Genomic DNA, 57,671 nt, shown 5'->3' on the forward strand with positions numbered 1-57,671 from the left:
AGCAGGTACTGATCTCGCGAAGTACTCCCCTGAACAGCACGCCGTGCTCGTTCCCGTTCAGCTTTTCTGCGGTGGCGCTCTTCCGCTGGCATCACCTGACGCATGCTCAACTGACGCGCCATATCCGCTGATACGTCGAGACGCTCCGCAACAGTCGAGCCGCGGTAACAATATCTCTCGCTCTCGCGTGCATTGTCGCAAGCTTGCAGCTTTGACTTCGCAAGAGCCTGCTTGATAATGGCGTTCGTTTCGTTCTGGCATAGCCCGGGCGTTGCCATGTCTGCCGCTCGTTGAATGTGACCTTCGATGCCCTGGGTGTCTGACTGATGGGTCAGGCAGGTGGCATAGAAGTGCAGCCAGGTGTTTCGGTGCCCCACCGGGATCACCCCACCGTGGTAAATCCGGTAAGCCTCGAGATCTTTCAGGATCTGTTCAAATCGCTCAGCTTGGCTCAATCCCCGCGGCATTGTCTGACTACCTGGCTCCCGATCCTGAGGCTGCTTGCGGCGCTCCGTAAACTCGGAACGGGTGGGCCGCCCGACGGAGGCAAAAATCTGATCGGCAAGGACATCAAAATCCTGGCGTTGGCAATTCCCACCAGACACCCGAACGACCCGACCCGATTTCTCGTTTCGAGTGCCGGGAATGCGAAAGACGCGAGCTGGGTCGTTGCAAGCACGATCCGAACCAAACGGAGTAAGCAGGTCCATCAATGCCCGGATTGCCGCCTGCCAGCGGGATAGTGCAGCAGGTGGCATCGAATGGATCAACCAGATTGCGGCCAGTCCTCGTCCCGTTCGCAAAAAGAATGATGGCTCAGAGACACCGCGCATCAGAAGATGGCCCCCAACGGCTGCCTGAACGTCCTCTTCACCCTCAGCGCACCAGCCGGGGTCATTGTGATAATCCAGATCGACATAGAGCGCATTCAGGCTGACCAATCCTGAATTGCAGCGTGTGCCCTTAAACCGGTTCAGCGAGATAAACGATGTCCGATCCAGCAGCGCATGAAGGCACGCTACAATCCCATCCGGAGAGCGTGTGAATTGTTGACTTGCCTCCGCGGAATTCTTGATCAGAACGGCCGGCTTACCCACTGCATCGAAGGGATGGAGGAGTTGAACATACTCCTCAGGCGAAACGGTATGGATGTCATCTGAATGCGGGACAAGGTCGCGCGGATCGGTGTGCTTCATCCGCGGGAATTGGCTCTACGGTTGTTGGCACAGAAAAATCCAAGCAAAGAAAGGCAAGGCCCCGGGTGACGCCCCATGCCCGTCAACCGATCAACGGCTCGAGTCCAAACATTGTAGATCGCATCAAGTGTTGCGCCCTGCAAAAACTGGCATCGGTGTCATCGCGTACGCTGACGCGGCTTGCGTGTTCTTACACGCCGTATGTTGGAGATCCGATCATTCTGCTGGAGCTGAGGTGGGTGATACGCCTCAAGGTCGACAGCAGAGGAGAATTCCTCATCGAGGATATCTGATGGATCGGCGTCTATGCCTTCTGTCGCCCATCGCACCGCTTGCTGGTATGCTGTCTCAGTTCTGAGACATTCTATTTGCGACGAAGCTTCCAGCGCTGCTTTCACTTCGCGCTCGGATCTCGCCTCCAGCATTCGACGTTTCTCATCGCTGGCCGTTTTCTTGCGGGCAGCCTCTCTCACCCGCGCGATACGCTCCGCTTCGAGGTCGTCTCTCTGACGCTCCAGGGCGCGCAGCTGCAACCACGAGTGCCAGAGTGTTGAATTGTGTTCTTGGACAGCCTGGCGCCGCACTCCGGCAACTGTGTCGTCGTTTCCGCTTTCTTGCAGTCTGCGGCGCGACCTGGCGGATCTGCGTGGCCCGACATGATCTTGTCTTGCCAGGCCTTGCGGTGCATCGCCTGTCTCGACCATCTCGGCATACGAACGAAGATCAACCCGCGCGTGGGAGCCAATCTTGCGCAGGGCCGCGTTGGTCCGCTTTTCCCATTCTCCGCGGATACGCTTGATTTCTCCGGGGCCTGAGGTTCTGTCGTCAAGAACACGCGTTTTCTCACCAAAATCGCCAGTGATCCTATCAACCTTCCGCGTCGTCATCAGGATGTGGGCGTGGAAATTCAGGTTGGTCTTCGATGGATTGAAGAGCCTCTGCTCGTAGTCTTCTCGCGTCAGTTCGAGTTTGCCCGCGCTGTGCCGTTTCTCTTCCTCAGGGCACAAGAAACGCGGCGCGTGAATGTCGGCTTGAACGGCAACGCCGTATTCATCGCGAAGCCAGAGGCAAAAGCCGCGGACAAGCCCAACCTGCTCGAGAAGCGGTAGCTCGCGTGGCAAGGATGGGCGCAGTTCGCGGATGACTCTTGCATTCCTTCGGCGCTCAGAATGCTCGGCTGCGTTCCAGAGCTCCTCGGCGTTTCCTGTCCAGTTGATCAATTCATGCGACAGGAGGCCACCCTTTCTGCCCGGCGAAAACCGTCGTCCAACCCGCGCATCCCGGAAGGTGGTGCGCGCGGTGTAAGCGGCGGATTTGACGGCGGAGCGACCGTCGGCACGAGAATGCAGGATGACTTCGAGTCTGCTGGCGGGGTGTATCATGTAAAGGACATCGGGCACCAACCCGATCTCCGCACAAAAAAGTCCGCTGCAGGCGCGCAGGCAAACCCCAAGTTTGCGTAACTGCGCGCATTGCCCAGCGGGCATGCGGACGACCGCTCACACGGCGGCTTGGCGGAGCCACATTTTCGCGCCCGAGTGGCGAAGCCGGGATCCGGGCCGCATTTCCTGTTCGACCACTTCAAGTAAGGGAGGACGAAATGGCGGATCTGGATCAACAAATCGAGCAGGCGCGCGTGAGGCTCAGAGACCTTCAGGCCCGGGCGAGCAAACAACGGCGTCGCGATGAAACGCGCAAAAAGATTATCTATGGCGCTGCTGTTTTGAAGCTTCTCGAGGAAATTGAGAGAGACAAAGCTGATCGGTTGCTCAAGCTTCTGCACGAACGTATCTCACGCGACTCAGATCGAGAGCTGTTAGGGCTGTAAACCCAGTTAGATCTTCTTGAGGCACTGCACGCTCTCAGAAGGTTTGGCTGACTTGGGCCTATTGAAAGAAAAAAAACTGGCGCGGGTTACCGCGCTCAGTGTCGTCAGGTGGCGACGTGAGAAACATCCTTGTCCGGCGAATAAATGTCCAGGATGTTCCAATGACCGGTCGTTGGCGTCGGGTTGTTGATCATTGGGACATCAAGGACAGTAGGTTTGCCGCTGGCAATTGCAGCTTCTAATGCGGGCAACAACTCGTCAGCAGCGCTGAGCCTGTGCCCTTCCGCGCCATAAGCTCTTGCAATGTCAGCATAACCCGGCCCGTTCGCGGGAGCTGCGGCTGATCCGGGGAACGTTGTTCCATAGGTCAGGCCGTAATGCGCCTTTTGCAAACCCGCTATAGTTCCGAAGGCGTTGTTGTTCATGACCAGCCAGATGATGCCCAGATCAAGTTCGACGGCCGTCGCGAGCATCGACGGATTTTGACCAAAGCCACCATCACCGACCAGACTGAGGACAACGCGATCAGGTGCCGCCAGTTTCGCACCGATCGCGCCCGGAGGGCCAAACCCCATAGTCGCGAACCCGCCCGGAGTCAGGATCGAACCGGGTGTCAGGATATCGAACTGTTGCCCAACACCGTTCTTGTTCCAGCCAACGTCCGTAGTGATGATGGCATCCTCAGGCAGTGCCTTGCGGGTATCTGCCAGAATGCGCTCGGGCATCATCGGAAAGGCCGATGAGGTCGCCATTTCCACGTTGCGCGCTTTGAAATCCGTTCGGAAGTCGGCGATCTTCTGTTCCAGCGCGGGGCGTTTGAAGCCGTCCGGATACATCTCGCGGGCGACCCGGTTGAGGACGCGCAAGGCGGCCTTGGCGTCCGCGACCACACCGATCTCGGTGGGATAATTCCGGCCGATCTCCTGCGGTTCGATGTCGATATGAATGACTTTTGAGCCGGGAATGTTGAACGTGTAGCCAGGGTACCAGCTGGAGCAATCGGCCTCTTTGAACCGTGTGCCCACGGCAAAGATGTAGTCCGCGTTCAGGCAAGACTGGTTGACCAGCTCGGTGCCCCAAAACCCGGTCATTCCCAGCACGAGCGGATGGTCGTCCCGCAGCGCGCCCTTGCCCATCAGGGAATGCGCGACGGGCAGACCCATATGTTCAACAAACTCGCGCAACTCCTCACAGGCCTGCGCCAACAGGATACCGCCGCCGACATAGGCAACCGGGTTTTCGGCCTTCGCCAGCGCTTCGGCAATCTCTCGCGCTGTTTCATCCTCAATCGACGGTTTCTTGAGCGCGCGCGTGTTATCGCGGATACGGTCGAAGCTGTCCGAGGGGATCACCTCGGAGAAGATGTCCATCGGCACATTGACCAGCACCGGCCCGGGCTGACCGCTTTCAGCCAGATGGAACGCCTTTTCCAAGATTTCGGCCATCAGGTCGGCGCGATCCACGCGCCAAGCGCGCTTCACGAAGGGTCGGTAAATCTCCCATTGGGCTGCGTCTGCATGCAGGTTCACTTCCTGATGCGGATGTTTACCGTAGTAGTGCGTGGGAATGTCACCCGCGATCACGACCATCGGGATACAGTCCAGTGCGGCGTTGGCGACCCCGGTGGCGCAATTGGTCAGCCCCGGGGAGAGATGGGACAGCACCACCGAGGCCTTGCCCGTCACGCGGGCATATGCATCCGCCGCGTGGCTGGCGATTTGTTCGTGTCGTACTGTGACGAAATCGATGGGACTTTCCGCCAGCGCAGCCAGAACCGCAATGTTCGTGTGCCCGCACAGGCCGAAAACGTGCTTGACCTCACGGCGTTCGAGAAAGTCAACGATATGTTCGGCAACGGTTTTGCCGTCCAGTTTCGCTCCGTCCATCACGCGACCTCCTGTCCGTAGAACTCACCGAACAGATCCGGCTCCGAGGGGCGATCCTCAGGGATCGGACGGCTGACCCAGGTGTAGTTCATCATGTGTTTCATGGTGACGTTTTCGTTGGTGATGTTGCCGCCCCAGATGCCGCAGCCCAGGCTGCTGGTCATAGGCATGCCATTTGTCCAGGCACCCGCATTGGCCTTGGATTGAGGCTGTCGCACCATCATACGGCTGACCGGAGCCAGACGCGCCAACCGGTCGATGTGATCGTCATTGTGGCTGTAGATGCCGCAGGAATGGCCCTTTCCCCCGGTGTTGTAGATCTGGCTGACCGTTTCCAGCGCATAATCGAACGTTTCGAAGTGATAAAGCGCCATCAGCGTGGTCAGTTTTTCCTTGGAGAACTTGTGCTGCGGCCCGATTTGCCCCTGATTTTCAACCATCAGAAACTTGCGATCTTCGGGGATGCTAAAACCGGCGACCTTGGCCGTTTGCTGCGGCGGACAGGCAATGGTCGGAAACGTACGGTTTCCCTTTTCATCCCACATGGCCGCTTCGAGCATGGCCTTCTCTTCATCCGAACACAGGTAGCCTCCCTCGGCTTGAAGCGCCTTGACCATATCGTCGTAAACTGAGCGCTGGATGATGATGTTGCCGTCGGCCGAGCAGCCCGACCCAAAGTCGGAGGTCTTTGAAATACGGGTATTCTGCGCGGCGATATCCAGATCGGCTGTCTCGTCGATGACGATGGAGGAATTCCCCGCGCCGACGCCATAGGCCGGGCGCCCGGAACTGTACGCCGCTTTGACCATCGGCTTGCCACCCGTTGCCAGAGTCAGGTCACAAATCTCCATCAGATGTTGCGTCAATGGGATCGACGGTTTGCGAATGGACTGAAACAAGTCCTCAGGGGCACCGGCAGCACGACAAGCTGCACGCATGACTTCGACCATTTCATAGGTGGTATGGGCGGTTCGTGGGTGCGGACTGAAGATAACCGCATTCCGGGCGTTCGCGGCGGAAACGCCGGTCACCGGTGGCGTCATCGCCGGGTTGGTCATCGGGATCAGCGATGCGATCACACCGGCAGGTTTGGCGTATTTCACGAGCCCCTTTTCTTCGTCGACTTCGACGATCCCCGTCGAGGGCGTACGCAAGACATCTCGCAGCACCATGTGAATCTTGAAGCGCTTCGCTGGGCGGCCTTCGCGATCTCCGATACCACTCTCATCCACGCCTTGTTGAGCCAGACGCGTGAAGGTTTTCTCATTACCCGCATACCACGCAATGGCCTGAGACAGGCGGTCCAGCCTGTCCTGATCCCAATCCTCGATCTCGGCCATGGCAGCGCGGGCGCGTGCCAGCATATCGGCCGCCATGTTGCGGTCGTTTTCAGTGAGCTCTTTGCCCATGATGATCCTCTTGGTGTTTTAGAATTGCAGCATCGGGCACACGACGCTGTGACCGCGCCTCGCCGAATGTTCGCTTGGCGTGGCTGAGACAGCGACGCGCGTGTTCTTCATATCCCAACTCGGCAACGCGGCTTTGGTTGGGCAGTTCGATGGAATAGTCGACGGGCGGCATCCGTTCGATGATGCCGGTGAAATCGATCCATCCCTCACCGGGATATAGCCGCGCATCGCGGGCCAGTTGGATCATGCCCTCACGCGTATCGGCGATGCCGGGCAGGCAATCAGAGATATGCAGGAAGTGAAACAGGTCCGAGGGGACGTGTAGCAACTCTCCCAAATCCACGCGGCTGAGATGCAGATAAAGCGTATCAACCAGAATACCGCCATTCGGCTGATCGGAGGCGCGGACAATGTCAAGCGCCTCATCCAGAGTACGAAGGCGGGAAAAGCTTGGGAACTCCAGGTCCACTGTTAGCCCGTAGGGTGCCGCCAGTTCGCAGGTCTCAGAATAGACGTCGATCAGGAAGTCACGATCATCGCGGGTGTTGGTCCACGCGCTCATGATCATACGCTTGGCGCCCAGTTCCCCGCCGATCTCCAGCGACGGCTCGAAACTGCGCGGATCGACATCTTCGGTAATGCGCGCAAGCTCGACATCGAGGACTTTCAAGCCAGTGGTAGAGAGAGCAGTTTTGATGGCATGCACCTGTGCCTTGTCGATTGGAGATTGAGTGAATTCACCGGGCACATGCATCGGAATGAATCTGGGGCTGACGGCATCGTAACCGGCCCGCGCGGCGATATAGACCAGCTCGGGCGGCGTACAGCCAATCAGCGTCAGATGCGCCAAGGAATAGAGAGAGGGGCTTGCGCCAGCCTCTTTGGGTTTCACCATGAACGACAGCTCCACGTGTCTGCGAATCTCAAATTCATCACACGTAGTAAAAAATATCTGATATTTTTTAAAATATCAACTTTTAATACTGAGCAGGAAATGAAAGCGCCCGGGCAACTGCCCGGGCGTGTTTTACATTCTTGTTGGCAGAACCTTAGAGAGTGACCCAGTCACCTCCGGACTGGTGAGAGCGCACGGAGGCTTCAATAAACCGGACGCCATCTGCACCTTGTTCGACACTGGGATAAGTAAGCCAATCATCCGGAACGGTAACGCCATCCCGACGCGCAGCTACGGCCATAGCAAATTCCGTATAGAGGTTGGCCCAGGCTTCGATAATCCCTTCTGGGAAGCCGCGCGCGGTCCGGATTAGACGTTCTGCGCCGGGGCCGATGCCATGCCCGTGACCTCGGCTGATGATGCGATCCGGCTCACCGAACCGATTGAACTTCAGCTGTTCCGAATTCTCCAGGTCCCACTCGAGACCTCCTTCGTTCCCGAATATGCGCAACCGCAACCCTCCCCGATTTCCGGGGGCAAGGCGTGTCGCCATCAGGGTTCCCGGAACCTCGTTTTGATAGCGGGTGAACATGAATGCTGTGTCTTCCAAAGGCTTTGGCGCGCCGCAGACATGAAATTCAGCCCGTAGGTCGGTCAAGGGCAGGCCCGAGACAAAACTGGCGAGATGCGCGGCATGGGTGCCGATATCGCCGACACAGCTGGTCGGACCAGAAATCTTTGGGTCCAGCCGCCATTTGACGTGGGGCGCATCAGCCACATCATCGGGCGTCATCCAGTCTTGCATGAACTCGACGTGGATTTGGTTGATTTTACCGATGCCGCCTTCCGCCACGATTTGTTTGGCCTGACGGATTACTGGAAAACATGACATCGCATAGCCGACAGCAAAGATGTGTCCCGTGCGCGCGGTAATCTCCTCAATCCCTTCGGCCTCCGCGACTTCGTTGGTCAAGGGCTTATCGCACAGCACGTCAATGCCCGCCTCCAGAAAGGCTTTGGCCGCTTCGAAATGAACGTGGTTCGGGGTGGTGATCATGACGGCATCTACGCCATCCGGGCGTGCCGCCTCGGCCTTTGCCATCTCGTCGAAGGACGCATAGCACCGGTCGGCCGGCAGGAACCACTCGGCCCCGCGCACCTTGCTTCGCATGGCGTCAGAACTGAGCGCTCCTGCGACGACCTCCCACCGGTCGGTCATCCGCGCGGCCGTTGCCTGCGTGACAGAGATACGTCCGCCGCCCACAACACCCAGCCGCAAACGGCGAGACAATCGGGGGAAAGGTCCGTCAAAGTTCAGGTCTTCGGAGAAAAGTCTCGCAGCCATTCTAAATCTCCATTTCCGGGACCCGTACGCCTTCCGGCAGCATTTCCACCGCCATGAAAATGCTGGGGGTAATCGTCTCGTACTGATGCCAGGGATAGTTGCCTTCGGCGTCATACATCGGTTTGTGCGTCGTGCCGGGGGCCATGAATTCTTCGAGGTAAAGGGATTCAACATCCCGCTCACGGCATTGCTGCATTTTCCCAAAGCCTACGATTTGTGTATGCACTTCGCGAAACCCCGGTACCGGGCAGAACGGATGATCCTTGTGCAATCCGACATTCAGCGGCACCGAGCCGGAATGGTACATGGTCAGCCCAACGTTACCCACAAAGACCTTTGGCGACATGTAGTGGCTGACACCGCGTAAACGCTCCTCTTGGCGAACATCAAAAGCAGATGGCCATGTATCTTTCACCCATGCGAACAACTCGTTGTCATCGGCATGGGCGTCGAAATCGTGGACAATGACTGCACGTTCCACGCCGCTAAGCGTGCTGTCTTGCACGATCACAGAGGAAAGCGGTGCAATGGCCTGATCCTCGACAGAGAGATTTCGCCCCCCAAGGTTAAGAACGATGGCGCGACCCTCGATAGAAATCCTGCGCTCGTCAGTTGTGTGCTGGACGCGAAAGAATGGTTGAGCAAAGTCGAGTGTCTCAATCGGCATGAACCAATTCCTTCCTCTCATCGTTAAGGAAATCGACCGGCAAAGGCTCCGGAGCCGCGCAACGGCTTTCTATCGTCTGATAGGCGCCAAATTTTGGTGCCCGTTCGATCGCGTCCATGACCTCGAAAACGTGGTAGGCGAGCGCTCCACTTGCACGGGGTTGGCGTCCTTCTTGCGCCGCCAGGGCCAGATCCATAAGGCCGAGACCACGGCTGTCCTCATTGAACCCATGTTTGTTGTCGACCACCTGCCAGCCTTCGCGACTGGTTGGGCGCGGCTGATGAGACCAGCGCGAGGTCTCCCGCGTTTTCAGCCAGACATCCCCTTGAAAGATATTGGCACCATGAACCGGGTCAGGGTCTGGGATGCTAATGGTGCCGTTTTCACCGTAGATCTCGAACCGCGGCGTTTCGCTGTCCCAGACGTCGAAGCTCATGGTCATCGACCCTATAGCTCCGGAAGAGAACTGCAGCAGGCTTAGGGAATGCGTGTCGACCTCGACATCCATCCATTCTCCGTTGCGAGGGCCATTTTCGATCATCCTTTTGTCGAACGTGCGCCGAGCCATTCCGGCGACGCGGTCAATTTGCCCAAGGCAAAAAATCATGGCGGTCAGGTAGTACGGCCCAAGGTCCAGCAATGGCCCACCACCCGCCTTATAGTAGAAATCCGGATTGGGATGGTGGCGCTCCGTCCCGTGGGTCCCGACATGGGCAAAAACCCCTGTCGGTTTGCCAATGGCACCCTCGTCGATCAAGCGCCGAACGGTCTGCCAGCGACCGCCCAGAAATGTGTCGGGCGCGCAACCGACCAGTAACCCCTTTTCAGAGGCCATGTGCAGGATCGCCTTTCCATCCGTTCGATCCATAACCAGCGGCTTTTCTGAATAGACGTGTTTGCCCGCCTCCAGAGCGCGCAGGCTGATTTCGGCATGGGCCGCCGGAATTGTCAGATTCAAAACGCAGTCAATTGTCGGATCGTCAAACACTTCATCTGGTGTGTAAGCCTTGGCGATGCCGTATTTATCCGCCTTCGCGCGGCTTTCCAAAGGATCGAGGCTTGCGCAAGCCACGACCTCTATGTTCGAGAATTTGGATAGTGTTTTTAGATAGATATCGCTGATACGACCACAGCCAATAAGGCCGACCCGGAAGGATTTCGATGTCTCACGTGTCATCATTCCTGTCTTCGTAGAGGGGTAAGTAATTTGGGGGCATCGGCCCTTTATTTCGGCCACCCTGGTTCATCTGTTCCCAAGCGTGGGCGAGTATTCCGACCGAGCGGGACAGGCAGAAAAGCCCTCGCGACAAGGGCGCAGGAAAGCCAAGTTCGCAGAAGATCACGGCCGTCGCTCCGTCAATATTCATGGCAATTGGCCGACCGCCTCGTTGACGACCGAGTTCGGCTTGAACCTCTTCTCCGATATCGGCAAACCGGCCAGAAACTGTGCCTTCTGCCGCCGCATCACGAACAAGTTGCATCAATCGTGGTGCGCGTGGGTCGACAGGCTTGTGAAACCTGTGACCAAAGCCCGATACGATCTTGCCGTAGGTCTCGCGCCAACTGTCCAAGCCATCCCGAACAGCGTCATTCAGCGAACCTCCCGCATTCATGCGGGCGGCGATATCATAATACAGCTCAGCACATTGCTCTCCTGCACCTCCATGCACGTCGCCCAGCATGTTCACCGCAGTCGCCATTGCATTATTGAGACCTACCCCGCAGGTGGCAGCCATACGCGCAGCCGCGATCGAGGGGGCCTGCGGACCGTGATCCACGCCTGCGACCAAAGCAGCCTCGAACAGGCGCGCCTGTGCGTCGCTCGGCAGATCGCCCCGCACCATCAGCCAGATCATCTGCGGGAAAGATACGTTCCCGATCAGGTCCTCTATGGCGTTGCCACGAAAAGCGATCTGACCGGGCTTCATGTCGATGATGGAGGTACGCCACCATTGGCGGATAGCTTGCTCGTCGTTTGTCATACCGTTGCACCTCTAAACTCGCGCATGCGCTGCTGACGAAGTGAATCGAAAACGCTTTGAAGACGACTGATTGAGGCGGTGCAGCCGGTGAAGATTTCAAAAGACGCTGCAGCCTGATGAACTGCCATTCCAGCACCATTCATCACTTTTAACCCAGTTGTGCGGGCGCTTCTCAGAAGGTGTGTCTCGAGCGGGAAATATACTATATCTGCCACCCAAGCATCCGGCCGCAACAATGATGGATCAATCACCGACCCGGGGTACTTATCCATCCCGAGCGGTGTTGCATTGACCACTCCGTCCACAAATTTGACCCGTTCCAACGAAATCGAGGGGGAACCCTGAAGCTTTGCACAAGGGCGCAAGACCTTTAGTCGACTGACCAGCGCCTGCGCTCGGTGGAAGTCAGGATCGATGATCTCCAGGTTTCGAACACCTGAATCAAGCAAAGCCAAAGAGACTGCACTGCCCGCGCCTCCAGCACCAAACATGAGAACCGTTTCAGTCTTCGATGATCCCAAAAAATCTCCGAAGGCACTGTGGAAACCTATGTAGTCGGTGTTGTGGCCAACCATTCGGTCGTTACAAAAAACCACCGCGTTTACAGCTTGAAGCTCCTCAGCGGTTTTGGAAAGCTCATCGAGATGATCAATGACTGATGCTTTGTAGGGGTGTGTTACGTTGACCGCCGCACAGCCTAATTCAACTGAATAATGCAATAAATCAGCGACCGACATTCCACGAAATGGCTCTTTTGCCGTGTCGATCCTACCGTAGCTCAGATCGATACCCTGCGCCCGGCCCTCCGCCTCGTGCATCTCAGGCGTCATGGAGCCAGAAATCCCTTGTCCGATTAGTGCGGCCTTCATATTAGGTTGTTCCTTCCGCCACGTGGTGTCGCGTTTGCGCCGCTAATCGAAACGCAGCGTTACGCGCGCCATAGCCGGCGTAACCAGTTCGGCGCTCAACAATTTCAAAGAAAAAGCCGTTAAAGATGGGGCGACTGTAGATCTGAAAATACTCGGCACCCGCCGCCTGGTCGTAGAGTATGTTATCCCTGCGCATTTGGGCGATTAGGTCTTCACTTAACCCGAATGTCGCTTGCAGATCAGCGTAGTAATTTTCTGGGATGGGCAGGCTGGGAAAACCGGACTTCCGCAATTGGGCTGAGGTTTCAAATATGTCGTCCGACTGGAAGGCGATGTGCTGAACACCAGCCCCAAAGCCATCTTCAAGGAATGACGCCGCCAGTGTTCGACGCCCAACTGCCCCATTTAGGTTTAAGCGCACTTCGCCTTCGGGACTTTCGATAGCCTGGCTTTGCACGACACCAGACGGGTCGGCGACGTTCACGATAGGGGATTTTGCCATCTCGAAAGTAGAAATGTAGTAGAGCAGCCAGCTCTGCATCTCATCGTGACGCATCGTCTGTGCCAGATGGTCGATGCGGCGCAGACCGGCGGGCTGGGTCGCTTTGGTCTTGGCGACTGGCTCAAACTCGATGTCCCAAACCCGATGCAGATCGGATTTCTCATCGATGAAATGGACAACATTGCCACCAACACCTCGGATGGCTGGGATGTTCAGTTCCCCGGTCCCCACCGGTTGTGAGAAATTCGGTGCGCCCAACGCGGTCGCCCGCTGAACCGTCTGATCCGCATCTTTGACACGCAACCCCATGTCACAAACGGAGGGGCCGTGACCCAGGAACGCCGAATGCGCAAAACCTTCCTTTTCGGTATTAACAACGATGTTTATCGCGCCCTGCCGCCACAGTTCGACGGACTTGGTGACGTGTTTTCGCTCCATTCGAAAACACATTGCTGACAGCATATCTGCCAGCTGCGCACCGCTTGTTTCGTCGGCTGTAAATTCGACGAATTCGAAGCCTGACGCATAGACGCGTTCCGGCAGGTCCGGGATGCCGAAATCGGTTCCCGGCTCGGTCCGGGATACCTCATCCAGGAGGTTCACCAGCGACCTGTAGCTGTCTCGGGCCAGTGTTCGGCCACCGGGTTGAGGAGCTGCTTCGTTGACGCGTGCAACCGACCAAGGCCCTTTGTATCCGGCGCGAGACAAAACGCGAACGAAGCCCGCAAGGTTCAGCGACCCAAGCCCCGGCAGAAGCCCAAAGTGCCGTTTGAGCCTGCGAATATCCATCTCAAGCCGGGGTGCATCGGACAGTTGCACATGGAACAGCCGCTCTCCGGGAATGTCCCGAAGGCGGGCTGGTTTGGACCCGTCGGCAAGCGAGAAGAAGGAATTCAAGGCCAACCCCAAATGAGGGCTGTCGATTGCTTCAACGACGCCTAACGCCTGCTCATCCGAGTGAATAAGATTCGACCATGGCAAGCCCATAAAGGCCAGACGAAGACCCATCTCTTTCGCGATTTTGGTCGCCTCGCCAAGATCTGCGATTACCTGTTCTTCGGTCGCTGCGACATCAACCTCGAAGGCAGACCCGATCAGCAGCAATTCCGTTCCCAACTCGCTCATCAGTTCGAGTTTGCGCTTCAGTCGATCAAAGGCGCGCGCCCGTCCGCTGTCAGACTGGCCTTCAAGGTTATGGAAGGGTTGTAGCAGGCAAATCTTCAGGCCGAGATCTGATGCAATGTTCCGAATTTGCGATGGCGGCCCGTCAAAAGCGGTCAAATCCGGTTCGTGTAATTCGACACCCCCGAATCCCGCGTCAGCGATAGCACTCAGCTTTTCAGCCAGATCACCGGGGATCGACGTTGTCGAAACCGAGAGGCACATTATCCCTGATATCCAAACATACGCGGCAACCACAGGACCAGATCCGGCATCAGCATCATGATCACCAAGGCGAAGATGAGAACCGCGAGGAAAGCCCAGATTTCGGAGATGATTTCACGCAGCGGAATGTCCGTCACAGCGTTGATCACAAAGAGTAGAATGCCATAGGGAGGCGTGATCAGACCGATCATCGAGTTCACGACGACCAGAACTCCGAAATGCACAAGATCAATCCCGAGCGCTTCGCAGGTCGGAATGAAAAGGGGAACAATCACCAGGATTATCGTTGTTGCGTCTAAAACGCATCCCAGCGCGAGGATCAGCAGGTTTACGAGGATCAGGAACACAATCGGGCTGACATCAGAACCCTCCAGCAGCGCCGAGATAGACTGCGGTATTTGCTCCTGAATAACGATGAAGTTCAGAATGAACGCGCCCCCAATGACCACCCCGACGGCTGCGGAAGAGCGCGCGCTGTCGACGAACACTTGATAAAGGCCACGGAAGGTCAGCGCGCGGTAGAACAACGCTGCCAGAAGCAGGGCGTAGAATGCAGCCACTGCTGCGGCCTCGGTTGGAGTGGTGACGCCGCCATATATGCCGTATAGCAGGATTGCGGGCATCAGCAGTGCCGGAAACGCGTTTGCGGTTTTAGCCGGCAATTCGCGCAGTGGAACAGGTTCTTCCAATGCAAAGTTCCGCTTTCCGGCCAGATAATAGTTCATCGCCATGAGGACGACGCCCATGATCAGGCCCGGAAGAATACCGGCCAGGAACAGCGACCCGATAGAGGCCTTGGAAACGAGCGCGTACAAAACCATCGGGATCGAGGGCGGAATGATCGGGCCAATCGTCGCCGACGCCGCCGTGATCGCGGCTGCGTAACCTCGGCTGTAGCGGCCATCTTTAGTCATCATTTCAATGATAATCTTGCCGATCCCCGCGGCATCCGCGACAGCCGAGCCGGACATACCGGAAAAGATCAGAGACGCTACCACGTTTACGTGCCCGAGGCCGCCCTTGAAACGACCGACAGCTGCAACGCAGAAGTTCAGCAGACGGTCCGTGATCGAACCAGCGTTCATGATATTCGCGGCGACGATGAACAAAGGCACGGCAAGCAGGATCGTGCTTTTGTAGAAGCCTTGCAGGATCTTCTCGCCTGCGAGTGCTACGTCCAGTCCGGCTGTGCCCAGATACACCAATGAGGCCAAGAGGATGGAATAGCCGATAGGTGTCCCGATGCCTGCCAGAAGAAAGAGAGCGAGCAGGCAGGAAAGAAGTTCAAAACTCATTTCTTAACTTCCTCGTCTTCTTCGACGTCGACACGGGGATGGTCGTCAACCACGTTGTATCCAACAACCAGTTCCAACTCTGTCTTTGGGGGGCCATTGCGCATGACGTCGAAGAATAGCCACGCGTAGCGCGCTGCGACGACCAGCATGAATACCGCGTAAATCGAGAATACTGTGCGCAAAGGTATCTTCTCGCCGGAAAACGGATTGCGGACAGTCGATGTCTTGCGGATTTTCATCCAATCGATGTAGTCCCACGTCGGAAGGAAGCTGTAGAGCATACCGACCACGATCGCTGCGGCCGCCAGCATCGCAAAGACCTGCCGCACGCGCATCGGTACGGAAAGGTAGATGATGTCGAACTTCACGTGATCCCGTTCTCGCACTATGAAAGCGCAACTGAAGAAGATCACCCAGACCCACAGAATGCCGATGAGTTCAAGCGTCCATCCGGCGGGGGTAAAGAAGTAGCGCAAGAGTATTTGCAATAGGAAGATCAGGAAGATTGCCGCCAGCATCCCGCCGGCAATCGCTTCGGTCAGTCGGGAGAACCCCTTCATAAAGGCTTTCATTATGGTTCTCCCTCCCTTGTCTTGCTGGGCTCAGTTGCCCAGAGCGTTTATCTGATCCAGAACGCCTTCGGGCCATGAACCTGCGAACTCGCTGTCCAGATACATAGACTGTACCTGATCGCGGAACGCCGCGAGATCGGGTTCATAGATTTCCATGCCTTGCTCTTTCAGGAAGCTGACAAGATCTTCTTCTTTCTGAAGCTGCTTCTGACGGCCTGATTCAGCTGCTGCGTCCGCAGCTTCCTGAACCTTGGCTTGCTGTTCCGGTGTCAGCCCGTCCCAAACCTCTTTGCCGATAGCGATATAGTTCAAGTCGACCAAGTGCGATGTCAGTATGATCTGATTGGTCACTTCGTAGAATTTGGCATCAACAACGGTTGGCAATGGGTTGTCCTGACCGTCAACGGCACCGGTCGACAGAGCTGTGTAAACCTCTGAGAACGCCATTGGTGTCGGGGCAGCACCCAGCGCTTTGCCAAGGAATTGCCACGCATCTGTGCCCGGCATCCGCAGGTTCACACCCTCCAAATCAGCCGGGGTGCTGACGGTCAGTTCATCCTTGGGTTGGCGCAGGTTCACCTGACGACGGCCCAGATACATGACCGACAGCAGTTTGACGCCCAGTTCTTCTTCGGCCTTTTGCTTAAAGGCATCCATCAAGGGATCGTTGAAGACAGCCACCTGATGCGCGGCGTCCTGGTGGACATAGCCTGCTGTAAAGATCGAAAACTCGGGGAAGAACTGTGCCAGTTCCTGCGCCGAGGTGATCGACATTTCCAGGTTGCCTCGGCTGATGGCGTCCAACTCCGTACCTTGGGCGAAGATTGTGCCGTTATAGCTGGGCTCATACGTCGCAAATTCAGCGACCATGGGTGCGAAAACCTCGGCCATTGCGACCGAGCGCTGATCGGTCTCCGATCCTGATGTTGCGAGGCGAAGTTGCACTTTGTCTTCCGCCAGCGCACCACTTGTTGCGCTAAACAGAACACCGGTTGCGACCAGGGCTGATACAGCAGCCCGGCGGGTAAGTTTGGTAATCACTTTGCTCCTCCCTGAGACATCATGATGCTTCTTTTTTGCGATTCAGAGTTTTGACCTATTTTGGAGTTTTTGCAAGATGTTTTACAAAATATCAGATATTTTTCATTACTTGCAATCTCTGTTGCTGCGTTTCCTGAAGGGTTCTTATCCTGACAGTCTCGCCAGTTCTGCAAGAATTCTGAATAGCTTCAATAACTTGAAGCGTTCTGAAACCTTCCCATCCAGACACAATCGGCTCTGCTCCGTTCCGAGCTACTTCAACAAAGTGCCTGAGTTGATTGACCAGAGGGTCAGACGCACCCTTCTTCAGCGCGGTTGATGAGATTGGCGTCCACCAATCCCTTTGCTCTCTCTGGTAACTCCACAGGCGAAGATCGGGAACGGACAACGAACCATGAGAACCACCTATCATGTAGCTACTCTCAGTGGTTGAAGGATAGATTGGATATTCCTGAGACGTCATCTCCCAGCTCCATGGGGCAACGATGCTGTCGGACACACTTATGGTTCCTATCGCCCCGCTTTCGAACGTCAACAGAGCACCGGCAACATCTTCGTTGTCGTAACCCCGCTGCGAAGCAGCCGACTGAGCCTGTACAGTCATAACTTCTCCGGCCAAGTACCGCAGCAGATCAACATCGTGGACAAGATTGACCGAGATGGGCCCTGCACCGGGTTTCTTTCTCCAAGGCGCAGCATCAAAATACTCGTCTGGCTTATAGAACCAGCAATTCGCATGGACAGCGCGCACATCTCCAATCTTCCCATCGACAATGGCTTCCTTAGCCGACCGGATCAGAGGATTGTGTCGACGATGATGTCCGACCATCAGTGGCACATTGGCCTTCTCCGCTGCTTGAACAAGCTCAAGTGCAGCGGTGGCTTCCACGGCGATCGGCTTTTCGACAAGAACGGGACAACCATGTCGAACACACGTGAGGCCTTGTTCGACATGAAGCGTGGTCGGGGTCGCCAGAACAGCTCCGTCTGGCGTCTGATTTGCAAACATTTCCTCGAGGGTTTCGTAACATGCAACCGCATGCTCAACGGCGTAAGCACGGCCTTCATCGCTGGGGTCGACCACCGCGACGAGATCAACATGGCGCAACGCTCGGATAGCATCTGCGTGGCGGCGTCCAACAAGGCCGATGCCGACAATGGCAATGCGAAAGTTCTTAGACACTTTGCTTCCTTCCGGAGGGTCCGGAAAATCCCGAAACCGATGATTGCGATCGGGCTGCTTTGCCCAACTTGGCCACGACCGTATTGGGGTTTTCGCGATTCCGCAATAATGTATGATATTTTTATTTTTACCATACATCAGTTTGGATTGCTGATGTCTCTGAAAAATGCTAATTGAACGAGGAAACTGATAATATCGGGTGAAACGCATGGCGAAACAGCCGTCTACGATAGGTGCAAGCACCTATCAGCGCATCAAGCGGGACATCATCTTCGGGGAGTTGCAGCCCGGCTCCAAACTGAAGCTGGACGCCTTGAAGGAACGCTACTCTGCAAGCCTTTCGACACTTCGTGAAACGCTGAACAGGCTCGCCAGCGACGGATTTGTCGAAGCTCCTGAGCAACGGGGGTTCCTGGTTACACCGGTCTCCCGTGAAGACCTGATCGAGATATCAGAGCTGCGTGTCCTGTTGGAATGCCACGCGTTGGAGTTATCCATCGAGAATGGTGACACGGATTGGGAGGGGAACCTCGTCGCCGCGCATCATAAGCTGCATTTGATGGAGCAACGGCTTCTCAAAGGAGATGACTCTGAGAAAGAAACCTGGAAGAGGTACGACTCGGAGTTTCATCAAGCAATGATAGCAGCCTGCAACTCCAAGAATCTTCTATCCCTTCACTCAATCATCTATGACAAATATCTTCGCTACCAGATGCTCGTACTGACCTATCGAGGTGAGGTAGCAGCCAAAGAACACAAACACATGTTCGATGCCGCATTGGCCAGAGACGCGAATATGGCCAAGAAACTGTTGGAAGATCACATCCGAAACGGCCTCGCCCACACGTTGGAGGCTATGTAGGCCATTCCGCCGTGCCGCAATTGCGGCGGCCTCCAACTCGGAGCAACGCGGTGATGTCCAATATCTTTTGATCGAATTCGCCAGTCAGGGCACCGCTACGACAATTGACCTTTCGGCTTACCCCTTGAAGGTCACTGCACGCATATTTTACAGAGTGTTAATGTGTGGGGTTTGTGTCCAAGACGGACCTCCGCTACCATCATCCAGAAAATTTTTTTTGAATGAACCCTTCGTGGGCGAACTGGACCTTGGCCTAGAATAAACCTCTTTCAAATCTGTCTTTGGACGACGATCAAATCTGAGCTCGTCAGTTAGCAGCCGTGACTGGGAAGCCCGCCGAGATTTCGAAAGCCGCCGCTTTGAGTTTGTGAGGCTAGAAACCGCTAATACGCTCGATAAGCCAATACATCGACACGGAACCGATGCCGTAGGCGGCGACAACTGTTGCCCTTTGGCTGATCGGAAACGCAATCACACGCCAGATCATCAAAGAAAGCGCCAAGGCTGTGATGAAAAACAGCTGACCGGCTTCAACGCCCAGATTGAACGCAAGCAATGCTGCGGGGATGTCGTTTGGCGGCAGACCAATATCGGCCAATGCCCCAGCAAAACCAAGACCGTGTAAAAGCCCGAATCCGAAACAGACGATCCAGGGTTTTTGACTTGAAAGCCGGAACCGTCCTTCACCGCCTTTGACAATCTCCATCGCCAGAAAAACGATCGACAAGGCGATGACGGCCTCAACTGGTGGGCCGGGAACGTTCAGAACGCCAAAGGTTGCAAGCGCCAATGTTATCGAATGCGCAAGCGTGAATGCTGTTACAGCTCCGACCAACCTCCACGGATCGCGAACCAAAATGAACAGCGCTAAGACAAAAAGCAAATGGTCCCAGCCTTCCAGTATGTGCTCGAACCCCAACTGGAAATAGGCGACAAATACTGACGATGTCGTCTGTTCAGATGGAATGTCCTGAACCGCGGCATCTGGCGTGAAACGAAGCGTCGCGGGCTCGGATTCTAGTGGGTGCAAACGGACCAAAACATCGTTTTGCTGAGCCTCAAGGCCCTCGATGGCGATGGGTTGGCCCGTGATCGTTGCGTCGCACTCGGCAACCCAGGATGAAACCCATGCTCGCCCGTCGAAAGCCGGGTCAGGCCCACGTGCAGGAGCGCATCCATCCGGCAAAACAGCATCAATCGCCATTGGCTGACCACTCACATCTGGCTTCCGCCAATGAACGCTCCACGTACCTGGCCCGATTTGACGCATGTCCAGGTATCCCGGATCAAGCGCATGCGCTGCCACGTTACCTACGGGCCAAGCGAACAGAAGCGCAAGCACTATGCAGATCAAAGCCCTCATTCGGTCGCGCCTGACAGGTCGGGCACCACAATCTTGTACGTACCCGCAAGAGCTTCATACTGCGCTTGCGCCAGATCTTCACTCATGGCGCGACGCCAATCCCGTAAAACCGCATCGTGAATGTCTGACAAAGCCGGCGTTTGGCTGGGCTCAATGGCGGTCACCTGAACAAGGTGAACCCCGTAACCTGACCGGATCGGACCGACCCACTGGCCAGCTTCGAGCTCTAACAGAGCGTCGGAAAATCCACCTCCAAAGACCGAGTCCACCACTCTGGTCACGGTCAGGGGCATTGAGGTCGGCAAGAGTGTCGAAGCCCCGTATGCAGACATGTCTTGCCCCTCGTCTAGCGCAACCAGGGCCGCCTCAAGTTCTGCATCACTTGGCCGTTCGCCCAAAAAGACCTGATTGAACGCCACCTTGTCGGGGGTAGCATAGCGTTCAGGACTTTCTTGAAGAAACGCCTCTAGATCCTCATCTTCTGGAACCACTGATGTGGCGATCGCTTCTGTAAGAAAATCCATCTTCTGACTTAGACGAGACCTGATCACGCTATCCCCACGATCAAGGCCAAGTTTTCGTGCCTCCCGCACAAGTACCTCTTCGCGAATTGACGCGTTGACCAAGGCTTGCAGCTCAGCATTGTCGGGCGGGCGTTTCCACCGCGCTTCAAACTGAGTAGACAAAAGCGCGATATCGTCTTGGTCGAATGTTATCGTTTCAAGGTTTTCGACAGTCTGGTCGTTCGGCGCAACGATATGGAACCAAATGAAAATTGCTGCCCCAATCAAGAAAAAGTGGAACAGGGGTTCTTTCAAAAATCGCATGAAGTCTCCTGCGTAAAACGTGCTCTGGTTCTACGTACTGATGCTGGCATCAGCTGATCGGGTCTTGCAAGAAAATGAATGCTATGAGCATTGCAGAAGTTTCAAACGACCACCGAGGTAGCGGCGGCTACCTCGGCTTCGAAATCCGTGAAGCATGCAATTCACTCGGACGGCGTATACCAAATCGGCGAGGAATAAGCGCGTTCTTGATGCGTAAGAACCGCATCTTCGGGCAGGTCGATGCCATATCTCAGCTTGTCATACAGGATCCAACGCGGGGTTGGGATTTCCAGAGCGCGAACGTAATAAAATGCCCGGGCATTCGGATCGAAATCCGGGTCTGACCAAACGGTGACAAGTTCGGCGGTTCCGATTGTGTTGGTCCAACTGGCGGTGTCTACATCCACGGTGTTTCCAACGGCGGGGATTTTGCCGTTTTCGTCAGCTTCGCGGTTATCCGACCAGGCAACGTCATAAACCTTCTCTTGCAGCGTGCCTTCGGAATCCAGCCACCCTTTGATCACCTGCACGCGATCCAGATTGGCACCAACCGGGTCGCGCAATGCGGCGATCAGGAAGCTGGGTGCACCATCGCCCTCTCGCGGGCGCAAGTCCGAACCCATTGGCACACCTTTGGTGTAGCCCACATTCGCAAGGAAGCGGGTTTCAACATCGGCATCGCTGAAGTCCCAACCACCAAAGAACCGCAGGCCAATCCGCGGTCCCGTGGTTGCGTAAGTCTCGCGTCGCTTGAACGCATCGAAGATCGCGGAACGCGTATTCTCGGTCGCCCAAACAGCCGTATATCCGGACGCCACAAGAAGGTCGCCGGGAATTTCGCCTAGATCATTTGCAATGAAAGGATGTTTGATCCGAGATGCAGAAGGCTCGACACTGACGGACTTTCCAAAAAAGTTGTCTTCCTCGGCAGTGGCCAAAGACGTATGACTGTCCGTCGCCCCGCCCATACCGAACTTATAGGGGTTCACTCCGAACTTTTCTTCCAGCATCAAACCGCGCTTCAGGGCTTCGCGGGCGTATTCTCCGGCTAGCATATCATCGGTCTTCAACTCGGTAATATCGAGATTGCCAACGTCCCAGTTTTCATAGTCTGCAAATTCGTCATCCGGGCTCAGGAATGGGTGCGCTTCGCCATCACCTTTGATTTGAGTGACCTCATAGTGGGGTTCCCATTTTGCGCGGGCCGCAACGTATTCTTCGTCAACCTTGCCGCCGTGATACGTGTCTTCGGTAGGGAACATCCATCCGTTCGACAAGTTACCGTTATGGGCAAAGGCAACTGCGCGTCCCCCTGTTTTCTCCTGATACTCTTCAAGCCAAGCATAAAGCGACTTTGGGTCTGTGTCGCCGTAGGGTGGTTGCGTGACCGGAGGCACCATTTGCAAGGCCCGGATCGGCCCGTCACGCAGCATGACGTTTCGGTGCAGGTTGAATCCCTTGGGGACCGAGGTCCACTCGAACCCGATGAACGCCGTAAAATTACCCGGATCATTATGACGCTCGGCCGCCAAAACGATATGCTCCCAAGTGAAGGCAAAAGCGTCGGCGCCCGGGCTGTACGACTCAAGAAGAACTTCCGGCAGGGTCATTTGCGAAAAGTTTGTGATGATATCAAAGGCAGTTTTCCCCGCCTCTTCGCCGCCCGCTTTGTAACCTTCGTACCATTCCAGACCTTTTGGGTCAGCAAGAACACCGGGCTTGCCGGCTTGTAGATCCGGGGCAAACCCCATCAGGTCCGTGTGGTCAGTCAGAACCATCCAATCCAATGGTCGGGCCAGCCGTACAGCTTGGCCTGTCGAGGAAATGACCTGTTCGCCTTTTGCGAACCGCCACGCTTCGTCAGGCAACAAGGTGTTTCCAAAGGCACCGGCATCAAGTGACAATCCGGTGTGCAAGTGTGTGTCGCCCCAGAGGGGACGTTCCGGAAAGGTACGCTGCGCATAAGGGGAATACGGTTGATCAGAAAACAGGCCTTCAGCTGCCTGTTCGCTCGGAACGGCGTCAGCCAGACCGTTTGTTGGTGCCACAAGCAACGATAGAATACAGATGGAAATTCGATTCATAGTGCCCCCCTAATGCAATAATTCATGGCGAAATCGCAGAGCTTTCAGTAGCTCTTTTTATATTCGATTTTGTTTATAACATACCTGGCCAACCCGTGTTAATTGATTTGTTCGTAAGGTCATTTCCGGTGCCGGCCATCAAGGTCGGAGGGCGTAGATCCAACGCTGGTCAGAAGCCCCAGAAGTGCAATCAGGCAGTCCGTTCCGGGCTTGGGTCTGCCAGCGGAGGGATTGGACAAACAAAGTTCCCTCCCGATACTGATCGGCAATTCCAAAACCAACCTACTCAGTTGACAATTCAGTTCCCAAAACGAAGTTGATCATAAACTGAGTTGCAGGGTCTGTTTCTTCCTCAGCAGCCAAAGCCTCAAACTGTTGATGTAAAACCGTTCGCCCCCAATCCCGCGTTCCAACAGCAATTTGGACAGCCAAGTCACTATTCCCGGTTAACGTCTCAGACAGGGTTCGTAAGGCTTCTGGTCTTAACCTTGGCTGCGTTGAACCGGCCTCGGTCAACGCGCGGATCAGCAATTTCTTGTCTTCTGACGCCCTTTGTGGATTCTGAAGCGCAAGGCCAATCGCTCTGATTGCAGATGTATTTTCAGCCTCTATCCCAGCTAGGGCCCATTCGTAGCCGTTGAAACCACCGGACTTCAAGGACTTGGCGAAGCCGGAGCGTACGACTGAACGCGCGTGAGGATCAGTTTGTAACCCCAGCAAACGAATTGCAGCCGACCTGTAGGCAAAGCGGTTCAAGTCATTCAACTCGCTAACAATCTGCTCTGTCGAATACCTGCCACCCAAGGGACGCACGCGTGCATACGGCGCAAGGCCGATTTCGACCAATGCCATGTTATGCAGCGCTTGATCCGGGTGCCACAGGTATTCAGCAAAGAACAAAACTCGCTCTGCGCTGTCTCTTTCTCCATAGGCCCACAGCCGACCCGTGGTTTGAAGTTTCTCAAAAAACGCAGTTCGGTCCGGGTTCATTATGAATATGCGCTGCCACGCCCTTGAAAGTCCGCGGCCAGCGTTATCCCTGTAAGTCGGCCCATACGTGAGCAGAACGGTTCGCGTCGGATCGGCACGGAATGCTCTGCGCGTAACACTATCAATCAAAAAAGGGATTTCCGGCACAGCACTAAGACGTTCGGGACTTCCTTTAAGGATTTTGCGCGCTGTAAATCTGAATGGATTTTCTGTTGTCGGGCCAGCCAGCACAATGACTTCCGCCGATAGTATGTGATCCGCGATGGATGCGTCCGGCAGGTCTGTACAAACTACACAGGCATATGAAGCCCGAGGCGCAACCAGCCCGAGAATGCATATCAGAATTGCAAGATGCTTTCGCAGCATCGGGCATACAATCTTGATTATCCAGTTTTGAACAGCCATCGGTAAATACAGTTACCAAAAAAGATGGTGTGGCGGAATGCTGTCGATGTCTTTGGTCATCGCGTCGACCGAGGTTATCGAAACTTCTACGGAAGCGTCACTTGCGGCACGGCGCGCGTAGCTTCACGGGTTTGTTCCGTCCCATCAGCTTTAATGCGGACAGTCAGCGTTTCCGATCCGCTGAAACGGTCGAAATAAGCAAAATCGAACCTGTCCAGCGCGCTCATGTCCTGACATTGAACGACATAGTCCGCCTGAAATTCCGCATGACTTTCGTCGGTCGGCGATCCGCTGGACGCGCGGCCCGTATCGTTCTGATCCACAATCTGGTGCATTAGGATCACATTGGCAGAAGTCGTGAAGCATCCTGCTTCGAGCGGGACAACAAACAGGTCAAGCGGCTTGGACAGCTCGGACATCGCGATTGCAACTTTCGTGCGCTCATCGTCGTTGGAGATCGGAGCTTCGAACCCCACGACATCCACGGTTGGCACATTGAGTTTCAGGGAAAACCCGGTCTGGGACAAGACAACATCCAGTCGACCAGCATCACGGTGATCAGGCGTTGTAACTTGCGTCGCTTGCGCCGCAAGAGCTGCGGGGAGCAGGGACATGGCCAAAACAGCACACTTCATCAACCAAACCACCACAAACAGAATCACCGAGTTAATTCTAACGGGAAGCACCCGCCGCGCAATCGCAACCGCCCGCTCCGGCCCTACCAGATATGGGGAGGGTAGCGTCACTTAAACATAGATTCTAAACCTGACAATAAAACTCAGGTTGACATTGTTGACTATTTCACTCAGTTACTCCAAGGCAATATCAGCGGGGCATTCCCGCACGAGTAGATAAGAAAGCACCACTTCCATGACAAAATTGTTTGCTGCAGCCAGCTCTCTGACACTTTGTGCAGCGACCGCTGCATTTGCCGCTGACGCGCCCGTGAAAACGGATGTGCTTGAAAACTACGCCAATATTGCCGAAGCGAAATTTGAAGACAGCCTCATTGCCGCGCAGAGTTTGCAATTATCGGTCGATGCCCTGATTGCCGATCCGTCGGATGACACGCTGAACACAGCCCGTGCGGCATGGATCGCGGCGCGCGTACCCTATCAGCAAACCGAGGTTTATCGCTTTGGCAACGCCATCGTTGATGACTGGGAAGGCAAAGTGAATGCGTGGCCTCTGGACGAAGGTCTGATCGATTATGTGGATGCGGCCTATGGCGGCGCCACCGACGAGAACGAATTCGCCGTTTTGAACGTCATCGCCAACCCTAGCTTCGAGTTGTCGGGCATGCCCATTGACGCGAGCGAAATTACCCCCGAACTGCTGAGCGAAACGCTGCACGAGGCCGATGGAATCGAAGCCAACGTGGCAACAGGCTATCATGCGATCGAGTTCCTGCTATGGGGGCAGGATATGAATGGCCACGGCGCAGGTGCAGGCAACCGCCCGGCCACCGACTATGCGAAAGGCGATGACTGCACCGGCCGCAATTGTGACCGTCGCGCCCAATATCTGAGTGCTGCTACCAATCTGTTGGTCACTGATCTTGCCTGGATGGCAGATCAGTGGAAGGAAGGCGGAGCAGCCCGCGCCGCCCTGATGGAGAACGAAGCCGCAGGCATCAGTGCGATCCTGACAGGCATGGGGTCACTGTCTTACGGTGAGCAGGCCGGTGAAAGGATGCGTCTGGGGCTTATGCTGAACGATCCAGAAGAAGAGCATGACTGCTTTTCGGACAACACCCATAACAGCCATTACTACGATGGCCTGGGTGTCCAGAACGTCTATCTGGGCAGCTACACACGCATCGACGGCACCCCGGTTTCGGGCGCGTCCCTGTCGGATCTGGTTGTCGCAACCGACCCGGCGCTGGATACCGAGATGAAGGCGAAACTGGCCAGAACCATGCAAGCATTGGGCAAGATCAAGTCGACCGCCGAAGCGGGGTTTGCCTATGATCAGATGCTGGAACGCGGCAACGAAGGTGGCGAAGCCCTGATCATGGGTGGCGTCAACGGTCTGGTCGATCAAACCAAAACCATAGAACGCATCGTGACAGCACTTGAACTGGACGGGATCGCGTTTGAAGGGTCCGACAGCCTGGATAACCCCAACGCCGTTTTCCAATAACCCCCGAGCGGGCCGGGAAGATCTGTTTCCCGGCCCATATCCCCACCTGATCGCCTGAAAAAACCGAGCCAACGACAATGATTGTCTGCCACTGCACCAACATCTCCGATCATGATATCCGCGCGACCATTGACTGGATGCGATCGGCGGACCCGTAGACAGTAATCACCCCCGGTAAAATCTATCATGCCCTTGGAAAGTCGGCGGATTGAGGCGGGTGCATGCCCCTTTTCCTAGCCACGATGCGGTCAAACGATAGTCTGGAATTACCGATGCAGCTCCGCGCTTTGCGTGCCGGAGTAACACAGGAGAAAGCAGATGAAAGGCGATCCAAAGGTCATCGAATACCTCAACAAGTCTCTGCGGAATGAGCTGACCGCCGTAAGCCAGTATTAGCTGCATTATTGGCTGCAAGAGGATTGGGGTCTTGGACATATGGCCAAGAAAAGCCGCGAGGAAAGCATCGAAGAGATGCAGCACGCGGACAAACCGATCGAGCGGATCATCTTTTTGGAAGGCCACCCCAACCTGCAGAAACTGGACCCGTTGCGCATTGGACAAACGCCCAAGAAAACACTGGAATGTGACCTTGCTGCCGAGTTGGACGCGCGTGCTCTTTATGCCGAAGCACGCGATCATTGCCGCAAAGTGGGCGACTATGTCTCAATGTCGCTTTTCGAAGGATTGATAGCGGATGAAGAAGGTCATATCGACTTCCTCAAAACGCAGCTCGACCTGTACGAGAGGATCGGCGAAGCCAATTATGCACAACTCAACGCGTCAAAAATGGACGAAGGTGAGTAGCCTTTTTGCCTTGATGGTGGCCGCTTTTGCGGCTGCCCCTGCCCTGTCTGCCGATCTGAAGGATCTGCATCTGAACATCACCCCTCGAACCACGGATGAACGCGCCCGCATCGCCGGCGTCACAGCCCCACCGCAGGACTTCAGCGCACCGCAGCCGTTTGAAGAGCTCTCTGCCGGGGCCGCGACTGTACGAGTGCGCAATAACGCAGATGCGTTTTCACAGCCCTCTGGCAATCTGAGCTTCGATCAAGAGCTGGACTTCAAGGTCGGCAATGGGTTGTTCAAAAAAATCTGGGTCTCGTCGCCTTCCTCCACGCTGGCCTCTGACGGGTTGGGGCCGCTGTTTAACGCACGATCCTGCCAACGCTGCCATATCAAGGATGGACGCGGGCATACCCCGAACGGGCTTGAAGACAAGGCGATTTCCATGTTCCTTCGGATCTCGATCCCCGGAGCGCCAGAAGATGGCTATGCCGAGATCGCAGACTATGTCGCCACCCTTCCCGAGCCCACCTATGGCGGACAGATGCAGGATTTTGCACTAGCAGGGCATCCGGCGGAGTACCGGCTGGATATCTCGTACGAGGAAATCCCGATCGCGTTGTCAGGGGGTGAAACCGCGTCACTGCGCCGCCCAACCTACCGGGCAGCCGACCTTGGCTACGGGCCCCTGCACCCCGAGGCGATGCTAAGCCCACGGGTCGCCCCTCAGATGATCGGGCTTGGCCTGCTTGAGGGGATCCCAGTCGAAGATCTATTGGTCAACGCTGATCCTGAAGATGCGGATGGGGATGGCATTTCGGGTCGTCCCAACATCGTCTGGTCCTTGGAATATGGCGCACCGATGATGGGTCGGTTCGGGCATAAAGCGGGAATGCCGACAATCATGGAACAATCGGCTGCGGCATTTGCCGGGGATATTGGAATTTCCAGCCCACTTTATCCTGCCCCGCAAGGCGATTGCACCGAATTGCAGGTGAATTGCGTTGAAGCACCTCATGGCGACAATGATTTGCGCGGGTTCGAGATTGATCAGTTGGGCATGGACCTGGTGGCCTTCTACAGTCGCAATCTGGGGGTGCCCGGTCGCCGGGATGTAGACAGCCCCGAAGTGCTGCGCGGCAAGGAAGTATTTCACGCCACCGGTTGCGCTTCCTGCCACACGCCGTCGCATGTCACCCACCGCATGGACGACCGGCCCGAACATAGTTTTCAGCTGATCTGGCCCTATACCGATCTGCTGCTGCATGACATGGGCGACGGTCTGGCAGACAATCGCCCCGAGGCCCGCGCAACGGGCCGCGAATGGCGCACACCGCCCTTGTGGGGTGTCGGCCTGACTGAACGCGTCTCGGGCCACACTCAGTTCCTGCATGACGGGCGGGCGCGCAATCTGTTAGAGGCGATCCTATGGCATGGCGGCGAAGCACAAGCTGCACGCGACAGCGTGGTGTCGATGCCCAAACCGGACCGCGATGCCCTGATCCGTTTCCTGGAGAGCCTTTAAACATGCGTTACCTTCCTCTTCTCGCTGCGTTGATAATGCCCGTCGTGTCACTGGCACAAGATCGCGCACCGATCCTCATGGATGTGACCGAAACGCATATCCTGCCTCGGTTCGACAAGCTGCCCGAGACAACAGGTGCTCTGGTCAGTGCCGCGTTGGTGGATTGCACCCCGACCTCACCCGGGCTGCGTGCCGCATATGATGACGCCTTTGACAGCTGGATTTCCGCCAGCCATCTGCGATTTGGCCCAACCGAGGTAGATGACCGCGCTTTCGCAATGGCTTTTTGGCCCGACACGAAAGGTTTCACCTCCAAGGCGCTGTCGCAACATATCGCCAGTAAGGATGAAGCGGTCCAAAGCCCCGAAGCTTATGCCGAGACGTCCGTCGCAGGGCGCGGTTTCTTTGCGCTGGAACAGATGCTTTACGACCCCGCCTTTGCTGATCAGGGCGATGCAGAATACCGCTGTGCTCTGATTCAGGCTATCACGGCGGATATCAGTGCCAACGCACAAGCAATGGCCGAAGACTGGCTGAGCTATGCCCCAAACCTAACCCGACCCGGAGAGGACAGTCGCTATCGGACGCAGGATGAGGCGATGCAGGAGTTATTCAAAGCCCTGTCTACAGGTCTTGAGTTCACCGCCGAAACCCGGCTGGGTCGTCCATTGGGCACATTCGACCGCCCCCACCCCAACCGCGCAGAAGCACGCCGGTCCGAGCGGTCCCTGCACCACATAGAGCTCTCGCTGATCGCCCTGCGCGATCTGGCCGCCCGGCTGTCCTTCGATTACCCCGAAATTGCAACCAATCTGGACGCTGCGTTTGCGCGCGCCATCGAGAAAGCCCAATCCATTGATGATCCCGCGTTGGCGGGTGTCGCTGATCCGCAAGCGCGGTTCCGCATCGAGGCCCTGCAACAATCCATTCGCGACATCCGCGCCATTGCCTTCACAGAACTTGGCCCGACACTGGGGATCAGCGCAGGTTTCAATTCGCTGGACGGAGATTGATCAGTGCCGTCACGCCGTCACTTCCTGGCCGGTCTGACCGCAGCCACTCTCTCGCCGATCCGCGGCTGGGCTTCGGTTGGGGCGCCCGACTTTCTGGCTGCAGGGCTGTTTCCCGATGGTTCACATAGGCTGGCGGGTCTGAATGAGCAGGGCGAAACCCTGTTCTCGGTGCCCTTGCCTGCGCGTGGGCATGCCGCCGCAGCGCATCCGTTCAAAGCACAGGCCGTAGCTTTTGCCCGTCGCCCCGGAACATTTGCCGTGGTGGTCGACTGCGCCACCGGCGCGCAGATTGCGCAACTCACCGCTCCTGAGGGCCGCCATTTCTATGGCCATGGCACCTTTTCACCCGATGGTACAACTTTCTTCGCGACCGAGAACAACTATGAGGCCGGAATAGGAGTCATAAGTGTCTGGAACGCGGACAGCTTTGTACGGATAGCAGAGTTTCCCTCGGGTGGCGTCGGACCGCATGACATGCGCTTGATGCCCGATAGGCAAACGCTGGTGATTGCCAATGGCGGGATCCAGACACATCCCGAAACCGGGCGCACCAAACTGAACCTGCCGGTGATGGACCCCAATCTGACCTATCTGAGCCTTTCCGGCACTTTTCTTGAGCAGATTTCCTTGCCCCGATATCTACACAAGAACTCGATCCGGCATCTGGCCGTTCGACAAGACGGGCTGGTGGGCTTTGCGATGCAGTGGCAGGGCAGCACGTCTGAACACCCGCCGCTGCTGGGCCTGCACCGTCTCGGCGAAGCCCCGCGCCTGCTGTCGGCCCCCGACAAGGATCAAAGCATGCTCCAAGGCTATGCGGGGAGTGTCGCGTTTTCGGCGGACGGTACGGCCATTGCCATCACTTGCCCGCGCGGCAATGTACTACATCAGTTTGACGTCACCAACGGGACCTTTGCGAATGCCCATGCATTAGAGGATGTCTGCGGCTTGGGTGCAGGGTCAGACGGGTTGGTCTTTACCACCGGAACTGGCTTGTTTGGTACTTTGACCGGTTTGTCCCCTATGATCCGCGCCCACGCACACTGTCAGTGGGACAATCACCTGATACCGATCCGCCACCCTGAGTAAAACTCGGTTTTCTTCGTCACTTAGTTTACACTTGGAAGAATCAAACTGCTGCCGTATTGGCGGGCGCGAAACTGGCACCCTTACGTTAAGGATCAACTTGATTGAAACAGACGCCCGATGCACCGCATTCCATCTACGGGATTGAGAAATGGGGCAAAGGCCTCATCGAGGTGACGGATCAGGGCGAGATCGGTCTGCGCAACCCCATGTCGCCAGAGACAGCAGCGATCAGCCTGCTGGGTATTATCAGCGATTTAGATGACCGTGGCATCAAAGCCCCCATGGTTCTGCGCGTGACCTCTTATTTGGAACATGAAATCGCGCATCTGAACGATAGCTTCCGCGAGGCCATCGCGCGTGTTGGGTACAAGGGATCCTATCGCGGCGTTTTCCCGATCAAGGTGAACCAGCAGGCACAGGTCGTCGACCGGATCGTCGAGTTCGGTAAGAAGTACAACTATGGCCTCGAGGCCGGGTCCAAGCCTGAACTGGTGGTAGCCCTTGCGCATCGACTGGCGTCTGAGGCGCTGATCGTCTGCAACGGTGTCAAAGATGCCGAGTTCATCCAGCTGGCGATCCTGTCTCGTAAGATTGGTTTCAACACAGTCATCGTTTTGGAAAGCCCGAAAGAGGCCGACACGGTGATCAAGGTCTACAACGAACTGGGCATCGAACCTCTGATCGGTGTCCGGGTCAAACTGACCAACCAGATCAGCGGCAAATGGGAAGAAAGCTCGGGCGACCGCTCGGCCTTTGGCATGAACACGGATCAACTGGTCGCTACGGTGGACAAGCTGCGCGACGCAGGGCTGTTGCATTGCCTAAAGCTGCAACACTCGCATCTGGGCAGCCAAGTTCAGGACGTCAACGATGTGCGCCGTGCTGTGGGCGAAGCCTGCCGGTACTACACCGAGTTGACCCGTGAAGGCGTGCCGCTGACCCATCTCGACCTCGGCGGCGGCATGGGAGTGGACTATACCGGCGAGAAGAAGGCCGCCGAAAACTCGATCAACTACACGGTCGAAGAATACTGCGCCAACGTCGTTGAAACCGTGGCCTATGCAATGGATGAGGCCGAAATCGACCACCCCACGTTGGTCACCGAAAGCGGGCGCGCAGTGGTGGCGACGTCCTCAATGCTGGTGTTCAACGTGCTGGAAAGCACATTGTATGATGCGCCAAACGGCCCCGAGGTTGAGCCCGATGATCACCACATGGTCTCGGACCTTGCTGCAGTGCGTGGATATCTCAGCAAAGATCGCCTGCAGGAATGCTGGAACGACGCCACCTTCTATCGCAACGAGTTGCGCGCCCTGTTCCGCCGTGGCTATGTCGACTTGCGGCAGATGGCGCGTGCCGAACGTATCTACCTGTCCCTGATGGCGCGTCTCAAGGCGCTTGCTGCCAGCGACGATCTGGAAACGGATGTGGATGATCAGCTTGAGAAAGTGGCCGATATCTACCACTGCAATTTTTCGCTGTTCCAATCCCTGCCCGACGTCTGGGCCATCGACCAGCTCCATCCCATCGTGCCGCTGCAGAGTCTTAACCGGACACCCGACCGCCGCGCGGTGCTGTCCGACATTACCTGCGACAGCGATGGCAAGATTGATCGGTTCATTTTGTCCGACGGCGTCTCGCCCAGCCTGCCGGTGCATTCTCTGCCCGAAGATCAGGAATACTTGATGGGTGTCTTCTTCGTCGGCGCCTATCAGGAAACGCTGGGCGACCTGCACAACCTGTTCGGCGACACAAACGTCGTCACCATCGACCTGCGCGCCGATGGCGGCTTTGACCTGCTGCACGAACAAGAAGGCGACACGATTTCCGAAGTCTTGTCTTATGTCGAGTTTGATCCGCAGGATTGCGTCGCCGCCTTCCGCAAAATGGTGGACGAGGCGATCTCGACCGGTACTTTGAAAGCCAAGGACCGCAAAACCCTGATGAGCGCCTATCGCGACTCGATCAACGGCTACACCTATTACGAATAATAAGGAGACGACCCAATGGGAAAAACACTGGTTGTCGGTGCAGGCGGCGTATCCCACGCAGCCGTGCACAAGATGGCGATGAACTCGGACATCTTCACCGAAATCACCCTGGCCAGCAGGACCAAATCGAAATGCGACGCCATCGCCAAAGCGGTGAAAGAGCGTGTGGGCGTTGAAATCGCAACCGCCGAACTGGACGCCTACAAGGTCGAAGACACAGTCAAGCTGATCAAGGACACCGGCGCGGAAATCCTCGTAAACCTCGCCCTGCCCTATCAGGATCTGGTCCTGATGGACGCCTGCCTTGAGGCCGGTATTCACTACCTCGACACCGCAAATTACGAGCCCGAGGATGAGGCCAAGTTCGAATACCATTGGCAATGGGCCTATCAGGAACGGTTCAAAGAGGCCGGCCTGACCGCCATCCTCGGTTCGGGCTTCGATCCGGGCGTGACCAGCGTGTTCGCCAAATGGCTGAAAAAACACAAACTGGACACGATCCGCCAGATCGACGTACTGGACGCCAACGGCGGCTCGAACGATCAGGAATTCGCCACCAACTTCAACCCGGAAATCAACCTCCGCGAAGTGCTGGCCGAGGTGCGCCACTGGGAAGGTGGCGAGTGGAAACACTCCCCGGCGATGACCCACAAGGTCGAGTTCGACTTTCCCGCCATTGGCCCCAAGAACATGTACCTGATGTATCACGAGGAACTGGAATCGCTTTCGACCCACTTCCCCGAGATCGAGCGTGCCCGCTTCTGGATGACCTTTGGCGACGCCTATATCACCCACGCAAAAGTGCTGGAAAACGTCGGCATGACCCGCATTGACCCGGTGATGCATGACGGCAAGGAAATCATCCCGATCCAGTTCCTGAAAACCCTGCTGCCCGACCCCGGCGATCTGGGCGCGGAAACCAAAGGCAAGGCCTGCATCGGCGATATCGCCACGGGTCAGGCCAAGGACGGCTCGGGCGAGAAGACCTTCTACATCTACAACATCTGCGACCACGAAGAATGCTATGCCGAGGTAGGATCACAAGCCGTCAGCTACACAACCGGCGTCCCTGCGATGATCGGTGCCGCCCAGGTACTAAAAGGCAACTGGCGTGAGCCGGGCGTGTGGAACATGGAACAACTCGACCCTGATGACTTCATGGATATGCTGAACACACACGGTCTGCCATGGCAGGTCCACGAACTCGACCGCCCGGTCGAATTCTGACTAACCAGTGGGGATACCGCTCCCCTTCTTCTTGTTCACAAATACGGCGGGGGTCCGGGGGCAGAGCCCCCGGCCTCTCCACAACCCAGAGACGCCGGACATGCCCGACATGATGACCACGCAGGCCGGAGACGCCGGCGCCTTCCGCAATTTCGATCTCAGCCGTGTACCCACGCCTTGCTTTGTCGTCGATGAGAACGCTGTAGAACGCAATCTGCGTATCCTCGCGGATGTCGGCACAGGGTCCGGTGCACATGTCATAAGCGCGCTAAAGGCGTTTTCGATGTTCTCGCTGGCTCCGTTGGTGCGCCAACACCTCGGCGGCACTTGCGCGTCCGGCATCTATGAGGCCCGCCTGGGTCGCGAGGAATATGGTGGAGAGGTTGCCACCTTCTGCGCGGGATACAAAGACGCCGACATAGATGAAATCCTATCGCTTTCGAACCACATCATCTTTAACTCTCCGGCACAAAAGGACCGGTTTCTTGCCAGGGCTCAGGCTGCCAAGGTGCAAGTCGGTCTGCGCATCAACCCGGAACATTCCGAAGGCGAAATTCCAAAATACGATCCCTGCGCCCCCTGTTCGCGGCTTGGAACCCCAGTGAGTCAATTGACCACCGAGGCTTTGGCCGGTGTCGATGGCCTGCATATGCACACGCTCTGCGAACAAGGGTTCGAACCGCTTCAACGCACCTGGGAGGCCGTTCAACCCAAAATCGCCCCCTTTATGGGCCAGTTCAAATGGCTGAACTTCGGCGGTGGCCATCATATCACCCGTGACGATTACGACCGCGAAGGGCTGGTTGCCTTCATCAAAGCCATCCGCGAGTCCCATGGCGTCGACGTCTACCTCGAGCCCGGTGAAGCCGTCGCGTTGGATGCTGGAATTCTGGTTGGGGAAATCCTCGACCTGCCGAAAAACGGCATGAACCTCGCTATTACTGATATCTCAGCCACATGTCACATGCCCGACGTGATCGAAGCCCCCTATCGCCCCGCCCTGATGGATGAGGCCGAGGCGGGCCATACCTACCGCTTGGGTGGTCCCTCCTGTCTGGCCGGCGACGTGATCGGCGACTACACTTGGGACAAGCCATTGCAGATCGGTCAGCGGTTCGCCTTTCTTGATCAGGCCCATTATTCAATGGTCAAAACCAACACCTTCAACGGCGTTCCCCTGCCAACCATCGCCTTGTGGAACAGCGAAACGGACGAACTGAAAATCATCAAAAAGTTCGGCTATAACGACTTTAAGGACCGCCTCTCATGAGCATTTTCCTCGATAGTGAACTGACCGAAGCCGAGCGTACCGAGGACGCCCGTTTTCGCGTGATCCCGGTCCCGCTGGAGCGCACCGTGTCTTACGGGTCAGGCACAGCCAGAGGCCCCGAAGCGATTATCGAAGCCAGCAACGAACTGGAACGTATCACCGGCCACGCGGAACCCTGTGTCGAAGGTATCTTCACCGAAGAGCCGCTGGATTGCGACGCTGCCCTGCCCAACATCATGGAACGCCTCGCCCAACGCACCGAAGCTGCCGTCCGAGCAGGCAAAGTGCCCGTAACATTGGGAGGCGAGCATTCCCTCAGCTACGGCGCAGTGATGGGCGTGGCGCGCGCGCTGAACCAACCCATCGGTATCGTTCAAATCGACGCTCATGCTGACCTACGCAACGCCTATCAGGGCGAAAAACACAGCCACGCCTCGGTCATGCATCTGCTGGCCGAGGAAGGCATCCGTTTGGCCCAATTCGGCGTCCGCGCCTTTTCCACCGAAGAAGCCAAAAGCCGTCTGAAAAACCGTGTTTTTCATTTGGACGCAGAGGAACTGGTCACCGGAAACATCCACGCAGTCGACCTGCCCGAAGATTTCCCCGAGCTGGTCTATGTCAGTTTTGATGTCGACGGCCTGGACCCCTCCCAGATGCCCGCAACAGGAACGCCCGTGCCAGGAGGTTTGGGCTACTATCAGGCCTTGCGTCTGGTCGAACACGCACTGAAGGGCCGCACATGCGTAGGTTTCGACGTGGTCGAACTGGCCCCGGACGGCAATGCCGCCTGGGACTTCACTGCCGCGCAGATCGTTTATCGCCTGATGGCGGCCTGCTAAGCGTCAGAGGTTTCGTTCAACTCCATATGCCCCTCGCCTTTGTTCAGGACACGGCGCAGCATGGGCTCGAAAAACTCCAACGGTTTGGTCGGATAATCCGGGTCGAACGCTTTCTGATCGTATTCGTGACAGAAATAGCGGCAGTCCTCCCAATAGGGGCTGTCGCGGTACTTGTCGCGCGCGTTGCGATCACCGCCCAAGTGGTGGTTGTAATAATAGCCCTGAAACACACAGTGATGTTTGAGAATCCAATAGGTTTTCTCGCTGACATAGGGCTTCATCATCGCCGCTGACAGCTCACCATGGTTGTAGGGTGACAGAATATCGCCAGTGTCATGGATCAGGGCCGCGACCACCAACTCTTCATCTGCCCCGTCTTCATACGCGCGCGTCGCGGCCTGCAGGCTGTGTTGATAGCGGTTCACGGGATAGGGTGTCCATTCCTCGTCCAATGACCGAATGGCGTCGAGGATTCGGTCCGGCAAAGCTGCATTATACGCTTCCTCATATTCCAATACGGCGTCCCAGTCGGCCTTGGTCGCTTCTTCAAAACTGGTCCAGGTGGGTTTGTGGCTCTTGTCCAGCATTGCTGATCCTCCGGCGTGTTTCCTGACCCAAGGAATATCGCAACTTTGATACTCAAAAAAATGAATTGATTTTATCGCTTTAATGAAAAAATACTTTCAATATGCAAACCAAAGCTCTTGAGACATTCCTCTGTGTTGCTGAAACGGGTGGGTTCCACGCGGCGGCCCGAAAGCTGAACGTGACCCAGACAGCCGTTAGTGCCCGCATTCGCCTGATCGAGGAGGAAACCGGCAGACCGCTTTTCACACGTGGTGCCGGCGGCACGGCGCTGACCGGATTCGGGCAGCAATTCAAGCCTTATGCTGAGCAGATGCTGTCGCTATGGGCGTTTGCCTCGCGCGAATTACCTGATCAGACCCAAAGCCGCCCTGCGCTGCGCCTGGGTGGGCAACTCAGCATATGGGACCCATTGCTGGTGGACCTTGCCGTACGCTTTGAACAGCGCTTTGACAAGCTTCTACTGACGCTCAACTACGACCACGATCTGAACATGATCGAGGCAGTGGCAACTCATGTGCTGGATGCAGCCATCACGCATGAAAAGCCTGCGGACCGGCGGGTGACTTGGTGCGAATTGGAACCTGAGGCTTTGTCATTGGTGCAGACGCCACAGAAGCACACCGCCGAAGAGGATCTGGTTTTCGTCAATCTTGAGCTGGGCGAAGTCTATCAGGACCATGTCAGATCCGCCGCGCGACAGGCGTCTGGTCAGACCCTGTTTCTGGGCAATTGCATAATGGCGCTGCGTTATGTCCTAAAACGCGGCGGACGCGGCTATTTCCCCGATTACGTCATTTCAGACCATTTGAAATCTGGCGATCTGGAACGTGTTGCAGAAAGCGTTCCATTGCGGTTGCCAGTGTATTTAGTCACACGCAGCGACCAGCCGGAATTTGACGAACTTCTGAGTTGCCTCACCGACCTGCGCGCCTAGGCGGGCGTGACCAACGTCTTGTCCGAACGCAGTCGCTTGCGCAGGATCGGACGCCCCGCGATCAACAGGAAGACACCGGAAATCAGCACCCCCATGATAGCCGGAAGATAAAGTAGGATCCAAAGCTTGGGGTCGTCGATAACAACAGGAGATACAAACCCGCGCACACCTTCGAGCAGCACCAGAATCGTGAACGCACCCAGAATTTGGGGCCAGAGTCCAAACCGCGAAAAGCTGCCCAGCATAAGTGTCGAATACCCTGCCAGGGCAACAGCGACACAAATGGCGATCCAGGAAAACCGCTGATGCAATTCTTCGACCAGCTTGCCCTCGCTATACCCTTCGGCGGCAGAAATCTCACTGCGGTTCTGAATCAGCTCAACGGTTGGGATAGCCTCAAGACTACGTTTGGCCATCGGGCTTGTACTGGTCAATTCGGAGATGTCGTATGACGCGTCCTGAAACAGGGTCGAAGATAACCGTCTGCCTTCTTTGGTCAGGCGCAGCGCCACGCCGTCAACCATAACAAGGTGAATGCCGATGTCATTGTTGACCAGATAGGCAGTGGCACTGGAGTAGCTGACCGCGTTTTCAGGATCGCGCCGGTCCGAGACAAATACCTCACGCAGTGTCCCGTCCAGATCGATCTGGCCGATATATACAGTAACATCTTCGGCCGGGTGCAGGAACTCGCCTTCGTTCAGCAACTGCGCCGTCACATCGCCAGCGACCTCTGCTTGCCGAATCTCCAATTGCTCGACCGAAGCGGGGCGCAGAAAAACACTGATTGCCGCCATCATCAGGCCGGTAATCGCCCCAAACAGAACGACGGCACGGGCTAACCTGCGAGGGCTGGAGCCCGTGGCCAGCATTACCGTCAACTCACTTTCCCGGCTCAGACGATTGGTGGCGTAAACAGCCGCAGCAAACACGGCCATGGGCATGACCGTGCGGATCAAAGTTGGCAGGGTCAGGGCAGTGAATTCCAGAAAAACCATCGCGGACTGACCACCGCTGATCACGCGGTCAAACAGGCTGACCGACCGGGTGATCCAGAACACGCCGACTAGCACAAGGGTGAAAAAGCCAAACAGAATCAGCAATTGCCGCAGGAAATATCCATCAAAGCGCGACATGGGTCCTCGTGCGTGTGTTCGTTTGCACCGGACACTAGGGCATTCGGCGGTCAGAGGAAACAGGGATTGGTTGGCCAGAGGAACCCTGTTTGCGCTTTGGCTGAAGAAGTCCAAAGCATTGATCAGAACATTGAGCTTTGTGAAAAGGGCGCTTCGTGGCACATTTCTTGGATTACTTGGAATGGAGTTTGACACATGGCCCTGTTTTTTTCCCGCCGCACCTATAACGCGCAAAAAAAGAAATTCACTTTCAAGCCCGCTGCAAAAACCAGATACGTTCACATCACGCAAAAAAGCCCGAGCGGTAAAATTCGCAAAGGCGGCATCGTCAAAAAGGCCAAATGGCTTGATCTTGTCCGCCAAGAGGGCGGAGATTCGGACGTCCTGATCTATGTCCATGGTTTCAACACCAGCCAGAAGAGTATGCTGGACCGGCTTGAAAAGATTGAAAACGGGGTAAGGGCCAACGGGTATCAGGGGGCCGTTGTGGCCTTTGACTGGCCAAGTGATGGGTCGATTCATGCGTATGACTCAGACCGCTCCGACGCCAAGGCAGTTGCCCCACACCTCGTGGGGGATGGAATTTTACCGCTGTTGGGGATGCCTTCTCGCCCAAGGGTTCACCTGATTGCACATTCCATGGGGGCTTTGGTCGTTCTGCGCGGTTTCTCGGATTTCGGGGATTCGGCTGGACCGGGAAACAAGATTTGGTCCGCGGGTCAGATCATGTTTGCGTCTGGCGATGTCGACGCAGAGTGGCTTGAAAAAGGCGCTTGGGGAGATCTGGTTCTCAAAAAGCGTAGCAAGCGATTCACCAACTATTACAGCAGCAGGGACAAGGTTTTGGCCCTGTCTGGCGGACTTGTGCATGGCGGGCGGCAACGCGTGGGTCGCGTTGGAATGCCAAAGCTGACCTCGAAAGGTCATTGGGACATTTATTGCAACGAGCAATACAAGCGCGACGTACCAAAGGCGCAGCGCAAAATGATGAAATCCCATCGCTGGTGGTTCGACAGCGACGGGTTTTATCAGGACCTTGCGCTGACGATCGGCGGGCATCCTGCAAAAACGATGCCTACTCGGCGGAAGACAAACATCGGAGACCAAGCACTGCTGGTCTGACCCCTCGGTCGCCTAGCTTTTATCCGTCGAAGCAAACTGTTTTCGCTAATGGTTAACAGTCCGTGGACGCCCCGTTGGCCACACGTTCATGTGGCAGCTGCATAACGGACCATGAAAAAGTGGCCAATTCACGCGCCACGCCTTTATTGAAACGGTTTCGACTGACGCGGGGATTTGGCGCCAACGCACAAGTCGTCAACACTGGAAGCCGCTGCACGGCACGCTCAAATACCAAAAAAAGCGACGCCGAATACGGCATCGCCACTTGGGCCGCTTGCTCCTTGGCAACTCTTCACCCAAAGAATTCCGAACTGTTTCAGGATTATCGGCAAATTTGGGCACAGAAACCGAAGCCAATCTCTCTTCCTGAAAATTCAGAATGACTTGAACCACATCGCAAGACGCGTCCCGGCGCGCTTCAGGTTGTCAGCAGTGTTTACACCTAAAAAACGTGCGAACCATTGGGCGTGCTCTGCACATTACCAAACCAAGTTCTTGCTGTGGTTTTTAATGGCAGGGGCAGCAGGGTTCGAACCCGCGACCTACGGTTTTGGAGACCGTCGCTCTACCAACTGAGCTATACCCCTGTGGTGAGCACCCAGATATGCCAGCCGCGCAGCGGACTCAAGAGGCTTTTTCAAATTCCGCTCCACTATCTGATCCGACAAACAAGTTGCGCAAAATGTGCAGTGCGCTAAGACAAGGTCCGGTCAACTAAAGGAAGCCCGAGTGAACCTCCGCAAGAAGATCGCAGACAGCGAAGTTGTGCTGAACTGGGTGGCACGTCGGATCGCCAGCTATATTCGATGGGTCAACCGCAACACGCGCTGGCAACGCATCGGGTATGAAGAACTGGACCAACTGGCTGAACAGGGAGAGCCGGTCATCGTTGTGCTGTGGCACCAGCGGCTGGCGCAGTCCCCGTATTTCTTTCCGCTGGACAAGGGCAGGATCTGTTCGATCACGTCCGCAGCCCGCGCCGGCAGCATGGTGGGCCGGGTGCAGGAACAGTTCGGCATGGACACAATCGCCATGTCCAGCCACAAGCGACACGTGGCCCTGTCGCGTGAAGTGCTTGGTAAGATGAAGCAGGGCATTTCCATCGGCATTGCTGCGGATGGGCCACGCGGACCAGAACGGGTGCTTTCAACTGTGCCTCTGGTCTGGGCGCGTACATCGGGCAAACGGGTATTTGGCATCACCTTTTCTGCGAAACACGGGCGCGAGGCCGGTACATGGGACCGCTTGCTGATGCCACGCCCCTGGCGCAATGAAGGAGTGTTTTTGTGCCGCGAATGGACCGAAACGGTGCCTCGCAAAGCCAGCGAAGAAGAGTTTGAGGCCCTGCGCCTGAGCCTTGAGCAGCACATGAACGACATCACAGCCGAAGCCGACCGGATGGTCGGGCGCGAGCCTTGGTCGCCTGATGCCTAACCGCCCCTGAGGCGTTGCATCAGATAGACTTCGCTGCCCTCAGGGATTGGTTCAGTGAGCCCGGTGGCAATGACGCGCCCGTCAATCGCGATAGAGACCCCCGCATCGATGGGGGCTTGCAATTGCGGGTGGGCCTGAACCAACGCACGTAAAAGTTCGCCGGTGGTTTTGGCCTCGACCTCCACCACCTGTTGGCCCCCGGTCAATGACCGGAGGCTAGACCAAAGGTGGACCTCAACCATTGTCCTTTAGCGCGGCCAGAATGCGCGGCGGGGACATTGGCAGTTGCTTCATCCGAACGCCAGCGGCGTTGGACACCGCATTGGCGATGGCCGCCAGCGGCGGGACAATGCCCGTTTCGCCGACACCACGAACCCCAAACGGGTGGCCGGGGTTGGGTACTTCGACAATCACCGTGTCAATCATCGGCAGGTCGCTGGCAACGGGAATGCGATAGTCGAGGAAGATCGAGTTCTGCAAGCGCCCGTCCTCGCCATAGATGTACTCCTCGTTCAGAGCCCAACCGATGCCTTGTGCGGCTCCACCCTGGAATTGACCCTCAACATAGGTCGGGTGGATCGCTTTACCGGCGTCCTGAATGACCGTGTAACGGGTGATCGAGGTCTTGCCGGTTTCAGGATCGACTTCGGCATCGACAATATGAGTGCCAAAAGACACGCCCGCACCTTCCGGGGTGGCTTCAAAGTGGCCCGAGATCGGGCCGCCGGTTGAACCCATATCCGCAGTGATGTCGGCCAGCGGCATCGGATCGAAATCGCCTGCATTGGGGCCCGAAGGCACCGCGCATCCGTCTTCCCATTTCACCGCATCAACCGGGATGCCCCACTTGGCCGCCGCGCGTTCGCATAGTTTCTCGACCGCATGTTTTGCGGCTTTGATCGTGGCCAGACCCGAGGCATAGGTCACGCGCGAGCCGTGGCTCACGTCGTTGTAACCCAGTGTCGCGGTGTCGGCGACGGTGACACGGATGTTCTCATAGGCAATGCCCAGAACCTCGGCCGCCATCAGCGCCATCGACGCGCGCGACCCGCCAATGTCAGGCGTTCCGACCATCAGCTGGGCCGAGCCATCTTCGGACAAGGCCAAAGATACGCTGGTCTCACCACCATGGTTGAACCAGAACCCGCAGGAAATCCCCCGCCCCTGCCCCGGTTTCAGCGGTGCTGCGTAATGCGGATGCGCCTTGGCAGCCTCAAGCGTTTCGACCAGACCGATGCGTTCATAGGTCGGGCCATAGCTGGCCTTGGTACCCTCATGGGCGGCGTTTTTCAGGCGCACGTCGACGGGGTCGAGACCCAGCTTGTTGCACAGCTCATCGATGACCGATTCAACCGCAAACGCCCCCATCGGCGCGCCCGGTGCCCTGTAGGCCGCCTGCTTGGGCCGGTTCGACATCACGTCATAGCCAATTTGCTTAACGTTGGTCAGATTGTAGGGCGCAAAGGCACACATAGCGGTCATGTCGCCCGGTGCGCCGGGGAACGCCCCACCTTGCAGGCGGAACACGCCTTGTGCTGCCGAAATTGTACCGTCCGTCTTCATCCCGATCTTTACATCCATCGATGCAGAAGAGGTTGGGCCGGTTGCACGGAATACTTCTGAACGCGTCATGACGATCTTGACCGGACGATTGGCTTTGCGGCTCAGCGCCAGCGCAACAGGCTCGATGAAAACGGTGGTCTTACCGCCGAACCCGCCGCCGATCTCGGACGCAGTCACCCGCAATTGCGAGGTTTCGATGCCCAGCAAAGCTGCACAGGTTTTCTGCGCAATCCAGTGGCCTTGCGTTGTGCACCACAGCTCGCCTTTACCGTCATTGCCCAGCATGCCCAGACAGGCGTGCGGTTCGATATAACCCTGGTGGGTCGCCTCGGTCACAAAGCTGTCTTCGATCACCAGATCGGCCTCGGCAAATCCGGCCTCGACATCGCCGTGACCGCTTTCATGGTAGCGGACCACGTTGGGGTGCATCCCTTCGGGTACGGAATAGTCTGCCGCGCCTTCGCGGATGATAGGTGCGTCCGAAGCCATTGCCTTGTCCACGTCGGTGACATGGGGCAGCACTTCGTATTCGACCTCGATCAACTTAAGCGCATCACGGGCCGCCAGCGCAGACGTCGCCGCCACGGCCGCCACCGCGTGACCGTCATACAGAGCTTTCTCACCCGCCATGACGTTTTCCAGAACATTCCAGAACTCGCCTTCCAGCCCCGGCTTGAACGGCACGTCGGCAAAATCCGCTCGGGTTACAACGGCTTTGACATCATTATGCGCCTCGGCCCTTGACGCATCGATCTTCACAATCCGTGCATGGGCGTGAGGAGAGCGCAGAACAGCACCGTGCAACATTCCGGGTGCCGAAATATCCGCGCCGAATTTGGCGCGGCCTGTCACCTTGTCCAGACCGTCAGGACGATTGGGGCGGGTGCCCACAAATGTGAAGTCTGATTTCCGATCGTCCAGAGCCATTACGACGCCTCCCGCATCTCAGCCGCCGTATCCATCACGGCGCGAATGATCTTGTCGTACCCGGTGCAGCGGCAGAGATTGCCTGCCAGCCAGTACCGGGTTTCCTCTTCGGTGGGGTTCGGGTTTTTCTCCAGCAGCGACTTGGCCGCCACCAGAATACCCGGAGTACAGATACCACACTGCAAAGCAGCGTATTCGATCATCTTCTTTTGCAGCGGATGCAGAACGTCGCCCTCTGCAATGCCTTCGACGGTTTCGATTTGCTTACCCTCGGCCTCGACGCCCAGCATCAGACAGGAACAGACCAGACGGCCATCAACGGTGACGGAACACGCACCGCAATCCCCGGTACCGCAGCCCTCTTTCGCGCCGGTCAGGTTCAGCTTGTCGCGCAGACAATCCAGCAAGGTTTCGCGCGGGTCGCAGAGGTATTCAACGGCGTCCCCGTTCACGGTGGTGGATACGTGGAGCTTGCTCATGCGTTTTCCCCCTTTGCACGGGCATAGGCAATTTTCGCAGCGCGCTTGGCCAGAACGCCAGCGACCTCGGTGCGGAATGCTATGGTGCCGCGTTTGTCATCGATTGGGTTGCAAGCGGCCGAGGCCGCAGCGGCCAGCGCATCCAGCGCGGCATCGTCCAGCTTGCTGCCGACAAGGGCTTTCGCGCAATCCTCGACCAGCAGAACCGTGGGAGCGATCGCCCCCAGCGACACCCGAGCCTCGGTGATGGTATCCCCGTCCAGACGCAAGCTGACACCTACACCAACCACGGCAATGTCCATTTCCGTACGCGGGATAAACCGCAGATATGCGTCGCCTGCATTCTCACCGCGCGCGGGAATGTTGACGGCGGAAACAACTTCACCCTTCGCCAGTGAGATCTTGCCGGGGCCGGTTGGGATATCCTCGACTGCAATCTCACGGGTGCCATCCGGACCAGTGACCGTGACAGTTACACCCGCTGCAACCATCGCTGGCACGGAATCAGCCGCCGGAGACCCGTTGCACAAGTTGCCGGTCAAAGTTGCACGCCCCTGCACCTGGGTGGATCCGATCAGGTCCATCGCCTCGACCACACCAGGCCAGTCCTTGCCCAGATCAGGATGCTCGCTCATCTCGGCGCCTGTAGTGGCCACACCCAGCGTCCAACTGCCATCGGCATTGCGGGTGATGTCGTGTACACCGTTGATTTTCTTGATGTCGATCAGCGTATCGGGTGTCACCAGTTCCGAGCGCAACTGCACCAAAACATCGGTGCCACCCGCCAGAAACCGAGTGATACCCGTCGCATTCGCGGCCAGAGCCGAGGCTTCGGCAAAGCTGGCGGGGCTGTGATAATCCATGAAGCTACCTCGTACCTGTTGATCAGGGATATCTGGGTTCCGGGCGACGTTAATTCACCCCTCGCCCGGCGTCTATGGGCCGAGCGACTAAAATTAGCGCTCCAAATGTCACGTAAGGTTAGGGTTCACAGATCGATTTCGATCACCCCATCGGCTTCTGCTGCGCGGCTTTGGCACAGGATCATGGCCCCTTCGCGCTGTTTCTTTGATAAAACGAAATCTCGGTGTTCGACCTCACCCGAGATAACATCGCATTTACAGACGCCGCAGATGCCGTCTGCGCATTTCACATCCACATGAAAACCCGCCTCGTTCAAAACCTGCGCCGCATCCTTGTCTGCTGGTACGGTCAGCGTCTTCCCGGATCGTGCCAGTCTGAGCTCAAACGGATGGTTCTCATATTCGGGTTGTTCGGGAACCGAAAAGTATTCTAGATGCCGGGCCTCTTCGGGGAAGCCTTGCTGTTCTGCCGCTTGCATTACCCCATCCATGTAGCGATCTGGCCCGCAGGTGTAGACATGCCAACCCTCCTTGTACCCAGACAGGACCGCATCCAAATCGGCGCGGGTACCTTCATCTGAGAAATGGTAGTGCACTTGGTCTGCCCACGGCATCGCGGCCAGATCCTCTAGGTACCCTGCCCCGCTCCGGGTGCTGGCTGAATAGTGCAACTCGAAGTCGTGTCCTAGCGCGTGTAGACGATGGGCAAAGGCGATCATCGGGGTGATGCCGATACCGCCACCCATCAGGAAACTCTTGGTTGCTGTTTCGTCCAGTTCGAAATGGTTAATGGGTTTTGAAATGAAAACCTTGCGCCCCTCAGAGAAGATACGGTGCAGCAACGCCGAACCACCGCGCCCCTCATCCTCGCGCAGCACGCCGATCTGATAGGTCGACCTGTCTGACGGATCGCCGGACATCGAATATTGCCGCAGGTATTCCGGTGCGACCAATACGTCCAGATGTGCGCCCGCTGTCCATCCCGGCAGGGGCGCACCGTCCAGCGTTGAGAATTCATACTTCGTTACATCAGCAGTCATCTTATCGACCTTGGTCACGGCAACCCGCATCACCGGTGCATCACCGCTGATCTGATAGCGGTGGATGACCGACATATCCCCGCTGGCCTTGCGCGACTTGTATTCATCGGTTGTCACCATGGCCTCATAGGCCGCAATCCCGGCCTCTCGATCCATGGCAAAGGGATAGGGCCACGGGTGCGGGGCCAGATAAGCGGGATAGACAGCCAGCGTCTGATCTTCGTATTTCAGGTCCAGATCCGTTTGCAGGTCACGCCGGTTCAACGGGTGCGTTGTGGGGCGATAGGAACCGTCCGGCTGCAGCTCGATATCCCACCACCATTTCTTGATGTCGTTCAGACCGCCATTGCCGACCGCATCGTCCAGCTTGGCCAATGCAGGCGCGGCAGAGGGGATGTTCATCGCGGCCCAGCGGAACGGCCGTTCCTTGAAGATGCCTTCAAGGTTCCACGGGCAGGTTTTCATGCACCGCCCACACATCGCCCCTCCCGGTGTTGTCACACGATAGGTCGCACATTTCTGGCTGTCGGATTTCCAGATTTCATAGCCGTTGAACATCAGCTTCGGCCCGGCCGTGATCGCACCCGACGGACATTCGCGCGCGCATTTGTTGCAAGACTCGCAAAAGCTCTGCAAGCCGAAGTCAACCGGCTTGTCATGCTCCATCGGCATATCGGTGGTCACAGCCCCGGATTTCAAACGAGGGCCCAGATATGGGTTCAGGATCACTTCTCCGATCCGACTGACCTCACCCAGACCGGACAGCAACAGAAGCGGCGGTTGCAGCACCTCACCATCCATCACCGTATGCGCCTTGGCCTTGTAGCCGAGGTTGCGGATTTGTTGCGCAATCACGCCGCCCAGCAGCGAAAAGCGCAGATAGGCGCGCATGGATTGGGCAACGCTGATCCAGTCGTCACCGCTGGCGCCTTCCATCGTTTCATAGCCCTGATCGATGATCATGCTGATCGCCTGATCATGGGGCGGTACGATTTCTTCACCCGTCGCATCATGAGAATACCACGCCCATTCTGGGCAGCGGCTAAGGCCCACCGCATCGACTCCGAGGAAATAGGTCGCCGCTTTTACATTTGCCGCATTCCTTTGGGCGTCAGTTGGTTTTATAGCCTCAGCGCTTTCGCCATCCTGCAACAGCACGAAGGCCCCCAAGGCACGCCGTTGGGCAAAGCTGGGCGCGGCCTTGCGGACATAGTAACCGCCCTTTGCCGCATCCTGCAGCGATTTGCCCATATCCCCGAATTGCGCACGGGCAAACATGTCAGCGCGTTTGGGAACGCGGGCGACGTTTTCTTCGTCGATATACGTGGTTGGTGTCTCGACCCGTTTGAGTTTCTCGAATGGATGCGCCCCGTCCACGTACCGTCGTTTGGAATACGGATCACGGTTCAGGGCATTCTTGGCAAAGCCCGTTCCCAACCACCATGCTGGCCCTTGCGTCCGGAACCACGGCTGTTGCGCCATGGGTCGGAGCGGTCGGTCATGGGCAATCGGCATCTCAGTCGTGACGGCAGCCAGACCAAATCGCGTGCCCAGCCACGGCGCAATCAATTCACCGTCTTCGACTGTGACCAGCCCGGCGGCCACGGCCAACTTGCCCAAATCAACCTCAGAGGACATCACGCTATGCGCGCGCGCGTCATAACCCAGCAGACGGATATAGTTGGCGATGACCACGGCATTCTCGGTGGCCAGCAGACAGGCGCGATGATCCTGCGCATCGGTTATCCAGTCTGCGCCGGGTTCTGACGGGTCTGGGTCGCGGTTGTGTTCGTACAGAAACACGATGCTATGCTTGTGGCTGTCAATCGGCCCGGGCGAAGCCTCCATACTGTCTTTCAGATCGGCCATGATGACGTCGATCCCCGAGGCCAGAGTCTTGGTCTGGCGTGTGCGCAACGCATGGGCAAGCCGGTCGATATCCGGGTTGCGGCGCGGCTGCGCCAGCAAAGCAGCCGACGGCAAAGGCCCGCAGCCCATCATTGACGCATCGTTGAAATACCCAAACGCTTTCAGATGGTCGGCACGTTCCTGCGGGTCTGACGGTATCTCTGACGCGACCGGGTTCACCAGCCCGTCGCGAATGGCGTCCATCATCGCCTGAAATTCGCCCATCGCGTTGACGATGCTGCCTGGATGTTCCGGTCGATGAAAACTCAGTTCAGCCATCGAAGGCACAAGCGACAGGTCCGACCCTTCGTCCGTCCGGGCCAAACGCTCCAGCGGGTAACGCCCCATGTGAACGGGCCGGTTTTTATCCGAGAAAAAGCGGATTCCCATTATGCGCCTCCTGTTGCTTACCATCTCCTATCCCGACATGGACAGCAAAACCATTCATGCATAATCATAAACGGTATGAGTAAAATCGATTTCACTGACCTCGACGGCAAAGTCCTGCGCACATTTCTGACCATACTCGAGGAAAGCTCGGTCTCGAAAGCTGCGGACCGACTGGGCGTCACACAATCCGCGATCAGTCATACCTTGGCCAAGCTGCGGCAAGTGTTGGGTGATCCGCTGTTTGTCCGTTCGGGTCAGGGCCTGACCCCGACCGAGCGCGCCTTGTCCCTGAAAGACCCGGTGCAGAGCGTGCTGGACGGGATGCGCGCGCTGACCGACGAGCGGCCGTTCGATCCGTTGTCTGAACGGATGGAAATTCGCATCGCAACCAATGACATGCCGCGCGAGTTGATCTTTCCACGGTTGCTGCGCGAATTCCGAGCCGAGGGTGCGCGTCTGCAATTGGAATTCATCCCCTCAGGAGTACCAGACCCTGACCTGCTGCGCAGTGACCGATGCCAGTTGATGCTTACCCCGCTTCCACCCGACGGGCCGGACATCTTTCAGAAACGGCTGATTAACAGCCCTCTGATGGTGTTCTACGACGCCGCGCAACGCAATCCGCCGGACACCTGGCAAGCCTATTGCAACAGCGATCATGTCGAGGTGCGCTTTGCTGATGGCCGAAGCGCCCGTGCGGTCATGCGTGGCGTGGATCAAAGCCAGATCAGACCCTCTGTTGTGACCTTGCCGCATTTCAATGCAATCCCCGCGTTTGTGCGGGGCAGCAATCTGATCTCGACCGATACTGCGCTGATGAAACAGGGGCCACTCGCCACTCTGGATTGTGCCCCGCTGCCTTTCGAGTGCCCGCCTGTGTCCATCTACATGGTCTGGCATCAGCGATCCGCAAATGACCCTGCCCACCGCTGGTTGCGTGCCCGGATCGAGGCAATCGCAACCACGCTTCAGACCTGAGACAACAGCCAGCTGCGCATGATCTCAACCAGTTGCGGCTGGCGCGGCTGGCGCGGCGCGACGATGTAAAATCCAAAATCTTCGATCAAAACATCCTCAAGCGGCCGGACAAGACGGCCCGAGGCAACCTCGGGCGCGACCAGCGGCGCATTGGCCAGCGCGACCCCCTGCCCTGAGAGCGCGGCATCAATCGCAAGACTGGTCTGGCTGAAACTCATCATTCGGGGCTTGCCGTTTACGCCCACCCTCTCAAGAAACAAGGGCCACAGCCCATGGGTGTCATTGAGCAGCACTTGGCCCAGCAGGTCAGAGGGATGGGTGACTTGTCCGGCAATGGCGGGGCTACACACTGGGACGAATTCGGTTGAGAACAATGGCTCGGCAACCAGGTCAGATCCAAACGGCGCCCTGCCCTGCCTGACCGCCAGATCCACGCCATCCGATTTGAAATCTGCCAGGCGCTCGCGTGCATCCACTTGAACCGAGATATCCGGATGCAGGTCTGTGAACCCCGACAATCGCGGTACCAGCCATTTTGATGCAAAGCTGGGCGTGACGGACAATGTGACCCGGCGGTCAGGAGACAAATCTTCAACGGCTTCTTCGATCAACCTGAAAGCCCGGCGTAAAGGTGAATGAAACCGGCGCCCGGCTTCCGTCAACCGCAAGCCACGTGGCAGACGGTCGAACAGAACCTCGCCCAATCGCGCCTCGAGCCCCCGTACCTGCTGCGCAACGGCGCCTTGCGTCACGCCCAGTTCTTCGGCGGCCAGTCGAAAGTTCAGATGCCGCGCAGAAGCTTCAAAAGCCCGCAAGGCGTTCAGAGGGGGAAGGGCGGCCATGGCATGATCCTGTAGATTTTCTACAGCATAGAGCCAGCATAACTGATTGGTCAAACCGGGCCTTGATCGCCATCTTGGAATCAAATGAAAACGGAGATATCAGATGGAAAAAGTAGCTCTTATCACAGCCGGCGGCAGCGGCATGGGTGCAGATTCCGCATGCAGACTAGCTGCAGACGGATACAAGGTGGGTATTCTGTCCGCCTCGGGCAAAGGCGAAGCCCTGGCGCATGAGTTGGGCGGCGTCGGTGTGACCGGCTCGAACCAGTCCACTGAAGATTTGCAAAAGCTTGTCGATGCGGCGATGGCCCATTGGGGTCGCATCGACGTTCTGGTCAATTCTGCAGGTCACGGCCCCCGCGCGCCGATCCTTGAGCTGACGGACAACGATTGGCACACAGGCATGGATGTTTACTTCCTGAACGCCGTCCGTCCGACGCGACTGGTGACGCCGATCATGCAGGCGCTGGGTGGTGGGTCGATCATCAATATCTCGACCTTTGCCGCATTCGAACCTGATCCGGTATTTCCGACATCTGGTGTGTTCCGAGCTGGTCTGGCCGCTTTCACCAAGCTGTTCTCGGACAAATATGCCTCTGAGAACATCCGCATGAACAACGTTCTTCCGGGCTTCATTGACAGCCTGCCCGAGAAAGAGGAGTTCCGCAGTCGCATTCCAATGGGTCGCTATGGACGCAGCTACGACGAGATCGCTTCGGTCGTGGCCCTGCTGGCATCCGAAGGGGGCGGCTACATCACCGGGCAGAATATCCGGGTGGATGGCGGCATCACCCGGTCTGTCTGACCTCAGAACCGTGCCTTTATCAGATGTGTCAACGCTGCGCCGGATTCAAAAAAGGCGCGGCGCACGCGTGTCCAGCTTTCGCGATGCTCAGGCACGGCGGGCACAGGTAAACGTGACGGGTCTTCGGCAAGAAGGCTCTCGGCCATCATGCGACCAAACGCCGTGCCGGGTCCGATGCCGCGACCGGAATACCCGTGGGCGGCTAAAGCGTTCGGACCGATCTGCGTGATCTTCGGGATATGGTCCGAGGTCATGGCGATCCGCCCGTGCCAACCCTGCTCAAACGGCTGGTCGGCGAGTTGAGGGTAAAGCTCTGCCAGTTTGCGTCGGACCCAGGCGGTGTGTGCGCTCTGACCTGCATTACCAAGGTCGCCCATGCCGCCAATAATCATGCGACCTGCCTGATCCAATCGAAACGACGTCATGATCAAACCGGTATCCCAGCACCCTTCTTCTTGCGGCAGAATGCTGGCGCGCAAGTTATGCGATAGCGGAGCGGTCGCGTATTGAAAATAATAAACCGGCACATAGGCGGGCGCGGTATCTGGCAAGCCAAGGTGATAGGCGTTGGTCGCCTGAATGACGGACTTGGCTCGCACCACCCCGCCCGGTGTGGTCAGCACCCATTGGCCGTTTTCATGGCGCATGGTCTGCACCGGGCTTTGCCCGTGTATCTGCGCCCCGGTCTGCGCCGCCGCTCGCGCCAATCCGACCACATAAGCCATCGGCTGTATGGTTCCGGCGCGAGGATCGAACAACGCCCCATGGAAGGCATCGCTACCGGTTCTTTCCCGCGCCTGATCCATCGAAAGCAATTCCACCGGTGCACCTGCTGCGCTCAACTGCGCGTGGCGCGTTTGAAGGTTTTTCAAACCAGCTGCGGAATGCGCGCAATGCAAGGTTCCGTTACGCACAGGCTCACATGCGATGCTGTGTTTTTCGATCAATGCAAACACATCAGACGGGGCCCGCGCCAGCAGATCAATCAGGCGATCTCCGGCCACCTGTCCGATATGCGCGCGGATTTCGTCCGGCGGCAACCAAAGCCCTGCATTGGCCAAACCGACATTACGGCCCGATCCGCCAAAGCCGATCTCCTGCGCCTCAAGCAGACAGACCGAAGCACCGGCCTGGGCAGCTTCCAAAGCCGCTGAACATCCGGTGTATCCACCGCCAATGACCGCCAAATCAACAGAAGTATCAGCGGTCAGGCGAGGTGCTGAAACAGTCTCGGCACAGGTGCTGCGCCACAGAGCATTTTCGGGATCGTTCACGTCGGGCCTCTGAAGTCTTTGGCCCGGATCATCATATCGTTTTCCCCCCTTGGCAAGCGGGCACGTCAAAGCGTGCCTGCGACGAAAAAGACCCCGCAGTCGCGGGCTTTTCCCGCGCCTGGCAGGCCCAACCGGAGAAGGTATTCCGGCAGGAATGATGACGACGGAGGTAAGCCCCTTGGAAACCGTCAAACGTCGATCGAGCGTGCGATCAACTCTTTCATCACCTCATTGGTGCCGCCGTAGATCATCTGCACGCGCGCATCCGCATAAAGACGTGCAATCGGATATTCCATCATGAAGCCATAGCCGCCGAACAGCTGCAGACATTCGTGCATGATCTCGTTCTGCACCTCTGAACCCCAATATTTGGCCATCGAAGCGGTGGCCGCGTCCAGCTCTCCAGCTTCCAGCTTTCCGATACAGTCGTTGATGAAGCTGCGCAGAACCTCGGCTTTGGTCTTGCATTCGGCCAGCTTGAACCGGGTGTTTTGGAAGTCCATCACCCGTTGCCCAAAAGCCTTGCGTTCCTGAACGTATTTGACCGTTTCAGCGATGGCGAAATCAATCGCGCCCAGCGCCATGATCGCGATGTTCAACCGTTCCCACGGCAGTTGTTTCATAAGCTGGTAGAAGCCCTGCCCTTCCTCAGCTCCCAGCAGGTTCGTCATTGGCACTTTGACATCTTCAAAGAACAACTCGGCCGTGTCGTTGCCCTTCATTCCCAGTTTTTTAAGGTTGCGCCCCCGGCGGAAGCCATCGGCCCCTTCGGTTTCAACCACGATCAAAGACACACCACGCGCGCCTTCGGATTTGTCTGTCTTGGTCGCCACAATAATCAGGTCAGCTGACTGCCCATTCGTGATGAAGATTTTCGAGCCGTTCAAACGATAAGAGTTTCCGTCTTTTTCAGCCGTCGTCCGCACCGCCTGCACGTCTGACCCGGTGCTAGGTTCCGTCATCGCCAACGCGCCAACCATCTCGCCCGAGGCAAGTTTAGGCAGCCATTTCTGTTTTTGATCTTCGTTGCCATAGGCGGTGAGGTAATGCGTCACAATCGACTGAATGCCATAGCCCCAACCGGCATCGCCACGCGCGCCCTGTTCGTAGGCGGTGATTGCATCGAACCCCATGCCGCCGCCGACACCACCATACTCTTCGGGGATTGCTCCCGCCATAAGTCCGGTTTCACCCGCCTTACGCCAAAAGTCGCGATCCACCACACCGTTTTCGACCCAGGTTTCGATATTCGGCGTCAGTTCGTCATCCATGAACCGGCCCGCCATGTCGGCAAACATGCGGTGTTCATCGGTGACCCAAGCTGCGGTTGAAGTGAAAAGTGGCATCGAACGCTCTCCAGAAAGTCTTTTGTTAAAGCCTAGCGCTCTGTCCGATTCACGCCAATGCGTGTGACGCCGCGTCCTGAAGTGGAACAACGCAACGTTCATTGCCCGACAATCCAAGCAGAAACAGTTTAGCTGAGCAGGTTTAGTTCAGTGCCGAGGCCAGCAGTTTTTTCGCCGCATCCTTGGCGTCCCGCGCAGGATCACAGTGTTGAAGCAGAACGGCAGAGACAATTGCTCCCTCTTGCAAAAGTACAATCTGGCAGGCCAGTTTATGCGGATCCTGAGCACCGGCCTGTTCAGCAACCGAAGTGAAATGGTCCAGCAGGAATTGCTTGTGCTCGGCAGCCTGTACATGGATCGGGTGATCCGGGTCCTGGAATTCAGCGCCTGCCTTGATGAACATGCACCCCCGGAACTCATCTTCTTCGAACCATTCTTTCAAAGCGTCAAAACTGACAAGGATTTGCTCGACCGGAGTCTCTGCCATCTCATCGATGCGTTTCAAGAACCAATCGCGAAAGTTTTCGTCCCGCAGACGTAGTGCCGCAAGGATCAGTTCTTCCTTGGTGCGGAAGTGCTTGTACATCGATGTTTTGGACACGCCCGTTTCCACCACCAGCTTGTCCATGCCAGTCGCGTGAAACCCATCGCGGTAAAAGACCTTCAGGGCCTTGCTCACCAGTTCGTCCCGTTTGTTTGGGCGCATGATTCGGCTCCATAGTGTACCGTTCTGTACATATTAGCCCAAAACGCAAAGTACAATAACATCAAATCAAGTCCCTGATTTTATGTAACTTTATTGACTTCAACAGTCTCAAATTGAAATTTTTTGAAGATTGCCCTTGCAAAAGTTAACAGATCGGTACACTTTGAGGTCGAAAGTTAACAGATCAGTACACCAGAGGATTTGACCGATGAAACGTCGTGCCAGCATTTTTCCATCTCAGTACGTTCCGTTCCTTCTGACCATGGCCCTTCTGGCCGCATCACTTGCCTGAAAGCTCTTGCCTTATGTCTCGCCCCCCTCTGCCCCCTTTCACGCTTGAAACCGCGACTCAGAAAGTGCGGATGGCGGAAAACGCCTGGAACAGTCGCGACCCCGACCGGGTGACGCCCGCCTACACCGAGGACAGTCATTGGCGAAACCGGGCCGAGTTTTTGACTGGCCATGCCGACATCCACGCCTTCCTGACGCGCAAATGGCGGAAGGAACTGGACTATCGCCTGATCAAGGAACTCTGGGCCTTTTCCGGAAATCGCATTGCAGTGCGCTATGCTTATGAATGGCGAGACGACAGCGGCCAGTGGTTCCGCTCTTATGGTAACGAGAACTGGGAATTTGCCGAAGACGGGCGCATGTCGCATCGCCACGCCTCATTGAACGATCTGCCGATCACCGAAGAGGACCGTCTGTTTCACTGGCCGCAAGGCGAACGCCCCGAAGATCATCCCGGACTGTCAGATTTGGGTCTTTGAAAGGACTTACCATGCCCCGTGCCTTTTCCCAACGTGCCTTCACCCCTGCCGTCCGCGCCCATCAAGAGCGGATGGGATCGGCAAAAACCTATGCCAAGTTCATCGAAAGTGGACCACAGCAGGGCCACTTTATCGGCGAGCCCGAAAAAGAGTTCATTCAGACACGGGATGGGTTCTATCAATCCACTGTGTCCGAAACCGGCTGGCCCTATGTGCAGTATCGCGGTGGTCCTGTGGGGTTTTTGAAAGTGCTGGGGCCGCAGACCATCGGCTATGCGGATTTTTCCGGCAACAAGCAATATATCTCGCGCGGGAACCTAGATGGGAATGATCGTATCGCGATGATCCTGATGGATTACGCCAACCAACGCCGCCTGAAGGTCCTGGGGCGTGTCGAGTTTACCGAAGGCGAAGCGGCCGCAGCCAGTTTGTATCCCGAAGAGGCCGAGACCCCGGCGGAACGGGCCGTGATCATCCGCGTCGAGGCGCTGGACTGGAACTGCCCGCGTCACATCACCCCTCGCTTCACCGAAGCCGAGCTGCGCCCCCATCTGAACACGCTTGGACAACAGCTGGCCCAGTTGCAGGCACAGAATGAACGGCTGAAGCAACAACTGGCCAAGTCAGACTAACCCGCCGGACTGTCAAAGAAATTCGATATTCAGGAAAGGAATTTGCGCAATGGTTCGTTCAGTCTTTCAACTCTCGGCGGCGTGTCTTGCAGCGGCAGCCCTGATATTGCTGATCCTGATGCTTGGGTTTTTCGCCTCACCCAGCGCTGTGCGCACGTCTCCTTCCGTGTTCAGCACAATGCTATTTGATCACCTGCAGCAGGAGTGAAAGGCGATCAGCCTCGACTGGCTTTGACCATTGCTGCAATACCTGCGGCGCAAAACTCGACCAAGGGCTCTATGTCAGGCTGATCACCACCTTGCGACAGCGCCCTAACGCGCCAGCCGCTGTTGAGATGCGCCAACATGGCTGAAACCGTATACACCTGACCACTGGCCAACACTGCCGGATCAACATCAGGATAAAGCGCAGCAATCTCTGCGATAAAATGCTGGGCCGTCGGATCGAAACACTCAGCCGCAATGTCGCTCCACCTTGGATCGACGGACACATGCGCCACTAGCCGGCCATAGGCCATCCAGCCCGGACCACCTGTTTCAGCCAGCTCTACATAAGGGCGGATAAAGCTGTCCAGAATGCTGTGCAATGTCAGCGACCCCTCGGCCCTGGCTTTGTTCAGCGTCTCGACCCGCAACTGCGCCAACTCATCCGCGCGGCGGGCGACGGTGCGATAGAAAAGCTCTTCTTTTCCACCGCCGTGATGGTGCACCAGGCCGATCTGCACACCCGCCAAAGCGGCAATATCGCGGATCGAGGCGCCTTCGAATCCCCGTTCGGCAAAGACCAATTCCGCTGCATCCATGATCCGCGCCCGCGTCTCCAAAGACCGCTTGGACGGTGCTCTTTGCCTTGGTTTTTCTATGTTTTTTAGACTCATGATTTTCACCTTGCCTTATTTTGGTCGTTCGTTCAAGTTAAGCCTCACGAACTTTGGGAGGGTTCATGGAAGAAACGCGCGACGCATTCGCCCTGATCGGGGCGGGACCGATGGGATTGGCCGCGGCCAAGGTGCTGAAAGAACAAGGCATCGCATTTCAAGGGTTCGAGCTGCATTCGGATGTGGGCGGTCTGTGGGACATCGATGCCCCCAGATCAACCATGTATGAGACAGCGCATCTGATCTCGTCCAAGCGCATGACCGAGTTCGAAGACTTCCCGATGGATGAGGCTGTGGCCGAGTACCCTTCTCACTGGGCGATGCGCGACTATTTCCGTGCTTTTGCAGATCATTTCGGGTTGCGTGAGAACTATAGGTTCAATGCCGAAGTCACCCAGATCACGCCGCTGGGCAACTCGGGAGACGGTTGGCGCGTGTCTTGGAGGGATGCCGAAGGTGACCATCAGGCCGACTTCGCAGGGGTTATGATAGCAAACGGCACCCTGTCGGAACCGAACATGCCAGAATTCCCCGGAACCTTCGACGGCGAATTGATCCATGCCTCTCAATACCGGTATCCCAGTCAA

At 56.8% G+C, this 57,671-nt stretch carries 51 protein-coding genes, 1 tRNA gene and 2 pseudogenes (2 of these 54 cut by a window edge); 21 read left to right on the forward strand and 33 right to left on the reverse strand.

Features of this window, described 5'->3' with window-relative positions:
* Nucleotides 1-1,196 carry the 5' portion of a hypothetical protein gene (locus GS630_RS18125; protein ID WP_171235695.1) on the reverse strand. Its footprint begins 958 nt before the window's first position, so 1,196 of the gene's 2,154 nt are visible here — the first part of the coding sequence; it begins with the start codon at nt 1,194-1,196; the stop codon falls past the left edge of the window.
* Between the two features lie 158 nt (nt 1,197-1,354).
* Nucleotides 1,355-2,596, reverse strand: a complete 1,242-nt coding sequence (locus tag GS630_RS18130) for a MobA/MobL family protein (protein WP_371809135.1) — start codon at nt 2,594-2,596, stop codon at nt 1,355-1,357.
* A gap of 200 nt (nt 2,597-2,796) precedes the next feature.
* Between GS630_RS18130 and GS630_RS18135 the strand changes: the two genes are divergently transcribed.
* Nucleotides 2,797-3,024 carry a hypothetical protein gene (locus GS630_RS18135; protein WP_170353330.1) on the forward strand — a complete coding sequence of 76 codons (228 nt, stop codon included), beginning with the start codon at nt 2,797-2,799 and terminating at the stop codon, nt 3,022-3,024.
* A gap of 104 nt (nt 3,025-3,128) precedes the next feature.
* On the opposite strand, the gene GS630_RS18140 is transcribed toward GS630_RS18135, so the two are convergent.
* The 13 genes from GS630_RS18140 to GS630_RS18200 form a co-directional block, all read right to left on the reverse strand.
* Nucleotides 3,129-4,910 carry a thiamine pyrophosphate-binding protein gene (locus tag GS630_RS18140; RefSeq protein WP_171621260.1) on the reverse strand — a complete coding sequence of 594 codons (1,782 nt, stop codon included), beginning with the start codon at nt 4,908-4,910 and terminating at the stop codon, nt 3,129-3,131.
* Complete coding sequence (locus GS630_RS18145) at nt 4,910-6,319, reverse strand: aldehyde dehydrogenase family protein (RefSeq protein ID WP_171621261.1); 1,410 nt, start codon at nt 6,317-6,319, stop codon at nt 4,910-4,912. The genes GS630_RS18140 and GS630_RS18145 overlap by 1 nt, the downstream gene beginning before the upstream one ends.
* Nucleotides 6,300-7,214, reverse strand: a complete 915-nt coding sequence (locus GS630_RS18150) for a sugar phosphate isomerase/epimerase (protein ID WP_171621262.1) — start codon at nt 7,212-7,214, stop codon at nt 6,300-6,302. Before GS630_RS18150 ends, GS630_RS18145 begins: the two co-directional genes overlap by 20 nt.
* A gap of 154 nt (nt 7,215-7,368) precedes the next feature.
* Nucleotides 7,369-8,559, reverse strand: a complete 1,191-nt coding sequence (locus GS630_RS18155) for a Gfo/Idh/MocA family protein (RefSeq protein WP_171621263.1) — start codon at nt 8,557-8,559, stop codon at nt 7,369-7,371.
* A gap of 1 nt (nt 8,560) precedes the next feature.
* A complete protein-coding gene (locus tag GS630_RS18160) occupies nt 8,561-9,226 on the reverse strand; it encodes a hypothetical protein (RefSeq protein WP_171621264.1) in 666 nt (221 codons plus the stop codon).
* A complete protein-coding gene (locus GS630_RS18165; protein WP_253285943.1) occupies nt 9,216-10,403 on the reverse strand; it encodes a Gfo/Idh/MocA family protein in 1,188 nt (395 codons plus the stop codon). The genes GS630_RS18160 and GS630_RS18165 overlap by 11 nt, the downstream gene beginning before the upstream one ends.
* A complete protein-coding gene (locus tag GS630_RS18170) occupies nt 10,393-11,208 on the reverse strand; it encodes a citryl-CoA lyase (protein WP_171621266.1) in 816 nt (271 codons plus the stop codon). Before GS630_RS18170 ends, GS630_RS18165 begins: the two co-directional genes overlap by 11 nt.
* Nucleotides 11,205-12,077, reverse strand: coding sequence for a shikimate dehydrogenase (locus GS630_RS18175; protein ID WP_171621267.1), 873 nt, complete (start codon nt 12,075-12,077; stop codon nt 11,205-11,207). The genes GS630_RS18170 and GS630_RS18175 overlap by 4 nt, the downstream gene beginning before the upstream one ends.
* Nucleotide 12,078: 1 nt before the next feature.
* Nucleotides 12,079-13,965 carry a bifunctional sugar phosphate isomerase/epimerase/4-hydroxyphenylpyruvate dioxygenase family protein gene (locus tag GS630_RS18180; RefSeq protein WP_171621268.1) on the reverse strand — a complete coding sequence of 629 codons (1,887 nt, stop codon included), beginning with the start codon at nt 13,963-13,965 and terminating at the stop codon, nt 12,079-12,081.
* Entirely contained in the window at nt 13,965-15,260 is a 1,296-nt protein-coding gene (locus GS630_RS18185; protein ID WP_170328647.1) for a TRAP transporter large permease, read from the reverse strand. The genes GS630_RS18180 and GS630_RS18185 overlap by 1 nt, the downstream gene beginning before the upstream one ends.
* Nucleotides 15,257-15,832, reverse strand: coding sequence for a TRAP transporter small permease (locus tag GS630_RS18190; protein WP_170429693.1), 576 nt, complete (start codon nt 15,830-15,832; stop codon nt 15,257-15,259). The genes GS630_RS18185 and GS630_RS18190 overlap by 4 nt, the downstream gene beginning before the upstream one ends.
* 30 nt (nt 15,833-15,862) lie before the next feature.
* Nucleotides 15,863-16,873 carry a TRAP transporter substrate-binding protein DctP gene (locus tag GS630_RS18195; protein ID WP_171621269.1) on the reverse strand — a complete coding sequence of 337 codons (1,011 nt, stop codon included), beginning with the start codon at nt 16,871-16,873 and terminating at the stop codon, nt 15,863-15,865.
* A 91-nt stretch (nt 16,874-16,964) separates the two neighbouring features.
* A complete protein-coding gene (locus tag GS630_RS18200; RefSeq protein ID WP_253285944.1) occupies nt 16,965-18,194 on the reverse strand; it encodes a Gfo/Idh/MocA family protein in 1,230 nt (409 codons plus the stop codon).
* A gap of 70 nt (nt 18,195-18,264) precedes the next feature.
* Between GS630_RS18200 and GS630_RS18205 the strand changes: the two genes are divergently transcribed.
* Complete coding sequence (locus tag GS630_RS18205; RefSeq protein ID WP_170612103.1) at nt 18,265-18,918, forward strand: GntR family transcriptional regulator; 654 nt, start codon at nt 18,265-18,267, stop codon at nt 18,916-18,918.
* Nucleotides 18,919-19,291: 373 nt separating this feature from the next.
* Here GS630_RS18205 and GS630_RS18210 read toward each other — a convergent pair whose 3' ends face one another.
* The 5 genes from GS630_RS18210 to GS630_RS18230 all read right to left on the reverse strand — a co-directional run bounded on the left by GS630_RS18210 (nt 19,292) and on the right by GS630_RS18230 (nt 25,201).
* Nucleotides 19,292-20,281 (reverse strand): HupE/UreJ family protein, encoded by a 990-nt coding sequence (locus tag GS630_RS18210; RefSeq protein ID WP_171712153.1) that lies wholly within the window; start codon nt 20,279-20,281, stop codon nt 19,292-19,294.
* Entirely contained in the window at nt 20,278-21,108 is an 831-nt protein-coding gene (locus GS630_RS18215) for a peptidyl-prolyl cis-trans isomerase (protein WP_171621270.1), read from the reverse strand. Before GS630_RS18215 ends, GS630_RS18210 begins: the two co-directional genes overlap by 4 nt.
* Nucleotides 21,109-21,269: 161 nt before the next feature.
* Nucleotides 21,270-23,192 (reverse strand): DUF3604 domain-containing protein, encoded by a 1,923-nt coding sequence (locus GS630_RS18220; RefSeq protein WP_171621271.1) that lies wholly within the window; start codon nt 23,190-23,192, stop codon nt 21,270-21,272.
* A 282-nt stretch (nt 23,193-23,474) separates the two neighbouring features.
* A complete protein-coding gene (locus tag GS630_RS18225; protein ID WP_171621272.1) occupies nt 23,475-24,587 on the reverse strand; it encodes a hypothetical protein in 1,113 nt (370 codons plus the stop codon).
* 86 nt (nt 24,588-24,673) lie between these two features.
* Complete coding sequence (locus tag GS630_RS18230) at nt 24,674-25,201, reverse strand: DUF2796 domain-containing protein (protein ID WP_171238594.1); 528 nt, start codon at nt 25,199-25,201, stop codon at nt 24,674-24,676.
* Between the two features lie 256 nt (nt 25,202-25,457).
* Between GS630_RS18230 and GS630_RS18235 the strand changes: the two genes are divergently transcribed.
* From GS630_RS18235 to speB, 10 genes and pseudogenes are all read left to right on the forward strand, one after another.
* Nucleotides 25,458-26,729, forward strand: a complete 1,272-nt coding sequence (locus GS630_RS18235) for an imelysin family protein (RefSeq protein ID WP_171712155.1) — start codon at nt 25,458-25,460, stop codon at nt 26,727-26,729.
* 77 nt (nt 26,730-26,806) lie between these two features.
* Nucleotides 26,807-27,100: pseudogene (locus GS630_RS22445) on the forward strand (bacterioferritin-associated ferredoxin).
* Nucleotides 27,048-27,533, forward strand: a pseudogene (bfr, locus tag GS630_RS18240) (bacterioferritin). The pseudogenes GS630_RS22445 and bfr overlap by 53 nt, the downstream one beginning before the upstream one ends.
* A 13-nt stretch (nt 27,534-27,546) precedes the next feature.
* A complete protein-coding gene (locus tag GS630_RS18245; RefSeq protein WP_171621318.1) occupies nt 27,547-29,040 on the forward strand; it encodes a di-heme oxidoredictase family protein in 1,494 nt (497 codons plus the stop codon).
* Between the two features lie 2 nt (nt 29,041-29,042).
* The gene (locus GS630_RS18250) at nt 29,043-30,053 is read left to right on the forward strand and encodes an imelysin family protein (RefSeq protein ID WP_171621274.1); all 1,011 of its coding nucleotides are present in this window, start codon (nt 29,043-29,045) and stop codon (nt 30,051-30,053) included.
* Between the two features lie 3 nt (nt 30,054-30,056).
* Nucleotides 30,057-31,142: a DUF1513 domain-containing protein gene (locus GS630_RS18255; RefSeq protein WP_171175949.1), complete on the forward strand. Its 1,086-nt coding sequence runs from the start codon at nt 30,057-30,059 to the stop codon at nt 31,140-31,142.
* A gap of 101 nt (nt 31,143-31,243) precedes the next feature.
* Entirely contained in the window at nt 31,244-33,133 is a 1,890-nt protein-coding gene (speA, locus tag GS630_RS18260) for a biosynthetic arginine decarboxylase (protein WP_171238588.1), read from the forward strand.
* Nucleotides 33,134-33,148: 15 nt separating this feature from the next.
* The gene (locus GS630_RS18265) at nt 33,149-34,360 is read left to right on the forward strand and encodes a saccharopine dehydrogenase family protein (protein WP_171621275.1); all 1,212 of its coding nucleotides are present in this window, start codon (nt 33,149-33,151) and stop codon (nt 34,358-34,360) included.
* 100 nt (nt 34,361-34,460) lie between these two features.
* Nucleotides 34,461-35,630, forward strand: a complete 1,170-nt coding sequence (gene nspC, locus GS630_RS18270) for a carboxynorspermidine decarboxylase (protein WP_171621276.1) — start codon at nt 34,461-34,463, stop codon at nt 35,628-35,630.
* Nucleotides 35,627-36,469: an agmatinase gene (speB, locus tag GS630_RS18275; protein ID WP_171621277.1), complete on the forward strand. Its 843-nt coding sequence runs from the start codon at nt 35,627-35,629 to the stop codon at nt 36,467-36,469. The genes nspC and speB overlap by 4 nt, the downstream gene beginning before the upstream one ends.
* Here speB and GS630_RS18280 read toward each other — a convergent pair.
* Nucleotides 36,466-37,056, reverse strand: coding sequence for an HD domain-containing protein (locus tag GS630_RS18280; RefSeq protein ID WP_050604869.1), 591 nt, complete (start codon nt 37,054-37,056; stop codon nt 36,466-36,468). The two genes, speB and GS630_RS18280, sit on opposite strands and share 4 nt — an antisense overlap.
* Before the next feature lie 101 nt (nt 37,057-37,157).
* On the opposite strand from GS630_RS18280, the gene GS630_RS18285 reads away from it, so the two are divergent.
* Nucleotides 37,158-37,991, forward strand: coding sequence for a LysR family transcriptional regulator (locus tag GS630_RS18285; protein WP_171621278.1), 834 nt, complete (start codon nt 37,158-37,160; stop codon nt 37,989-37,991).
* On the opposite strand, the gene lptF is transcribed toward GS630_RS18285, so the two are convergent.
* Nucleotides 37,988-39,127, reverse strand: a complete 1,140-nt coding sequence (gene lptF, locus GS630_RS18290) for an LPS export ABC transporter permease LptF (RefSeq protein ID WP_171238582.1) — start codon at nt 39,125-39,127, stop codon at nt 37,988-37,990. The genes GS630_RS18285 and lptF overlap by 4 nt on opposite strands.
* Before the next feature lie 195 nt (nt 39,128-39,322).
* On the opposite strand from lptF, the gene GS630_RS18295 reads away from it, so the two are divergent.
* Together GS630_RS18295 and GS630_RS18300 are read left to right on the forward strand one after the other, a co-directional pair.
* Nucleotides 39,323-40,249 carry an alpha/beta hydrolase gene (locus GS630_RS18295; protein ID WP_171175963.1) on the forward strand — a complete coding sequence of 309 codons (927 nt, stop codon included), beginning with the start codon at nt 39,323-39,325 and terminating at the stop codon, nt 40,247-40,249.
* A 74-nt stretch (nt 40,250-40,323) separates the two neighbouring features.
* Nucleotides 40,324-40,632 (forward strand): hypothetical protein, encoded by a 309-nt coding sequence (locus tag GS630_RS18300; protein ID WP_171238581.1) that lies wholly within the window; start codon nt 40,324-40,326, stop codon nt 40,630-40,632.
* Nucleotides 40,633-40,760: 128 nt separating this feature from the next.
* Here GS630_RS18300 and GS630_RS18305 read toward each other — a convergent pair.
* Nucleotides 40,761-40,836 (reverse strand) — tRNA-Trp (locus GS630_RS18305).
* Nucleotides 40,837-40,978: 142 nt separating this feature from the next.
* Here GS630_RS18305 and GS630_RS18310 point away from each other — a divergent pair.
* On the forward strand, nt 40,979-41,683 hold the full coding sequence (locus GS630_RS18310) for a DUF374 domain-containing protein (RefSeq protein ID WP_171175965.1): 705 nt from the start codon (nt 40,979-40,981) through the stop codon (nt 41,681-41,683).
* Here GS630_RS18310 and GS630_RS18315 read toward each other — a convergent pair.
* The 5 genes from GS630_RS18315 to GS630_RS18335 form a co-directional block, all read right to left on the reverse strand.
* Nucleotides 41,680-41,925, reverse strand: coding sequence for a MoaD/ThiS family protein (locus tag GS630_RS18315; protein ID WP_171175968.1), 246 nt, complete (start codon nt 41,923-41,925; stop codon nt 41,680-41,682). The two genes, GS630_RS18310 and GS630_RS18315, sit on opposite strands and share 4 nt — an antisense overlap.
* On the reverse strand, nt 41,918-44,173 hold the full coding sequence (locus GS630_RS18320) for a xanthine dehydrogenase family protein molybdopterin-binding subunit (RefSeq protein WP_171175970.1): 2,256 nt from the start codon (nt 44,171-44,173) through the stop codon (nt 41,918-41,920). The genes GS630_RS18315 and GS630_RS18320 overlap by 8 nt, the downstream gene beginning before the upstream one ends.
* Nucleotides 44,173-44,652: a (2Fe-2S)-binding protein gene (locus tag GS630_RS18325; RefSeq protein ID WP_171175972.1), complete on the reverse strand. Its 480-nt coding sequence runs from the start codon at nt 44,650-44,652 to the stop codon at nt 44,173-44,175. Before GS630_RS18325 ends, GS630_RS18320 begins: the two co-directional genes overlap by 1 nt.
* Complete coding sequence (locus tag GS630_RS18330) at nt 44,649-45,515, reverse strand: xanthine dehydrogenase family protein subunit M (protein ID WP_171621279.1); 867 nt, start codon at nt 45,513-45,515, stop codon at nt 44,649-44,651. Before GS630_RS18330 ends, GS630_RS18325 begins: the two co-directional genes overlap by 4 nt.
* 125 nt (nt 45,516-45,640) lie before the next feature.
* Entirely contained in the window at nt 45,641-48,853 is a 3,213-nt protein-coding gene (locus GS630_RS18335; RefSeq protein ID WP_171621280.1) for a reductive dehalogenase, read from the reverse strand.
* A 75-nt stretch (nt 48,854-48,928) separates the two neighbouring features.
* Between GS630_RS18335 and GS630_RS18340 the strand changes: the two genes are divergently transcribed.
* Nucleotides 48,929-49,831 (forward strand): LysR family transcriptional regulator, encoded by a 903-nt coding sequence (locus GS630_RS18340; protein ID WP_171621281.1) that lies wholly within the window; start codon nt 48,929-48,931, stop codon nt 49,829-49,831.
* Here GS630_RS18340 and GS630_RS18345 read toward each other — a convergent pair.
* The gene (locus GS630_RS18345; protein ID WP_171621282.1) at nt 49,822-50,673 is read right to left on the reverse strand and encodes a LysR substrate-binding domain-containing protein; all 852 of its coding nucleotides are present in this window, start codon (nt 50,671-50,673) and stop codon (nt 49,822-49,824) included. The genes GS630_RS18340 and GS630_RS18345 overlap by 10 nt on opposite strands.
* Before the next feature lie 103 nt (nt 50,674-50,776).
* On the opposite strand from GS630_RS18345, the gene GS630_RS18350 reads away from it, so the two are divergent.
* Nucleotides 50,777-51,478, forward strand: a complete 702-nt coding sequence (locus GS630_RS18350) for an SDR family oxidoreductase (RefSeq protein WP_171621283.1) — start codon at nt 50,777-50,779, stop codon at nt 51,476-51,478.
* 2 nt (nt 51,479-51,480) lie between these two features.
* Here the strand turns inward: GS630_RS18350 and GS630_RS18355 are convergent, their stop codons facing one another.
* The 3 genes from GS630_RS18355 to GS630_RS18365 form a co-directional block, all read right to left on the reverse strand.
* Complete coding sequence (locus GS630_RS18355) at nt 51,481-52,752, reverse strand: FAD-dependent oxidoreductase (RefSeq protein ID WP_171621284.1); 1,272 nt, start codon at nt 52,750-52,752, stop codon at nt 51,481-51,483.
* A 188-nt stretch (nt 52,753-52,940) separates the two neighbouring features.
* Nucleotides 52,941-54,098, reverse strand: a complete 1,158-nt coding sequence (locus GS630_RS18360) for an acyl-CoA dehydrogenase family protein (protein ID WP_171175986.1) — start codon at nt 54,096-54,098, stop codon at nt 52,941-52,943.
* Between the two features lie 142 nt (nt 54,099-54,240).
* The gene (locus tag GS630_RS18365; RefSeq protein WP_171175988.1) at nt 54,241-54,804 is read right to left on the reverse strand and encodes a TetR/AcrR family transcriptional regulator; all 564 of its coding nucleotides are present in this window, start codon (nt 54,802-54,804) and stop codon (nt 54,241-54,243) included.
* 305 nt (nt 54,805-55,109) lie between these two features.
* Here GS630_RS18365 and GS630_RS18370 point away from each other — a divergent pair, with 305 nt between their 5' ends.
* Nucleotides 55,110-55,574 (forward strand): nuclear transport factor 2 family protein, encoded by a 465-nt coding sequence (locus GS630_RS18370; protein WP_171175990.1) that lies wholly within the window; start codon nt 55,110-55,112, stop codon nt 55,572-55,574.
* A gap of 11 nt (nt 55,575-55,585) precedes the next feature.
* Nucleotides 55,586-56,206 (forward strand): pyridoxamine 5'-phosphate oxidase family protein, encoded by a 621-nt coding sequence (locus tag GS630_RS18375; RefSeq protein ID WP_171621285.1) that lies wholly within the window; start codon nt 55,586-55,588, stop codon nt 56,204-56,206.
* A gap of 215 nt (nt 56,207-56,421) precedes the next feature.
* On the opposite strand, the gene GS630_RS18380 is transcribed toward GS630_RS18375, so the two are convergent.
* Complete coding sequence (locus tag GS630_RS18380) at nt 56,422-57,084, reverse strand: TetR/AcrR family transcriptional regulator (RefSeq protein ID WP_171621286.1); 663 nt, start codon at nt 57,082-57,084, stop codon at nt 56,422-56,424.
* Nucleotides 57,085-57,149: 65 nt separating this feature from the next.
* Here GS630_RS18380 and GS630_RS18385 point away from each other — a divergent pair, with 65 nt between their 5' ends.
* Nucleotides 57,150-57,671 carry the 5' portion of an NAD(P)/FAD-dependent oxidoreductase gene (locus GS630_RS18385; RefSeq protein ID WP_171621287.1) on the forward strand. It continues 795 nt past the right edge of the window, so the window shows 522 of its 1,317 coding nt (coding positions 1-522); the start codon lies at nt 57,150-57,152; its stop codon lies beyond the right edge, outside the window.

The sequence above is a fragment of the Ruegeria sp. HKCCD7303 genome, from assembly GCF_013111185.1.
In the GTDB taxonomy this organism is placed as follows: Bacteria; Pseudomonadota; Alphaproteobacteria; order Rhodobacterales; family Rhodobacteraceae; genus Ruegeria.

Bases quoted from the DNA above. Each gene is read 5' to 3' on its own strand.
- GS630_RS18135 (WP_170353330.1), top strand. From the start codon at position 2,797: ATGGCGGATCTGGATCAACAAATCGAGCAGGCGCGCGTGAGGCTCAGA.
- GS630_RS18140 (WP_171621260.1), bottom strand. From the start codon at position 4,910: ATGGACGGAGCGAAACTGGACGGCAAAACCGTTGCCGAACATATCGTT.
- GS630_RS18145 (WP_171621261.1), bottom strand. From the start codon at position 6,319: ATGGGCAAAGAGCTCACTGAAAACGACCGCAACATGGCGGCCGATATG.
- GS630_RS18150 (WP_171621262.1), bottom strand. From the start codon at position 7,214: ATGGTGAAACCCAAAGAGGCTGGCGCAAGCCCCTCTCTCTATTCCTTG.
- GS630_RS18155 (WP_171621263.1), bottom strand. From the start codon at position 8,559: ATGGCTGCGAGACTTTTCTCCGAAGACCTGAACTTTGACGGACCTTTC.
- GS630_RS18160 (WP_171621264.1), bottom strand. From the start codon at position 9,226: ATGCCGATTGAGACACTCGACTTTGCTCAACCATTCTTTCGCGTCCAG.
- GS630_RS18165 (WP_253285943.1), bottom strand. From the start codon at position 10,403: ATGACACGTGAGACATCGAAATCCTTCCGGGTCGGCCTTATTGGCTGT.
- GS630_RS18170 (WP_171621266.1), bottom strand. From the start codon at position 11,208: ATGACAAACGACGAGCAAGCTATCCGCCAATGGTGGCGTACCTCCATC.
- GS630_RS18175 (WP_171621267.1), bottom strand. From the start codon at position 12,077: ATGAAGGCCGCACTAATCGGACAAGGGATTTCTGGCTCCATGACGCCT.
- GS630_RS18180 (WP_171621268.1), bottom strand. From the start codon at position 13,965: ATGTGCCTCTCGGTTTCGACAACGTCGATCCCCGGTGATCTGGCTGAA.
- GS630_RS18185 (WP_170328647.1), bottom strand. From the start codon at position 15,260: ATGAGTTTTGAACTTCTTTCCTGCCTGCTCGCTCTCTTTCTTCTGGCA.
- GS630_RS18190 (WP_170429693.1), bottom strand. From the start codon at position 15,832: ATGAAAGCCTTTATGAAGGGGTTCTCCCGACTGACCGAAGCGATTGCC.
- GS630_RS18200 (WP_253285944.1), bottom strand. From the start codon at position 18,194: ATGTATGGTAAAAATAAAAATATCATACATTATTGCGGAATCGCGAAA.
- GS630_RS18205 (WP_170612103.1), top strand. From the start codon at position 18,265: ATGGCGAAACAGCCGTCTACGATAGGTGCAAGCACCTATCAGCGCATC.
- GS630_RS18210 (WP_171712153.1), bottom strand. From the start codon at position 20,281: ATGAGGGCTTTGATCTGCATAGTGCTTGCGCTTCTGTTCGCTTGGCCC.
- GS630_RS18215 (WP_171621270.1), bottom strand. From the start codon at position 21,108: ATGCGATTTTTGAAAGAACCCCTGTTCCACTTTTTCTTGATTGGGGCA.
- GS630_RS18220 (WP_171621271.1), bottom strand. From the start codon at position 23,192: ATGAATCGAATTTCCATCTGTATTCTATCGTTGCTTGTGGCACCAACA.
- GS630_RS18225 (WP_171621272.1), bottom strand. From the start codon at position 24,587: ATGGCTGTTCAAAACTGGATAATCAAGATTGTATGCCCGATGCTGCGA.
- GS630_RS18230 (WP_171238594.1), bottom strand. From the start codon at position 25,201: ATGTCCCTGCTCCCCGCAGCTCTTGCGGCGCAAGCGACGCAAGTTACA.
- GS630_RS18235 (WP_171712155.1), top strand. From the start codon at position 25,458: ATGACAAAATTGTTTGCTGCAGCCAGCTCTCTGACACTTTGTGCAGCG.
- GS630_RS18245 (WP_171621318.1), top strand. From the start codon at position 27,547: ATGGTGGCCGCTTTTGCGGCTGCCCCTGCCCTGTCTGCCGATCTGAAG.
- GS630_RS18250 (WP_171621274.1), top strand. From the start codon at position 29,043: ATGCGTTACCTTCCTCTTCTCGCTGCGTTGATAATGCCCGTCGTGTCA.
- GS630_RS18265 (WP_171621275.1), top strand. From the start codon at position 33,149: ATGGGAAAAACACTGGTTGTCGGTGCAGGCGGCGTATCCCACGCAGCC.
- nspC (WP_171621276.1), top strand. From the start codon at position 34,461: ATGCCCGACATGATGACCACGCAGGCCGGAGACGCCGGCGCCTTCCGC.
- speB (WP_171621277.1), top strand. From the start codon at position 35,627: ATGAGCATTTTCCTCGATAGTGAACTGACCGAAGCCGAGCGTACCGAG.
- GS630_RS18280 (WP_050604869.1), bottom strand. From the start codon at position 37,056: ATGCTGGACAAGAGCCACAAACCCACCTGGACCAGTTTTGAAGAAGCG.
- GS630_RS18285 (WP_171621278.1), top strand. From the start codon at position 37,158: ATGCAAACCAAAGCTCTTGAGACATTCCTCTGTGTTGCTGAAACGGGT.
- lptF (WP_171238582.1), bottom strand. From the start codon at position 39,127: ATGTCGCGCTTTGATGGATATTTCCTGCGGCAATTGCTGATTCTGTTT.
- GS630_RS18295 (WP_171175963.1), top strand. From the start codon at position 39,323: ATGGCCCTGTTTTTTTCCCGCCGCACCTATAACGCGCAAAAAAAGAAA.
- GS630_RS18315 (WP_171175968.1), bottom strand. From the start codon at position 41,925: ATGGTTGAGGTCCACCTTTGGTCTAGCCTCCGGTCATTGACCGGGGGC.
- GS630_RS18320 (WP_171175970.1), bottom strand. From the start codon at position 44,173: ATGGCTCTGGACGATCGGAAATCAGACTTCACATTTGTGGGCACCCGC.
- GS630_RS18325 (WP_171175972.1), bottom strand. From the start codon at position 44,652: ATGAGCAAGCTCCACGTATCCACCACCGTGAACGGGGACGCCGTTGAA.
- GS630_RS18330 (WP_171621279.1), bottom strand. From the start codon at position 45,515: ATGGATTATCACAGCCCCGCCAGCTTTGCCGAAGCCTCGGCTCTGGCC.
- GS630_RS18335 (WP_171621280.1), bottom strand. From the start codon at position 48,853: ATGGGAATCCGCTTTTTCTCGGATAAAAACCGGCCCGTTCACATGGGG.
- GS630_RS18340 (WP_171621281.1), top strand. From the start codon at position 48,929: ATGAGTAAAATCGATTTCACTGACCTCGACGGCAAAGTCCTGCGCACA.
- GS630_RS18345 (WP_171621282.1), bottom strand. From the start codon at position 50,673: ATGGCCGCCCTTCCCCCTCTGAACGCCTTGCGGGCTTTTGAAGCTTCT.
- GS630_RS18350 (WP_171621283.1), top strand. From the start codon at position 50,777: ATGGAAAAAGTAGCTCTTATCACAGCCGGCGGCAGCGGCATGGGTGCA.
- GS630_RS18360 (WP_171175986.1), bottom strand. From the start codon at position 54,098: ATGCCACTTTTCACTTCAACCGCAGCTTGGGTCACCGATGAACACCGC.
- GS630_RS18365 (WP_171175988.1), bottom strand. From the start codon at position 54,804: ATGCGCCCAAACAAACGGGACGAACTGGTGAGCAAGGCCCTGAAGGTC.
- GS630_RS18370 (WP_171175990.1), top strand. From the start codon at position 55,110: ATGTCTCGCCCCCCTCTGCCCCCTTTCACGCTTGAAACCGCGACTCAG.
- GS630_RS18375 (WP_171621285.1), top strand. From the start codon at position 55,586: ATGCCCCGTGCCTTTTCCCAACGTGCCTTCACCCCTGCCGTCCGCGCC.
- GS630_RS18380 (WP_171621286.1), bottom strand. From the start codon at position 57,084: ATGAGTCTAAAAAACATAGAAAAACCAAGGCAAAGAGCACCGTCCAAG.